The organism is Lysinibacillus parviboronicapiens (genome assembly GCF_003049575.1).
Lineage (GTDB): Bacteria > Bacillota > Bacilli > Bacillales_A > Planococcaceae > Lysinibacillus > Lysinibacillus parviboronicapiens.
Genome location: NZ_PYWI01000005.1, coordinates 57672 through 115342, shown reverse-complemented (window position 1 = coordinate 115342; position 57671 = coordinate 57672). Strand labels below are relative to the sequence as shown.

The following is a 57671-nucleotide window of genomic DNA, read 5'->3' as shown; positions in this document are numbered from 1 at the left end:
TGAAAACCAGCTGCCCGAACCCCCCACTTCAGAGCATCGTATGCTTCCATTGTTTTTGGACCAACATCAAAAATCGTCAGTGCATCCCCTTTGACAACAAATGCATTAACATCTCCTACTTCATAGGGTGTTGGTATTTCGATTTTGTGAATAGACAAAGCTGTTTCCCCCTTACTGCTACTAATGAATACTGATTCATTTTATTTTACAAGTTTTTCTTTCTTTCGTCACCCATCTGTTGACAGGCTGACGTATTATCAATATAATTTTGAATAATCTAATTATTTATGTGCGTTGAAGAAGCCAAGTACGTCGTGGTGAAAGGTGTTCTAGAGAATGTTACATTTGCTGCAAGTAACATCACCCGCTCCCATTACTGAACCTACTTCTGAGCAGTTATGACAACATAACCGTCCCCCTTGCGATAAAAGGGCTAAGAGTTGTGCCAAAATTGGCAAACAAAGGTGGTACCGCGGAAACGACAGCGTTTTCGTCCTTCTATGTGAGGACGAGAGCGCTTTTTATTTTGAACTGGAGGTTTTTCTTATGAAAAAAATATTATTTATTGGTGCAGGCTCTATGGCTGAAGCATTAATGCAAGGCTGGATAAAGCAGAAAGTATTCACAGCGCAAGAAATATACGTCACCAATCGCTCAGATAAAGAACGGCTACAATTTTTACACAACACATACAACGTGAACTATAGGATGAATGATGACATTTATATGCAAGCTGATTTAATCATATTAGCGATGAAACCAAAGGATGCAATTGCAGCCATGCTAGAGCTAAAACCTAAAATTTCCGCCCACACTGCTGTCCTGTCCATCTTAGCTGGGATTGCCATAAACACTATAACAGAAAATTTAGGATTGCGCCCAGTAGCACGTGTCATGCCCAATACTTCTGCAACCATTGGGATGTCAGCAAGTGGCATAGCATTTAATGATCGCATTACAGCCGAACACCGTACTATGTTCCTACAATTATTAGAGGCCGTTGGGTCAGTCATCGAGGTCGAAGAAGATCAGCTACATGCGGTTACTGCGCTTTCTGGAAGTGGTCCTGCTTATATTTATTACCTAATGGAAGCTTTTGAACGTGTTGGGACAGAAGTGGGTCTGACAAAAGATACTGTACGACTTCTTATGACGCAAACACTTGCTGGTACTGCTGAAATGCTAAAACAATCCCTAGATGAACCCAATGTACTCCGTAAAAAAGTAACAAGCCCAGGCGGTACAACTGATGCCGGCATTAAAGCGCTCGAACAATACAAATTTAATGAAGCCATTACTGCATGCATCAAAGAAGCAGAAGCACGATCTCGTTCACTTGCAAAAAGCAAATAATCTGTGCAAAATAGAGTTAACAACTAGGAATTAGGGGGCTTTGCTTTGACTAAATTATTCAAACCATATCAATTACAAAATATTTCATTAAAAAATCGCATTGTCATGGCGCCGATGTGTATGTATTCTGCCCAGGACGATGGCTTCGTGACGCCATTCCATGTTGTGCATTACGCAACACGCGCAGCCGGTCAAGTAGGTTTAATCGTTGTGGAGGCTACTGGTGTAGTACCTGAAGGGCGCATCTCCAACAAAGACCTTGGTATTTGGGATGATACACATATTGCTGGCTTAACACAGCTAGTAGACGGCATGAAAGCATACGGAGCAAAAACAGCGATTCAACTTGCACATGCTGGGCGTAAAGCAACAGTCGATGGAGAAATATTTGCACCTTCTGCCGTTGCGTTTAGTGATGCTTATAAGACACCAACTGAAATGACCCTAGAAGATATCCAAAAAGTTATTGAAGCCTTCAAACAAGCAGCTATTCGGGCTAGTAAAGCTGGTTTTGATGCACTTGAGATTCATGGAGCGCACGGCTATTTAATTAGTGAGTTTTTATCGCCAGCAGTAAATAAACGTACCGATAACTACGGTGGCTCACAGGAGAATCGCTATCGTTTACTGCGCCAAGTCATCGATGCTGTTCGTAGTGTTTGGAATGGTCCGCTGCTCGTTCGTGTTTCAGCTGAAGACTATGCAGAAGATGGCACTACAATGGAAGATTTTATTGTATTCAGTCGTTGGATGAAATCACAGGGTGTCGATTTAGTCGATGTCTCTACAGGTGGCGTCGTACAGGCTGACATCCATGTCTTTCCTGGTTATCAAGTGCCACATGCTGAAAGCATTAAGCAAGGCGCTGATATGCCAACAAGTACAGTTGGTCTTATAACAACCGCTATTCAAGCAGAGGAAATTTTACAAAATAATCGTGCTGATTTGATTTTTTTAGGTCGTGTGCTATTACGTGAACCCTATTGGCCACTACATGCTGCAAAGGAATTAGGCGAAGAAGTGACACCACCCGTGCAATATATTAGAGGTTGGTAATTAAGTACCCTCTTTACAGATCATTAACAAAGTAAAGAGACTGTGATTTATGAATTACATGTCACAGTCTCTTTTAATAAGAACAACCTAGGTTGACATTCACAACCATTCTCCTAACAAACGTATTGATGAACTCTGCCAGTCATTTTCTTCGATTTTCGTAAATACACTCTAGTACCTTTTCTATCATCCATCGTCATCACTACCCGCTATAATGTGCTCTCAAAGAGGATTTAGCTTAATTTCCTCATCTATTGCTTGCACTAATGTCTCAGCATCATCCGCCGTAATTACCTCACCATTCACAATCGCGAAAATACCCTGCTCACAAATTTCACAATGAGACGTACAGCCTGATTCTTCAATTTCAATATCTGGTCGCTCCATTAATACATCATAGGCATCTGCGGCACCAAGTGATAAGTTCGTTATGCAAAACTCCACTCTATTTTTCAATTGTTGCGGCTCTTTATTTTTCTTAAAAAAGAAAACACCATATCATTTACACTCCCTTTGACGTTTGCTTCCACACGATTAAATAAATTGTGCAAATAAATTATATCAATAAAGACGAATATTATTAAAGAAATTATAGTAATTGTTCATATCACATTGGTATTCCACTACAGGCAGAGGCTTTCCGCAGGCAAGCACCGATCCGCTTGCTTCGTTACGCTCAGTCCAGGGTCACAGTTCGCTTGCTTTTCCCGCCAAAGCCGCCTTACGCTCCTACCAAAAATGTTCGCCATTCTCTCAGTATTCATTTTAATTCGAAATTTTAATGCAAGCTACTAAATTTACTAAATTGTTTAACAATAATACACTTAAGACTAGAGAGTTCATTTTAAAACAAAGGGGAGAAACTATGATGCTAGCTAAACTAAGCCAACAGTTCCGTACTTTCGCAAAAAATGAATGTGAAAACTCAAGTCCACTTTACGGGCATTTGGCCTATACAATTGCAGATGACGAAGAAATATTGACAATTGCACGTTATGTACCTCAAGGGCAACCTGTCCCTAATTTATTGTTGGCAGCTGTACACTACTTGCTAGCAACAAATGAAGACGAATTAGCGGGCTTCTATCCGTCCTTTACAACAACATCGAAACTGACAGATCATGTATATCCCGTTTTTAAAAAGTTCGTACTTTCTCACTTAGATGAATTGAAGGTTATCATGCAGGCAAAGCTTGTGCAAACAAATGAAATTCGTCGCTGTGCGTACCTTTATCCAATGATGACAGAAATTTATGCAAAACATCAAAAGCCGCTCGCTTTTCTAGAAATTGGTGCAAGTGCTGGCTTGCAGCTGGGCATGGATCAATATAACTATACTTATAATCGAAAATTATCTGTAATAAATTCAGCTAGTGACCTAGTGTTAACCTCGGACAATCAAGGTGAAGAATTACCACATTCCATTAGTAATTCAATTGTTGTTGGTCAGCGCATTGGCATTGATTTACATCCAATTGATGTCCATAATGAGGAAGAACTTCGTTGGCTACAAGCTTTAATTTGGCCTGAACATCATGAACGGCGTTCCATATTAAATAAAGCAATCCCTATTTTAAAAGGACTTGATATACAACTTTTAAGAGGCGATGCCATTAACGTCATAAAAGAGATTAGTAGTACAATTGATCAACAAGCCATTTTGGTTGTCTACCATACACATGTTGCAAATCAAATACCTATTGCGTTACGACGTGAATTGATAGAATGCTTACAAGAAATAAGCAAGGAAAGACCACTTTATCATTGTTATAATAATTTGTTTGATTACCAACTGCATCAAGACTTTATTCATCAAACAGAAATAACAACAGTTCGCACAATGGCTCAACCGGACGGTCATGCACGGTGGTTTACGTGGGCAAACAATTAATATAAAACAACGCTGCATGTGGATTTTCCTCATGCAGCGTTGTTTTATATTAAAATCTATTAGAAATACTTTCACCTCTAAAAGCCATACTCCGCATCTTTTTTTGCACGAATTTCTGCGAAAGCATCGGCTACCATAACTGTATCCTCCACTAAACGCTGTAAGCGGAAAAGAACATCATCGTTGATAATTTCTTTACGGAGAAAATCTTTTTCTTCTATAAATACATAGGTCGGTACGATATGTGCTTTCATATATGCAAGAATCGGTTTTAATTGTTGTTCAACCATTAGATAATGCTTAGATGTACCCGCAGTAACGACTGTACTCACAGTTTTATCTTTGAAGGCATTTACAGGTAGTAAGTCAAATATATTTTTTAACGTTGCAGGAATTGATGCTTGAAATGTCGGTGTGCCAATGATTAATGCATCTGCTGCCATAATTGTTTCGGTCACATATTTTGTATCGCCCTCACTCAAAATAGTTTCGACCATCACTAAATGCCATATTGTAGTCAGCGAGATCCAATAACGTTACTTCATGCTCGGGGTATTTTTCATGTAATGTATCAACCACTTTACTAATTGCTGTTTTTGTTTTAGAGCCGACAATTGAACCGGCTAGTGCGACGATTTTCATGTTGTGTTCTCCTTATGTTGTTGTATATTTTTTAATCGCTGGTAATATATCATTGCCTATGATTTCAATGTTTTTCATTATTTTGTCGTATGGAACGCCACCAAAATCAATTTGTGCCATAAATCGTTGCATACCATAAAGTTCATATTGATAAAGTAATTTTTCGATAATTTCTTCTTTACTACCAACCATCAGCGCATCACGAGTATCGGGTGCTTGCGCAAATTGCTGCTTTGGATAGCCACCGCCACGAATTGCCTGGAAGCCACCATTAATATGTGGGTACATACCTTGTAAGGCTTCTTTTGTTGTGTCAGCTACATAAAATAAGCTTGTTGTAGCAATTGGTAATTCTTGTGCATCAAAACCACTTCGTTCTGCCGCCTCACGATAGGCATCAACAGATGGTTTAAAGTTCACGGCTGGCCCTCCTAATGTTGTTAACATCATCGGGATACCCATATAGCCTGCTTTAATGGCACTGGCAGGTGGTCCCCCCACCGCACGCCAAATTGGCAGGGAGCCATCTTTCGGTTGTGGCAAAATTTGAGCATTGTGAAGAGGTGCACGGTATTGCCCTTCCCAAGTGATAAGCTCTTCGTCATTAATCTTTTTTAGTAGTTCCAACTTTTCCTCAAAAATTTCCTCATAGTCCTGTAAATCGACGCCAAGTAAGTGGTATGCACCAACGCGAGAACCTCGCCCCGCAACAATTTCCGCACGTCCATCTGAAATTAAATCAATCGTCGCAAAATCCTCATATACCCGTACAGGGTCAGAGACACTCAGCACCGTTGCAGAGCTTGCTATTTTAATTTTTTTCGTTGCTTGTGCAATCGCTCCTAAAACGACCGTATGTGCCTGTGTTGTAAAATACGATTGGTGACTTTCACCAACGCCAAATACATCAATGCCTGCCTGCTCTGCTAATTGACTTGCTTCGATTAGCTCTTGAAGACGTTGCTGTGCAGAAATTCGTTCACCCGTTAATGGATTTGGAATATGGTCCCCTAACGAATAAAGTCCAAATTCAATCCCTTTTGATTGGTCTATACGATATTTTTCCATTATTGTTCTCTCCTTTAATCTAATGGTTCTAAAATTGCTTCAATTTCAGCTCGTTTTTCCTCTAAAAATGGCGGCAAATCAAGCTCTTTGCCAAGATCTTCTACAGGAGAATCTACGGTAAACCCTGGACCGTCTGTTGCCATTTCAAATAGAATGTTATTACGATCTCTAAAATAAAGACTTTGGAAATAATAGCGGTCTACAACGCCTGTACTTTCTAAACCGCGCGCTTTAATTAAGGCATCCCATTCTTGAAGTTCTTCCACTGTTGCTACACGTAAAGCTAGGTGGTGAATACTTCCTCGACCAGGTTTTTCACTTGGTCCCTCCAGTTCTTTAACGACAATCTCGCCAAGTGTTTCCCCTGCAATAGATTGCAGGCGAGCTTCTTTTTCATTTTCAGTGACAACTGTATAATGAAATAGTTCTTGTAGTAAAGTCACTGTACGACTTAAATAACGTACTGTCATTTCTACTGTCCCCATCCCTAAAATGCGATGCTCCACAGGGATATCACTTTCCCATGTTTGCCATTCGGCCGGTATTTGTTGATTGTGGTGATTTAAAAGCACCATTCGCAAGCCTTCATGATCTTCAAAAAACAGTGCATCTTTGCCTGCATAGGTCATAATCTCACTATGTTCTACTGCTAAAAGCTCAAAGCGTTTTTTCCAAAATACAAGGCTGTCATAACTTGGAACTAAAAGGCCAATGCGCGTAATGGCATTTGTTCCACGCACTGTACGTCCAGCAACAGGCATTTCAAAAAAGGATAACTCAGTTCCAGCAGCTCCTGTTAAATCTCCATAAAATAAGTGATACATTGATGGTGAATCCTGATTCACTGTTTTTTTCACTCGACGTAAGCCCAGAACTTTTGTATAAAAATCGTTATTTTGTTTCCCATTTTTTGTTAGCATTGATATATGATGATGTCCACTTAATTTGTGCATTTTTGTGTCCTCCCTTTTTTCACTTGACTAAGCAAGTGATTGTCTAAAAAAAAATCACGCTTGTGGCAATTTCTTTACTCGGCTATGCTTTTCTATTTTCGACATAAGTGTATATAATGATTTCAGTTCTTCTTCTGTTAATACATCTTCAAAAAATGAGGATTGAAAGTGGAGCTGGCTTGGTGTCGCCGCATCTATCATCTGCTCACCTTTTTGCGTTAACGAAATCGTTTTTGTCTTCCAATTTTGCTTGCGCTCAATTAAACCATCCTTTTCAAGACGGGCAAGCATACGAGAAATGCCTCCTTGTGTAACCGTAACTTTCTCAGCTAACGCTGATTGTGTTAACGGTGCATATGTCTTGATTTGTATTAACACATCAAATTGTGCGGTCGTTAAATCAAAGCGCTTTAAAAAGTCATTGGATAGCTGATTACTTTGATTTGTAAAGCGCATCATACGCAACCATGTAAGTGAGCCCAATGTATGTTTTCGCATCACTTTGTCCTCCCTTCATTTGTACTGTATCATCACTTTACCACGCAAGTGATAAACAAGCAAGAAAAATATCTCGAATTAGAGATATTTTTAGTTTAGAGAATTCCATGCGGGGTTATTGGGTGTAAATTTCCATTAAAAGCAAATGAAATTCTTCCCGTTTCCTCAGACACGACCATGATCAGTGCATCACTTCGTTCACTTAATCCTATCGCTGCTCGGTGTCTTGTGCCGAGTTTTTTTTCACCAGTATAAATATCTGAAAGAGGAAGAACATTTGCTGCAGACACAATTTTATTGTGACTTACTAATACGGCTCCATCATGTAGTGGATTTCCTGGGAAAAAAATAGATTCTAATAATGAATGCGTTAAGTCTGCGCCAATATGAATACCTGGTTTTAAAAAGGAATCCAGTGCATCTTCTCGTTGAATCACAATGAGCCCACCATGTCTTCTCTTAGACATATTTTGTACGCAATTTGATAGCTCTGGGTATTTTTCAGTAAACGGAGACAAATAACAATTTAAATAGAATGTCGCAGCCTGCATTTCAATCGTAATAAATTTCTCTTTGATTTTTTCAAAATCACTAAGAAGACAATTCGCTTCTGTATCCATTGCCTCTATACTTTGCTGCAAGGACATAATGACTTGACTAAGTTCATCTTTTACCGTTTGTTTCATTGGTGAAAAATCACAATTTGATTGATTCACAAAAAACACGCCTCTTTTCTAATATAATGATGGATCACCTCTTGTTATATTTAGTCTCTCTATCTGGATTTTTTTTATTCGCTTTGGAGGCATTTCACCAACCCCTTCCTTTATTTTCAAAATAATAAGGCGACTACCTGTTCATATGTGAACAAGAAGTCGCCTATTTTTGGGTCAATAAGATATAAATTGTGCACAAATTTCAGCTATTAAACCATAGCCTGGCGCAAAATAACTGCCAAAGGATTTTTCTATAACATTTTATTTGACACGATCCATTTCATAATTAAATGCTTGAACGATTATTCTTGGACTATAAAGAATGACAATACTAGCCCACAAATACTTAATAAAGCGGCTGTAATAAAGGCAATCTGGATTCCTTGTAACATCGCTACCTCTAGTACATCCTGCTCTCTAAATGTTATGACGGTACTCATTACAGTAACAAGCAAAGTTATTAGGCTAATAAAAAAACACACGCCATTCGGAGATACCTATGACGTGTGTTGAATACATTTGGATGTTACATATGGCCGGCACGAATTTTCTTGACAATACTATATGTAGTAAAAGCAGCTGCTGGTGCAAGGACTACAATGAAGATTAGCCATACTTTCAAGCTTTCTGTTGACTTCAGTATTTCATAGTTTGTCGTAACATAAATAATAAGTCCGCCTAATAGTAAATAGCTCAGCACGTTTGGAAAAATAACAAGTAAACGTAATACAGCTGGTGGCATTTTTTGTTGATCCATACAACCACACCCCTTTTACTTAATTATACGTAAATCATCTATTAAACGCACTATATTTCTCATAGAGTACCGACCAACTATCTCCTACTTCCACTTGTCTACATAAATATAGTAGTTGACACCTTTGTAACTTTTGTTTACAATTTTCATAATTTGATACGCAAACTCACACTAACTTGTGAGTGGCGAAATTTTGTAGAGTTTTAACTCTGTTTCATTCGCCCGTCGTCTACTAATAGACGGCGGGGTTTTTTATTTTTTTGGAGGGGTTTTTTTGAATAAATTAAAGTTTTCATTAATCGTTTTATTAGGTGCCTGTAGCTATGGGATTCTTTCTTCCATTCTTAAAATTGGTTTTTTAAATGGATTTTCTTTTCCTGCACTTTTAGGTGGACAATATGTATTTGGCTGGTTTGGATTATTATTACTCGTTATGTTCTTCTCTCGCTATAAAGTAACCCTAAAAAATGTATTCTCTTTATTGGCTGTTGGGATAACAATGAGTTTAACCAGTATTTTTTATGGGCTTTCTGTAAAAGAATTACCTGCATCTATTGCTATTGTTCTATTATTTCAATTCACTTGGATGGGCGTGCTTATTGAAGCAATTGCTAACAAAACTTTTCCAAGTCGAGAAAAGTTATTATCCATCCTCATCTTATTTATAGGAACGATATTTGCTGGAGGTATATTTGATGGAATAGGACAAGAATTATCTATAAAAGGAATCACCTTTGGGTTATTAGCAGCTATAACTTTTTCAAATTATATATATTTGCAAGTGGGCGTGTTTCTACTGATGTTCCAATCTACTCAAAAAGCTTTCTTATGACAACGAGTGCTACACTCTTCGTTTGCTTAATATTTCCACCGACATATTTGATTGATGGTACATTGCAGGCAGGATTATGGAAATATGCTTTAATCCTTGGCTTCTTTGGTGTAGTTGTACCAGTCATTTGTTTTTCCATCGGTGTACCAAAGGTAGGGACAGGTCTTGGAACAATTTTAGGAGCTGTCGAACTCCCAACAGCAGTTATCGCTTCTATTACACTTGTTCATGAAGTGGTATCCCCTTTACAGTGGATTGGAATTGTTTGTATTTTATTCGGAATTTTCATACCTCAAATTCTAAAAGTACGAAAAGAGAAAAAACAAAGCAGTTTTCCTGAAGAAACAATTGAGTTTTAAGTAGAATTTTTGGTGAGCGCTAACCATAATAAAGCAACACGTCAAAAAAAATTTAAATGCAGAAATCGGATTTCAATTTAATCGCTTAAATGTTGAGTCTAACTCTTTAGCATACAACTAATGGTTGACTACAAATTATAAACGGACAATCAACTGTAAGGTAAGTTCCATTCCAAATAAAATAGGTATAGATACGGTAAAATCCCGAACCTATACCTATAAAAAAGTGTTTTTCACTCACTCGACTTATAAAAGTGATACTACAATTTTAGCAAAATAAAATATATTAAAGTAACTCATCATTACTCCAAGTGAACACCATCTGATCGGAAGTTAGGACAGTTTGCGGAAAAATTTCTTGGGCTTGTGCTAGGAACATTGGTAAATCATGCGGTAAAAATCGGGCACTTAAATGATTGAGGAGTAAAAATTTTGCACCTGCACGTTTAGCAACCATAGCTGCTTCCACATTTGTGGAGTGTCCATAATTTGCTGCTAACTCCGTCGTCCCACCATCAAACGTTGCTTCGTGAATCACAATATCTGCCTGCTGTGCTAGCGTTATCGCCTCTTCACAATATTTTGTATCGCCTAAAATGGTTAGCGTAAAGCCTTTCTTAGGAGGTGCTACAACATCAGTAGCTTTAATAATTATACCATTTTCAAGCTCAATATTGTGCCCCCTCTTTAACTGTCCAAGCAGTGGACCCTTTGGAACGCCTAAAGCTTGGACTTTCTCCATAAGCAATTCTCCTGGTAATTCCTTTTGTTCAATGCGGTACCCAAAACATGGTACAACATGACGTAATTCACCGGCTCGTACAGTAAAGTGTGCGTCCTCGTAAATGACACCTTCCTGTACTTCTACAAATTGTAGTGGATACGTTAAATGTGTTTTTGACAATGCAAATGTCTGCTCCACCCATTGTTGTAGTCCTGCTGGTCCAAAAATCGTTAATGGTTCATCGCCGCCTTGAAAGGAACGAGAGCTAAGAAATCCTGGCAGACCAAAAATATGATCACCATGTAAATGCGTGATGAAAATTTTCGTTACTTTACGTGGCTTTAAGGATGAATGTAATATTTGATGTTGTGTCGCTTCTCCGCAATCAAAAAGCCACATCTCACCGATTTCATCTAGAAGCTTTACCATTAGAGCACTCGTATTGCGCTCTTTCGAAGGCATGCCTGCGCCTGTCCCTAAAAAATGTAGTTGCACATATGCCACCTCAATTCTTTTTCTGTCGTTCTATTGTACCTTATTGCAGAAAATAAGAAAAACCTTTGGGGACAAGCTTTCTCCAAAGGTTTTTCCATTATCCCGCATGAACGGTCAGTAAGACGACCATCTCAATTTGATAGATGAGAACGAGTCAACTTGGTGGGCTATCAACTGACCGTAAAAACCCATTGGTTCAACTAACAATCCGTGGGGGATATAGACCCTCACGGATTGAAGTTTCACTTTATTTCGGTTGCCAAGACACAAGTGCAGCATGGAAATCATGACGGTAGTAATAACGACCATCCTTTTGTTCTATAAACGGTGCCAGCGATTCCTCGATATGTGCTCTGTTAAAATCAGTGTTTAATATTTTTTTACTTTGTGTTGTGATAAGTTGTTCATACGTCTCATATTCATATACGCGTTTCAGCGGTATTATGTTGCACTCTGCATAAATATCCATTTCATATAGCAAATTCAAAAATTCAATATAATCTCTTCGTGGGAACTTGATATCATAACCATATTTAGCATGCAATAGTTCATAATGCGGTTGAATCGGACCTGTCGTCATCCCAATTATCGCACGCTTTTTAGCAAGACGATTCATATGTTTTAATGCCGATTTAATTTCATACATGCGGTAAAAACAATTCACGCCAACAACAATATCATGTGCTGGAATGTCATTTTCACCAAGCTCTTCCCATTTCGCATGGACATAAGAAACATGTTTTTCATGCGGTAAGCAACTTTGTAAATAGGCGAGAATACTTTGTGAACTGTCGACACATGTCAGCTCATGAACATATTCAGCAAGTGGAAATGTATAATTACCCCACCCAGGCCCGATTTCAAGAACTGAATGTTCCGGTTGAATACTTCTTTTAATTTCTTCAAAAATCCGTGCAGCATAAGGGTCTGTTTGTCCCCTTTTTTTACGTGCGACTGATTGTGACCAAAACTGTTCCTCTAAATGATCATTCACCATTCGTTCAGGCATTTGCCCTTGCCAATCCTTCATGCCTTCTTGCCATAGTGCCTCATAATCAATGGCTAACGGCCCTTTTCGTGTCATATGCTTACCTCTATATTCAAAATATCGTATATTTTTTCCATATCTAAATTAGCATGTACATGAGCAGCAAGCATATTGTAGGCATCTTCTCTGCGTTCTGCATCACTTTTTACATCACTTGGTAGCACTGCAAGCCCTTTTTTCATCCGTATGTCGTTGACAAGCTGTCGTGTAAAGCTACGATTATGGAATAATCCGTGGAAATATGTGCCGATAACTTGCTCATCCACCGACACTGCACCGTCCACACGGCCATCATTTAACTGCAAAAATGGTGATACCTCATTACGCAAAATTTTTGTACGCCCAAGGTGAATCTCATAGCCTGTGAACGTATCATTTCCGCGAGTTCCTGTCATTTGTACAGTCTTTTTATCGCCTACAAAAACTGTTTCCATTGGTAGTAGCCCTAAGCCTTGTGCTGCATCACCGTTCCCTTCTACAGCATCAGGATCAAGTAATGTTTCACCAAGCATTTGGAAGCCACCACAAATACCAATAATTTTTGTACCACGTGCTCGTAAGTTGGCAATGGCTTGCTCAAAGCCTTGTGCTTTTAACCAAGCTAAATCATCCATCGTACTTTTTGTACCTGGTAGTATTAGTAAATCAGGAGTGCCAAGCTCTGCAACATTTGCAATTAATCGCACACCCACCTCTGGTTCATCGAAAAACGGATCTACATCAGTAAAATTCGAAATTCGAGGCAAACGAATCATGGCGATATCCACCAAAAACTCGCCTGGTTTTGGTTTTTTAAAGCGTAATGAAGATAATGCAAGTGAGTCCTCTGCCTCAATATTGACATCTACGTAGGGTACTACGCCTAATACAGGAATGCCTGTCTCACGTTCCACCCATTCAATACCATCATCAAGTAACTCCCGCAACCCTCTGAATTTATTAATAATTAACCCTTTCACGCGTGCACGTTCGGCATCATCGAGCAATGCTAATGTGCCAATAATTGACGCAAACACACCACCACGATCAATATCTGCAACTAAAATAACTGCAGCATCAGCTAAGTGGGCCATACGCATATTCGCAATATCGCGATCCTTTAAATTGATTTCTGCTGGGCTGCCTGCGCCTTCGAGCACAATCACATCATATGTATTTTGTAATGTTCGTACAGATTTTTCAACGATGGGCATCGCCTCCTGCACAAATTTATTACGGTAACTTTTCGCGTCCATGTTCAAAAAATGCTTGCCATGTACAATGACCTCAGACACCATATCCTGCTTTGGCTTTAATAAAATCGGGTTCATATCTGTGGTAGCAATAACACGCGCTGCTTCTGCTTGTACACCTTGTGCACGGCCAATTTCACCGCCATCCTCCGTTACAAATGAATTAAGCGCCATATTTTGTGACTTAAAGGGTACTACCTTTAGCCCCGCATCAGAAAAAATACGGCATAAGGCTGTACAAATCATACTTTTTCCAACGTCCGAAGCAGTTCCTTGAATCATAATTGATTTTGCTGGCACACTCTTTCCTCCCATCACTTATCCAGAAGGTTCATTTATTCAGGCAGTATCTAAAACACCGTCTGAATAAAACACAATCCTCCTATTTATCGGAACATCTCTAGAGCTGACAAATTTCTATGGACATCTAAATTAAAATTCAAGTCCCTTTACTGCTGGGATGCCCTCTTCATAATAATGCTTTGTCGCATCAATTGTTGATACTAAATCCGCCATTGCAAGGAGCGCTGGATTGGCACTACGCCCTGTTACCACAAGGTGCATCGTTGAAGGACGCTGTTGAATCGCCTCAATGACTTCAGCTAATGGCAGCACATCATCAATCGGAAATTTAGTAATAGCCAAAGCATTGTTTAGCTCATCAAGAACTAGTAAATCAATGCCCTCATCTTGCAATGCTGCCTTTGTTTTTTGCCAAGCCTTCGCAAGAGCTACGCGATGCTCCTCTGGTGTTTTAGTCCAAGTAAAACCTATACCCATTTGCTCCATTTCCACGCCAAGCTTTCGAAGGGCAATTTGCTCGCCATATGTGCGCTCTGGTGATTTAATGAATTGCAGATATCTCACATTTAAACCTCGACCAACTGCACGTAACGTCACACCAAGTGAAGCTGTCGTTTTCCCTTTGCCTTCACCTGTATAGACTAAAAATAAGCCTTTTCTAGCCATGCTTCATGCCTCCTTTAAAGCCACGTTGTTTTTTCCGTAAATGGCGTACGCTTCTTGTCTTTCAGCGCCTGTTCTTCTGGATAGCCAATGAAAATTGTCCCTACTACCTTTTGATGTTCACTCGCACCGATAAATGAATGCATACGTGCATCATGGACAAGTCCAACGCCTCTTGTACGCCATACAAATCCTAGGCCTTGTTCTTCAGCTGCTAACCACATGGACATAATGGCACTGCAAACTGCAAAGACATTGTCTTGTGTTGCATCTGCATCACCTTCTACAATGTCAGCTGTCACAACAATTGCGATCGGGGTTGTTTGAACAACCTTTATGGAGCTTTCCACTAGGTTTGGCTTTGTTGGAAAGCGTTCCTGTAAATAAGCGTTTGCCATTTCTTCATAACGCTTCATGGCTTCACCTTGTAAGATATAAAAATGCCAAGGCTCACGCATACGGTCATTAGGCGCAAATGTAGCAGCTTGCAAAATTTGTTCAATTTTCTCTTTTTCAACAGGCTGTGTTGTATAATTTCGAATTGCTCGTCGATTTTTTAACGCTTCGATGACTGTCATGATTGTTCCTCCTTAATGCTAATACTCTCCGACTCGTCTTGTTGTTACTTCATTTTTTACCAGCATAATCAATGACTTGCCGGAGTTTTTTTTCTATAGGTCAATGGCATAGGAGCCACTGACACACATGCAAAGCTGTCATTCATGCACATGCTTGTGCAGAATCATGTTAAAGAAAATCCTTGCTCTTCAAACCATTGAATTTTGTCGCGAACAGTGACAACATCCCCAACAACAATCATGGAAGGATTATGATAGCCCTCGCGTTCAATGATGTCAGCAATGTCATCTAGTTGACCTGTAATTGTGCGTTGTTTATCAGTTGTTCCCCACTCAATAACGGCTACTGGTGTTGTTGCTTTACGCCCATTGTCGATTAATTTCCTTGAGATGTAGGCAATATTGCCAACACTCATATAAAATGCCACCGTATCAATACCTGTTGCCAGTGCTGGCCAATTTAAAAAGTCTTGGCCTTTTTCCTCACGTCCGTGTCCTGTCACAAGCGCAAAGCTTGTAGCAAAATCGCGGTGTGTGACAGGGATGCCTGCGTATGCTGGAGCTGCAATACCTGCCGTAATGCCAGGCACGATTTCATAAGATATGCCATGGTTTTTTAAGATTTCGGCTTCCTCTGCACCGCGTCCAAAAACGAATGGATCGCCTCCTTTTAAGCGTGTGACAATTTTGCCCTCTTGTGCTCGTTCAACAAGTAGTGCATTGATTTCATCTTGAATAAGATGATGCTTACCAGGCAATTTACCACAGTACACAAGTTCAGCATCTGGCTTTGCAAATTCCAACAATTTCGGGTTCACAAGACGATCGTATGCAATGACATCCGCCTGTTGAATACATTCAAGTCCATACACCGTAATAAGTTTTGGATCTCCTGGACCAGCTCCTACTAAATACACTATTCCGTCCTTCATCGCGATTCTCCCGTCAATAATTGTTGTAAATAAGCTTCACGTCTATCAATCTCTCCACTACGTGTCCATTCTAGTAGGCTTGGCTCAAGCAATGCTTGCAGTGCAACACGTCGTTTATCGCCTTTTTCAAACTTAGCAGTAACCATTAAACGTGCCTGCTGTAAAAAACAAACATAGTCTTCATAGACTGCGTCAAATTGCTCGGCTAAATCTTCTTTAATTTTACGGGCTAAAGAGGGGCTTGCCCCCGACGTTGACACGGTCAATACTAGTGGACCACGGCGCACAGTAGCCGGTGTAATAAAATCACTCTCGCCTTGAGCATCTGCCCGATTTATTAGTTGCCAATGCTGGGCCGCTTCCTGTACTGCTTCATTGACTTTAGTATCATTTGTTGCCGCAATGATGAGCGATGCATCATCTAAATCACGTGCTTCAAATGCCTTTTCACGCCATGTAATTTGCCCCGCCTGAGCAAGTGGAAGTAGTGTATCATGCAATGTTGGGCTAACAACAACTATACTTGCTTTAGCTGGTAGCAGGGACGCTACCTTCTGTGTTGCAACATGTCCGCCTCCAACAATCACTACCGTTTTATATTCGATATTTATATGAATTGGGAAATAATTAGTCAAGATTTTTCACCTTCTTACAAGCTGCCAACCAGTTATCGACAAGCTTTGGATTGGATACAAAATGAAAATGCGTATAGCCAGCAACTAAATTGCCCGCCTGATAACCCTCTTGTTTTTTGCCAAAGCGCCCTTTTGTCTCGTAGGCTGGCGTTTCATGTACACCGCTATACTTTGAATAGTGGAATTCATGTCCCTTCGCCTCTTCATCCTCACCGATTAAAAAGTTTGCTTGCGTGCCAGAAATTTCACGGTAGCCCAGCGCGGCAAGCTTTGTTTGCATGGCTACTTCACCAGGAATAATACCTAGCATGTCGTAGCGTTGGCCAGTGCTATTGGTAATAGCTTCTGTCAAATACATAAAACCACCACATTCAGCTAAGGTTGGTAAACCCTTGTTAACAACCTCAGTTATGGACTTCTTTGCGATAGCATTGCCTGCAAGTATTTCGGCAAATTCCTCTGGGAAGCCCCCACCGATATATAGACCGTCAGCCTCAGGTGGTACAGGCTCATTGGCTAACGGGGAGAAAAATTGTAACGTGGCCCCTTTTGCTCGAAGAAGGGCTAGATTTTCTTCGTAATAAAAGTTGAATGCAGCATCCTTTGCAATCGCAATATGAATATGTTGATCTTCCTGTTGGTCAAATAAATCACCCGTTTCCGCTAATACAGGTGCCTTTGTTAAATCAAGTAATTGCTCTAAATCTATCGTTTCTGCCATTAGAGCGCCTAGCTTGTCAAAAAACGAATCAAGCTCCCCTCGCTCTATAGCAGGAATTAACCCTAAATGGCGACTGGGAATATCAATGTCTGCTTCACGTTTTAAATAACCAATGACAGGAATACCACACTCCTGCTCAATTGCTGCTTTGGCAATCTCGTAGTGACCGACACTCCCTACTTGGTTCGCAATGACGCCAACGATATTTGGTTTGTCAGAAAGCAACTGGAAGCCTTTCACAACTGCAGCCACACTTCGCGCCATACTTGCGCAATTGACAATTAAAATGACCGGACTTTCTGTAATAACACTAATATCAGCGGCAGATCCGGCATCAGATAATGGACTTTTGCCATCATAGAATCCCATAACGCCTTCGATAATCGAAACATCTGCATCCATACTTGCACGTGCCACAATATCACGCACAGCATTCTGTGAAAACATCCAACTATCTATATTGCGCGACACACGACCAGTCACAGCTGTATGATAGCTTGGGTCTATATAATCAGGACCACATTTAAAGCCCTGTACAATGTTCCCCTTTTCCTGCAATGCCTTCATCAGACCAATTGTAAACGTCGTTTTACCAACACCACTACCAGTTCCGGCAAGTACAAAGCGATTCGTTTGCATAGGCGCCCTCCTTAAAATGTTAATCTCGCTACAGAAATCGTCGCGTTCCCTGCTTTTTTCTTTGGTAGCACGAGCGATTCCACCTGTGCATAGCGCATAGCAGCCGGCTCACTCACACCATATGCACCTGTATATTTAAATACCGTGTCTGACGGTGACGGAAAATTAATTTCATTTAATTGTGCTGGCGTATACGTGACAAACTCCCAGTCATATTTCTTTGTGACATCAAGGAAGCACTGCTCGTCTTTCTTTAAATCAATCGTGCAGAGTGCTTTGACACTTTTTTTCGATAATTTTAATTGTGCAAGTGTTTCATCAATGACATGTTCGATTTCTTCAAGAGAAGTAGCACGATTGCAGCCCATACCAAGCACCACCGATTTGGGACGATAAATCACGCCATTCTCAAGGAGCACTTCTTCCACTGGTTCAATGATGCGGTCCGTAATCAACAATGTTGCATGTGGTTTCGCCTCTATCGCCGCTTCTGTCGATGGATATATTTTGATTTGCTCTGGCATAGGACTATCACGCATCCACCAATCACGTTCACCAATTTCTTGTACAATTGCGACATGTTCCTCATTAACAACAGAGGCACTTACTGGCGTAAGCTTGTCTGCACTATCCCATACCCAACCAAAACGTGCGCCAAATAAATCAACAGGGATTGTTTTTTGTACATCTGAAGCCGTTGTAATAATTGGGTTTGCACCAAGAGCAGCTGCAACTTCATGAGTAAGCTCATTGGCACCACCTAAATGACCTGAAAGCACACTAATCACATTTTCCCCACGATCATCAATGACAACAACACCAGGGTCTGTCTTCTTATCCTGTAAAATTGGCGCAATCATGCGCACAACCGCACCAAGTGAAATGATTAAAATCAAGCCTTTATATTGTTTAAATAATGTAGGTAATAGCAAGCGCACTGTACCAGTGAAAAGCTGAATATGCTTTTTTGCTTCGTCGCCTTGCTCAAATTTACTCATATAATATAAATCACTTGCTGCAAAGGTTTGTTGCAGTCTACGCCCAATTTGTACACCATGTTTTGTAATTGCCACAACTGCATACGGATTGCGTTGATCAACTTCTGGTAAAACGCCCTCTTGCAATTCAATCACTGGTCTTCACACCTTTGCGGAAACCATGTGTAAAGGTAGCATCATATAATTTCGAACGGTACTCATCTTTATCATGAATGTTTGGATCTAATGCCCAGCCCGCTAAAATCATTGCATGTTTACGAATGCCGTTTACACGCATTGCCTCATCAAGTTCAACTAATGTCGTGCGCACAATTTTTTGGTCTGGCCAAGAAGCCCGTTGAATCACCGCCACCGGTGTATCATCAGCCCAGCCGGCATTTTGCAATTCTTTAACGATTTTCTTGGTTAATGTCGCACTCAGGAATAGTGCAATTGTACAATGATGGCTCGCTAAATCGCGTAGTTTTTCAAACTCAGGCACGGGTGTACGGCCTTCAGCACGAGTTAAAATAAGTGTTTGTGTTAAATCAGGGATAGTAAGTTCTGCCCCGATGGCCGCCGCAGCTGCAAATACTGAGCTAACCCCAGGAATAACCTCGTAGCCAATGCCCTCTTTTTTCAATAATGCGACTTGTTCCATAATGGCACCGTACATGGCTGGGTCACCAGTGTGCATGCGTGCTACAACTTTGCCCGCATTGACACGATCTACCATCACTGCCACCATTTCCTCTAAATGCATACCAGCAGTACGAATAACCTCAGCATCAGGTTTTGCTTTTGCAATTAGGTCTTCATTTACTAAGGAATCTGTATACATGACAACATCTGCTGTTTGTAATATATGTAAACCCTTCACCGTGATTAAATCTGGATCCCCAGGACCAGCACCAACAATAAAAATTTTCTTCATTATTTACGCACCACCATTAATGTTAAATATTCTAAATCGACGCCGTCTAATTCTTGCACATCCCAAATAATTTCCTCATCGGACGTGACCTTTGTTACAACTGATGCCTTATCAAGTAAATCTAAATCGCGCAGTACTTTAAGCATTAAATCAATAACTTTTGCGACTTTAATGAAAACTACCGCATCATGACTTTCAATTGCTTCACGCATCGCGTCATAATTATCATATGCTGGAATAATCGCTACACGATCATCACCATCTGCAAGGGCAATACCTAGTCGTGACGCGGAGCCGTTGAATGAAGAAATTCCAGGTACTGTACGAATTTCTACCTCTGGATGCATATCCTGCATAAGCTTCATCATATGGATGAACGTACTATATAATAATGGGTCGCCCTCTGTCACAAACGCGACGTCCTTCCCCTCTTGCAGCTTACCATATACAAGCTCCACCGATTTTGTCCATTCACGCTCTAACACAGCCTCATCCTTTGTCATTGGAAACACAAGACCAAGCATATCTTTCTCTTCTGGGTTAATGTACACATCTACGATACGATGCGCATAACTTTTACTGCCCTTCAATTTTTTCGGATAGGCAATAACTGGCGACTCCTGAATAACACGGAATGCCTTTACTGTAATTAACTCTGGATCGCCAGGGCCTACGCCTAAGCCATATAAAATACCAAGATTACTCATGATTTTCTTCCTTTCGATGTGCCGAAATAATATATATCGGATTTAATGGGACAAAACGGGTCATATCCAAAATAGGTTTACTACGTGCAAGTTGGGCCTGCAAAATTTCGACTGCAAAACCACAAGCTTTAAACGCTTCAACCGCTTTATATAAATTTTCTATCGTTGCTGCATTTAAGACAATGCGACCCTGCGGTTTCAACCGTGTACAGCACAACTGTAGGAGTTCCACCATTTCGCCTCCTGTGCCGCCGATAAAAATCGCATCCGGATTTGGGAAATTTTCAAGCCCTGCTGGTGCTTTACTATGAATAGCGGTAATATCTACACGGAATTTTTGCTGGTTTTGCATGCAGTTTTCTAAATCAGGTGCATTTTTTTCCACTGCAAAAATTTGTCCCTCTGGTGACAATTTACCGGCCTCAATAGCCATTGAACCGGTACAGGTTCCGACGTCCCAAATGATACTATCTTTTTGGAGTTGCATTGCCTGTAAACTTAACACACGAATTTCCTTCTTGGTAATAAGCCCTTTATCTGGCTTACGCTGTGAAAATTCTTCATCATCAATGCCTAGTGGATAGCGTTTTGGTGCAGATGTTTGCTGTAAAATGACAACATTCAGTGGTGAAAATATAACGGTTTCTAATTCGTCTAGCGAATACCAACCATATTTTTCATCATTGCCTTGTAAATTTTCTGCGACAAAGGCGCGATATTCTGTCATACCAAAATGCTTTAGATAACGTGCCAGTGCATTTGGATTATTTTCAGCGTCTGTGAGTAGCGCTATTTTCTTTTTACCATCAATGCGCTGTGCTAAGCCCTTTATTGGTCGTCCATGAATACTTGTTACATAGGCATCCTGCCAACTCTCACCCATTTTCGAAAATGCTAATTGCAACGAGCTCATATATGGATAAACCTCGATGTCTAAATTTTTCGCTAAATAACCACCGATACCATAAAATAATGGATCACCTGATGCTAAAATAACTGTGCTTCGTGTCTCTGCTGCTAAGCGTTCAACAAGCACTGAAAGACCACCTTTAATGACAACTTTTTCTCCTGTAAAGCTTGGGAAAAAATCAAGGACACGTTCACCGCCAACAAGTACCTCACAGTTTTCAATCCACTGCATGTACTGTGGCAATAAGCTTTCTTGTCCGTTATCCCCGATCCCAATTAATTTCATCGATCGATGCAATGTCATCAGCCCTTCCTAATAATTGTCCCTGCATCGAATAAATCGATGTGGCGAGCGTCAAGCCGCCCCGTGTATGATGTATGGATGAATAACAGCATGCCGCACATAAATGATCAAAAAAGGCCTGATAGCCCTTATCTGCCATAATTTCTCCGACCTGTGAAGCCGTATTAGCTTCCCTTACTGCGCTCACTGTGTCTTCATCTGCACCAACATCGACTGCCAATTGCGCTAAAAAATTAAAATCAATGGCTGCACTCTTTGAATGTACCATCATGACACCCTGTGCCACCTTTGAAAATTTGCCCATCATCCCTACGAGCGATACTTGCTTTATGCCGAGTCGTTTACAGTGTTTTAACGTAAAGCCGACAAAATCACCCATCTCAATAAATGCCTCCTCTGGCAATTCAGGATATTGGGCCATGGCATACTTTTCACTGCGTCCACCTGTTGTCACCACTACATGCTCACATCCAGCTGCTTTTGCAACACTGATGGCTTGAACAATACTTGCCATATAGGCTGAACTCGAAAAAGGCACGACGGTTCCCCTTGTGCCTAAAATGGAAATACCACCGATAATGCCGAGCCTTCCATTTAATGTTTTTTTAGCAATTTCTTCACCTGCTGGTACGGAAATAATGACATTAACGCCACGATCAATATGAAACTCGTCAAGTACGCTCTGTACGGTATTATGTATCATCTTGCGTGGCACTGGATTAATAGCCGCTTCTCCGACAGCAACGGGTAAGCCGGGCTTTGTCACCCGCCCGACGCCTATTCCTCCGTCTAAATGAATACCTGGTGTGTCGGCCCAGCTTACTGTGCCAATGATGAGCGCTTTATGTGTTGCATCTGGATCATCACCAGCATCCTTAATCGTTTCACAGCTTACTGCATTGCAAGCAAATGTACATTTTTCAATTGTAAATGTTGCATCTCGTCCTATCGGCAAATGAATGGTACTCGTTTCCTGTTCTTCATTTGTAATTAGTGCTAGTAATGCAGCCTTTGTAACAGCAGTTGCACAGGCTCCCGTTGTATAACCGTGACGCATGTCCTTGGGATCCTTTTTTGGCTTCCGCTCCATTATTTTTTTGCCTGTTCGTCCGCTAAAATAGAAATGGCATTCAATGCGGCAACCGTCACTGTACTACCGCCTTTACGGCCAACATTTGTAATATATGGAATACCCTCTAGCTTTAATAGCTCCTCTTTTGACTCAGCCGCTGAAACGAAGCCAACTGGCATACCGATAATTAGATCCGGTTTTGCTAAACCTTCTTTAATTAAGCGAATTAACTCTAGTAATGCTGTCGGTGCATTACCAATGGCATATATACCGCCTTCGTGTAGTTTTGTAGCCTTTTGCATCGAAATAATGGCACGTGTTGTATTTTGTTTTTTGGCTTCAACTGAAACATCTTCATCTGCAATATAGCAGTGTAAATCCCCGCCATGCTTTTGGAAACGTTTTTTCCCTGAACCACTTTCAATCATTTGGACATCAGCAATAACATGACGTCCTGCTAAGATAGACTTAACCCCAGCTTCTAATGCGCCTGGTGTGATGATGACACTACGGCCTAACTCAAAGTCAGCAGATGCATGAATAATACGACGTACAACTTTCCACTCATCTTCTGTGAAGTTATGGTCGCCCATTTCCTCTGCAATAATTGCGAAACTGTAATCATAAATTTTATCTGGGTCTACTGTTAAAGGTTTGAAATCTGTTTTAAAATCCATGTGAATTGCCTCCTAAAGTGTGTTGTGAACAGCCCGTAGTATATCCTCGAATGTGGAATACTGTTGGCCGTATTGTATATTTGGTCGAGCAATTAAAATCGTTTCTATGCCACAAGCAAGTGCGGCTTCAAGCTTTTCATCAACAGAACCAACTTTGCCGCTTTCTTTCGTAATCATCAATGTGACATCATATTGACGGAAAAGGGCTTCGTTTAATTCTTTTGAAAACGGTCCTTGAATGGCCACTATATCTCTTTGCGCCACACCAAGTGCCTCACATTTTTCCATATTATCGAGACGAGGAAGCATACGTGCAATAACACGTGTATTTTCCAGTCCTTGCAATACTTTGGTGAACGTCGCTAGCGTCTTACTGCCTGTTGTCAACATAATGACACCGCGTTTTGCTGCTGCTAGTTGTGCAGCTTGCTCATAATCTTTCACAACCGTTATGAGAGGATGTGCGTAATGCTCATGGGCACGTTCATAGCGAATATAAGGTACACCTGCTTTTTCAGCTGCTACCATCGCATTTTTAGAAGCCTCTTCAGCAAATGGGTGTGAGGCATCTACAACAAGTTGATAGCCCTTTTCCAGTAAAATTGTCGCCATTTCTTCAGCCGTCAAGCGACCGACTAAATGTGGAAGACCAGCTTCTGTAAGGCTCGAAGCTGCTGAATCAGTGACAACGGTTGCAGTCACTTGATGACCCGCAGACTGCAATTCCAGCGCTAGATTCCTTGCATCACTAGTGCCTGCTAACATGAAAATCATTTCACTGACTCCTCTTCATGGTGATGGTGGTGGTCATGGTCGTGTTGGTGGCCATGGTCGTGATCATGGTCATGATGGTGATGATGATGCGCATGACCATGCACCGCAGCATAAGCACGGTAATTTTCTAAATCTTGCATACCAGTAGAAGTACCATTCACCGCTTGCTCTATACGTTCTAACAGCACATTTTGTAGACGCTCATGATAGCCAAAATAATTGGCAATTTCTATATCACAGTCAGGATATTTGTCATTAAATTGTTGGCACATGCCCTGCATTCGTTCCATCAGAATGCCTGTAAATAAAAAGTACGGTAACATAATAATTTTTTTCGCACCAAGCTTGACGCATCGCTCAATGCCTGCGTCCACGCGTGGATCTGTTACGCCCATAAAAGCACTTTCCACGATTGGTACCGGTAGCTTTTCCCAAAGCAAACGAGTAATTTTATAAAAATCACCGTTGGCATAAGGATCACTACCGCCACGCGCAATTAACAGCACTGCCGTATCTTTATGCTCCTCTTGTGCATTGAACCCAATCTCTTCAAGGCGGTCTTCTAGAATGGCAAAAATTTCATCGTGAATGCCAATCGTTTGCGCATATGTGAAAGTGATGTTTGGGTAATGCTCGCGTGCATGCTCAATTTCTGCTGGAATATGCATCTTTGAATGTCCAGCATGCAGTAAAATAATTGGTATAACATGCACTTCCGTTGCACCTTTTTGTATGCAATTCGTAATGCCCTCTTCAATGTTTGGCGAAGCAAATTCCAGAAAACAAGTTTCAACTAAAAAGCTGTCATCAATCCGAGGAGTCATTTGCTCAATAAATGTGCGTACCTCATCATTTCCTGCTGCTAAACGGCTACCATGGCCGACAAATAAAATAGCTTTCATCTCTTTTCTCCTCACTAGTCGCCGCACGGAGCTGGCTCTACTTTTATTTTTGAAGACATATCTTGATACGTAAAATGCAATATTTTTTTCACACGTTTGAAGTATTTAAACAAGCGTTCATTTGGATGCGCATTGGCTTTGTACTCTTCAAGAATGTCTGTTATAAGTGGAACAAGTTGTTCTGGCTCTAACCCTTCTACCACAGGCTGTGCCGCATGCGCTGTACGCCCAACTGGTTTAGCACCGATAAAGACATCAAATTTACTTTTACGATAGACAATACCAATATCATCAAACACTGCACGGTAGCATGCCATACCACAGCCGTTAAAGCCGATATTTAGCGTTTTCGGTAATGCTAAGCCACCTAGTTTTGCTTGAATTTCCTCGGCATATGGAATAGAGTCTGCTTTCTCTCCATAACAGAAATCACATGCTTTTAATGACAGTACATCGCCGATTGGAGCTAACAAAAAGCCCACTTCACGTAGTTTTGCTGAAATTTTATCGGGTTCAGATGTTGGAATTTTCAAATGAATTTGATGGTCCGGTGTATACTCCATCGTTCCTTCTTCCCCAACAACTTCAGCTAAAGCCGTCATTTGTTGCGGCGTGAAAAACTTATTAGCCACCCCAGGACTAACGGCAAGTTCAAAAATGGATTCAATCTTTTGTTGGACAAGTTTAGATGTGACATGCCCAGCACTTGTCCCTTTTACCATTGCAAGTGCAGTTGCAGCCATTTCAAGAGATGATTTATTTAGCGTTGACACAGGTGTAATCGCTAAACTGGGCTTGCTACGTCCTGCATTCGGGTCTGCCGCAAAATCAGCACGCGCTGTTCCCGTTTGTTGATTCATCGCCCACGGTTCATTTTCTTCTTTCAGACGTTGATGTGGACGTAGTGGCTGTTTTTCATCTCCAAGCGTATATTTTCGTTGATAGCCACGCGGTGTAATCATTTTATTGTCATAGAAAAATGTAGATGAATTTCCGATAATAACAGTTGTGAGCATCCCGATATCATGCTCAAGCATCTCCGCTAGTGTGGTCATCGTAATCTCCTGGCGATCACGATAGGCGCTTTTTACGAGCCCCACCGGTGTATCGGGAGATCGATATTCTAGTAAAATACGTTGTGCTTCGACGATTTGGCGTGTACGACGACCACTTTTCGGGTTGTAAAGTGCAATCACAAAATCCGCCATTGCTGCTGCTTCCACCCGTTTAGCGATTAAATTCCATGGTGTTAAATGGTCACTTAAACTAATTGTGCAAGAATCATGCATAATCGGCGCACCTAGTAAACTGGCACACGAATTAATCGCAGAAATACCAGGCACAATCTCCACTTCAACACCAGTTGCTTCGGTCCAGCCAAGCTCTATCAATACCTCATAGACGAGCCCCGCCATCCCGTACACGCCTGAGTCACCACTGGAAATGACAGACACGATATTACCTGCCTCTGCCTGACGCACAGCTTCCTGCGCCCTCGAAACTTCTTCGGTCATTCCTGTACTAACAATCGACTTGGCAGTCACTAAATCTTGTATGAGCTCCACATACGTTTTATAGCCGATGATAAAGTCACTCTGTTGCAGTGCTTCTACAGCTCTTGTTGTTATATGTTTAAAATCCCCGGGGCCAAAGCCCACAACAAAAATCTTACCTTTTTGCGCCATTTTGTTCCCCCTCTTTCACCTTTTCAATGCCTTTAATAGCTGTTGTTTGTGGTGTACGCTGTAACGTACCTTCACGCAGTGTGAACACATGTTCACTATGTAAAGACTCATGATGTAAGTCTTGCACGAGCGCCTTCGCATGCTCTGTCGTTGGCACACGATACCAGTTTCCTTGTGGATAGGCGATGACAACACAAGCATCCTTACACCTGCCGTTGCAGCGTGTTCTTGTCGTATGTATTTCCTTATCAAGTGCTTGTACCTGTATTTCATTACGTATTGCTTGGGTAATTTCTTCGCCATCTTTATGCATACAGCTACTGCCATTGCAAATAAAAAGATGCGTTTTCATTCCGTCTAAGTTCCAAGTTGTCATTGTCTTGCTCCCCTCATTTGCGACTAGGAAAAAGAAAAGACCTTCACTCTAAACGAAGAGTAAAGGTCTTGTAGAAGCCAAATAAAAACGAATAAATATAAGTACTCGCTCTCGCTTCAACTTCTCCCTCCGAAAAGTTTGTATGCCATCAACTAAGCAGGTTTCCTGACTTAAGCTTCTTTTTACTTTCGCGCCTTCCCAAGTGATACTAGTGGCATTTGCGATTTCATCAGCTATTACAGTAGCGGGGGCTGTATCGGATTCACACCGATTTCCCTATTATCTCGAATTATCTCGAGCACTTATAGATGTATCTATATGAAATTTTAATTGTCTAAAAACGTAATAGAAAACTGTTTCTATCATAGCTTATTATTTATAAATTTCAACAATTCTTTTTTAATTTGTGAAATTTTTAGTAAAATTTCAACAAATATTTCATGCAAAAATGTGGTGTTACTCTATGATTTATCAGAATTTTCTAGAATGAAGCTCAATTAAAAATATTTTTTATAAAAAGAGATAGCATATTTATGGAAAATCATGTTACACTTTGTCGTGAAATCTCACAACTTCATCTTTTTTCGGTGCGAAGTGTAGTCATTTTGCTTAAAAGGGAAGCCGGTTCAAGTCCGGCGCGGTCCCGCCACTGTACTAGGGAGTTTTATAGATTATGTCACTGTCCAAAGGATGGGAAGGCCTATAAAATGTTGAACTAAAGCCAGGAGACCTGCCGAAAAATACGTGATCGTTTCAACCTACGAGGATAGGTGTGCGGCTTGGCAGATGATAATTTCTATTTGCTTTTTCAGCTATGCACTTTTCCTACATCGGAAAAGTGCTTTTTTATTGCGCACGCTACATTCTAAATTTTATTTTAAGGAGGAGCTATTTTGAAATTTTCTTGTTGGAAGCTTAGTTATTTCTTACTAGCATTTTTACTCGTGCCAAATCGAGCATTTGCCATGCACATCATGGAAGGATTTCTGCCGATTGAATGGGCGATTTTCTGGTGGATCGTAGCCATGCCATTTATTATTTTAGGATTACGTTCAATTCGTAAAACAATCGATGAAAATCCCGAAACAAAAATGATACTCGGTCTTTCAGGTGCTTTTGCATTCGTCTTATCTGCACTTAAAATCCCCTCTGTAACAGGAAGTTGTTCACATCCAACTGGAGTTGGCTTAGGAACTGTATTATTCGGTCCATTGGCAATGAGCGTAATTGGAACAATCGTCTTATTATTCCAATCTTTACTGTTAGCGCATGGCGGCATTACGACATTGGGTGCAAATGCCTTTTCGATGGCTATAGTAGGACCTTTTATCGCGTACTTTGTTTTTAAAGGTTCTCAAAAGATTGGCCTATCGTTCTCACTTGCCGTATTTTTTGCAGCAATGCTTGGTGACTTAGGTACATATGTTGTGACTTCTGTCCAACTTGCACTGGCCTTCCCTTCAGAAGTTGGAGGCTTTATGGTTTCATTCACAAAATTTTCTGGTATTTTTGCATTGACACAAATTCCACTTGCCATTAGCGAAGGGATTTTAACAGTCATCGTCATGAATTTCTTAAAAAAATATAATGTCAGTGAATTAAAAGCTTTACGTGTTTTCTCAGCAAAGGAGGCACATTGACATGAAAAAAAATTTACTACTCTTAGCTATTGTTGTGCTATTGGCAATCATTCCGCTGTTCGTACAAAAAGGAGCAGAGTTCGGTGGAGCTGACGGTGAGGCTGAAGTCGCAATTGGTGAAATTAACGCTCAGTACCAGCCATGGTTTGAAAGTTTTTGGGAGCCACCAAGTGGTGAAATTGAGAGCCTATTATTCGTGCTTCAAGCCGCAATTGGTGCTGGTTTTATCGGCTATTTTATCGGCTATATGCGTGGCAAACACAAAGAAGGTTAAGCGATGTTACTCATTGATAAGTATGCTTGCATGAACAAACTAGCGTCTGTTCATCCGCTAGAAAAAATGACGTTTTCTCTTGGTCTTCTACTGCTGTCGCTTATCATGAGGGATGAACTTATTTCACTCATTACATTTATTGTGATGAGTGCTTTTATCATTTTAGGTGCAAGAATTCCCTTTACGTATTATGCAAAGTTATTACTGTTACCAGGTTTTTTTCTGTTGACTAGCTTAGTGTCGATAATATTGTCTATTGCGCCATCAGCAAGTGTTATACCTTCACATATCTGGGCACTACAGCTGAAAACATGGACTATTTTTATAGGTACTGCAAGTTTGATGACAGCACAAGAACTTTTTTTCATCGTACTTGGCAGTATTAGCTGTTTGTATTTTTTAATTCTTACGACATCGGTACAATCTATTTGCCATATTCTACGACAATGGCGGCTTCCCGTTCTATTTGTCGAGCTAGTAGAATTAACATATCGTTTTATTTTTATTTTTTTAGACAGTATGCAAAAAATTCATCTTGCCCAGCAGGCTCGATTAGGTTTCCGCTCCCCTATGCAATGGTTACGTTCAATTTCAATGCTGATTGCAGCGTTATTTGCAGAGATGTTTCAACGAAGTCGTGAGCTTAACAATGCCATGCAAGCACGCGGTGGTGAAACCGTCTATTGGCAAGAGAATTTTACCTCTAGCAGGAAAAACTGGCTAGGTATTGCTGTTATTATTATATTCCTCATCATTTATGGAGGGCTTTGCAGATGACAACAGGCTTATATTTTGAATTAAAACAATTATCCTACGCCTACGCAGATGGAACCTATGCTTTAACAGATATTACACTCCAAATTCCAAAAGGCAAAAAAATCGCTTTACTTGGTCATAATGGTGCAGGAAAATCAACATTATTTCAGCATCTAAATGGCATTTTAAAACCAACCACTGGTAGTATAGCATTTTGTGGCAAAGAACTTTATTATGGCAGGAAAGCTTTAAAGGCATTACGGCAACAGGTTGGGATTGTGTTTCAAGATGCAGATAATCAGCTTTTTTCTGGAACAGTGATGCAGGATATTGCATTTGGGCCGCTTAATCTTGGTTGGTCTGCAGAAAAAGTTGAAGAAAAAATAGCATGGGCCGTAGCGCAAACTGAAATTGCAACACTACTTGATAAGCCCATTCACTTTTTGAGTGTAGGGCAGAAAAAACGTGTGGCGATGGCAGGTGTTTTAGCAATGGAACCATCCGTATTATTATTAGATGAGCCAACGGCAGGACTTGATAATTATTATGCTGCACAAGTTTTACAATACTTAGCCAAATTAGAAGATGGTGAAAGAACCATTTTACTAGCAACCCATGACCTTTCACTCGCTTATGAATGGGCAGATCAAATAATCGTAATGGAAGCTGGGAAAATTATTTATAATGGCGATCCAGTAGCCTTGTTTTATCAGGAGGATTTACTTGATCGGGCCCATCTTGGGCGGCCATGGGTTTTTGAAATGGCGTTAGCCTTACAACATAAAAAACTATTTGACAAAAACATATCAATACCTCGCTCGAAGGAAGATTTACAAAGACTTATTGAACAGCTTTAAAATAATATTTTAGAAAAATAGCTTTTCTTGCTCTATTGTTGTGTACTTTTCACTTGTGGTCGAATCGATTGCACAAATCTTGTAGAAGGTTAATCTCTTACTGTACGTTTTTGTTACTAGCAGTTCCATGAAGTCTGAGGGACAGTGATTCAGTATCTCGCTGTAGATAGAGACTCTTTTTTTGGTTGCAGGAGGTGTTCGACCTTCCTCCCTTTCTACTATTATTCATATGCTGATGCATTATTTATCATAGATGAAAAAACAAACAATAGAAATCGAAAATCTTGGAAAAATATTTACTTATATCCTTATATTATGAAACTTTTCTATCTTCCAATCGTAATATAGTTGTGACTTACATTAAAACACTTAAAGGAGAAAACAATTGAAAAACTGGATTAAAAAATCAATGGCTGTAGTATCGTCTGCAGCACTAATGGTTCCCGCTGCCTCTGCCTTTGCAGAAGCGCCACAAAACACAGCGAAGGTCGCTAGCAATCAGGAACAAGCGTTAAAGCAATTCAACAATCAAAAGGAATGGATCAGTCAGGATACAATTATTATCAAGCATTCAGGTCTTGCTAAGAATGTTCATAAAAAAATTGGCTCAAAAGTGATCCGCTCTATCCCTTCATTAGGCTACGATGTTATCCAACTTAGCAAGGGAGTAACATTAGAAAAAGCAGTTTCGTATTATGCAAAGCAACAAGGGGTTAAAAATGTATCTCCTAGCTACGTCTATCATGCCTTTGGTACAGGAGAAGATCCAAAGAAAAAGGATATGTATCATTTAAATCTGCTTCAAATTGATAAGGCGCTAGAATTAGCAGGCGATCATGAGGTGAAGGTAGCAGTTATCGATTCTGGTGTGGATTTTAAACATCCAGATTTAAAATCTCAAGTGCTTCCACCCTATAATGCAGCAGCACCTGCCAATACTACTTATGCTGGTGACCATGGTACACATGTAGCTGGAATTATTGGCGCAGCAAAAGATAATGCGATCGGTGGACATGGGGTTAATCCAAAAGCCAAGCTTCTTCCAATTGATGTATTCAACGGAAAAGACGGAGCCAATGATTTCGTCATTGCACAAGGAATCCTTTACGCCATTGAGCAAGGCGCTGATGTTATTAATATGAGCCTTGGCGGCTACGGAGAATCTCCATTAATGAAGGAAGCTATTCAGCAAGCGAATGAAAAGGGAATTACCGTTGTAGCTGCGGCTGGCAATGAATCGACAGATAATTACTCCTTCCCTGCTTCTTTCGAAGGCGTTATTAGTGTAGGTTCTACGAATGATAGAAATAAACTATCAAGCTATTCAAATTACGGTCCATCTGTTGATGTGGTAGCTCCAGGTGAAGAAGTATACAGTACTGTTCATGATGAGAAAAAAGGATCATCCTTTGTAAAATTTAGCGGGACATCAATGGCCTCTCCCGTTGTTGCAGGTGTGGCGTCCCTACTAAAATCAAAATACCCAAATTTAAAGCCCCATGAAATTGAAGCTATTCTGGAAATGACCGCAAAGGATTTAGGCGAGAAAGGCTATGATCTTACATATGGCCATGGTCTTGTCGATCCTGTAAAAGCATTACAGTTTGATTTAAAAAATCTACCTAAACAGTATTTAGAATCAAAAGATGAGCGAATGAAAAACGCAAAAGAACTTAAAAAGACTGTACTGAATACAGAAAAAGGTGAATTCAAGCAGCCTGATGAAAAAAAATGGTACAAGGTTGATTTAGAAACAAATGAATATGCTCAACTAACATTAAAAGGTGCAAACAAATTCGACTATGCATTTGATTTATACTTCTACCCTAAAGGACATAAAGATGAAGTACAACCAATCAACGTCAATGATGTCCGTGTCGGAAAGCAAGAAGGATATCTATTTAAAGCAGATCAAGAAGGAACCCTTCTTGTTGGCGTAAAAGATCATAATGGCAGCTATAGTTTAAAGGGCGAATCTAACTACGTCTTTACAGCTCAAACAACAAAGGAATTACCAATTGATTCATTAGATATGAACAATATGGAGAATATTAAACAATTCCCATTCACTACAGCAGGGAAAAACTATACCCTACTTTCTACAGATCAACAAAGTGACCAAGATTATTTTACATTTACAGTAAAAGAACCAACAACACTAAAATTTGATTTATCGGGTATCCCAGGTATTACAGCATCCATGGAACTTTATTTAAAAGAAGACGTAAGTAATGTACCGACAGAGGAACTAAATGATGAGGAATCAGCAGGGGCTTATCCAATTCAAACAGCCTACAGCATGGATAAAGGAGAGGGAGTAAGCCTTATCGTCGATGCTATGCCTGATGAAGAGTATGTACTAAGCGTTTCAAATGACAGCAGTAACGATTTTTCACTAGACATGTTCTTTAGTGGGGGCTTTGAAGTGCAAGAGATTATAAGTGAGTCAATGATTCCTTACACATTAAAAGGAGAAGTCATTACCTTGCCTGAAGATGAAGACGGACTTCCACTAAAAGAGGAAATACTAGAAGAAGACGTACAAAATGATCTTTTACCTGTAACTCCATATGAAGCTAAAAAAAATAATCAGATAAATGATTTAATGAATATGTTCATGAATCCAGGTGGTATGGGTGGTCTAGAAGATGTGGATGTCATTATGGAGAAAGCGATTCGTTTTGATATTGGCGTAGACCAAAAAGCATACTTCCAAACAGAAAATGATGAAGATTACTTCTTGTTTAAAGCAAAAGAAGATGCCGTATATGGTTTCCATATTAATAAAGGCATGAACCAAGCACCAACCGGAACTATATTTGAGTATGATGAGGAAACAAATGAATTATTACCCGTTTCTTCTTTAACAAATGATTTGGGATTAATCGGATTACTTCTTGGAACAACAACTGATGAAAATGAAGCCAAAACTATTGCCTTGAAAAAGGACAAAACGTATGTTGTAAGTGTAGCCAATTATGGTGACCGTTCTTCTGAACCATATACACTAAAAACAAGTAAAATGGCAGATATTCCAACAGATAATAATACAGATAATAATACACCAATAAATGCTCAAACGATTCAACCTGGTAGCACTTATAAAGATCATCTCATTTATAAAGATGATACTGATTTCTACTATTATAAACAACGAGGCAAAGATGAAGTCATGAGTCTTCTTGTTTCTTCCGTACCATTTACGAATGAACAGCTAAATCAATTACCTAAAGAGCTTCAAAAAGAATTGAAATTTTCAGGTTCTATTATTGAAGACACCAATGGTAATATGGAAATCGATCCAAAGGAAATGGAAACAGAAATTCCATTTGGGCAAGGTGAAAACATAATTGAATTACTACTCGGTATTTCTGGCACAACAGATGTGAATACTTCATTTAAAGCGAAAAAGGATCGCGGTTATTTTATTATTGTGAATGGAGCGAATCTTGGGCAAGTATCGCTGCAACCATATACTTTAACTATGTTTGATCATAATAGAGTAGATGAAGATGCAGATTCCGAGTTAGTCAATGGCATACCAACAAAGCCAACTCACCTTACAAAAAAAGACGGTAAATGGGTAGCAACTCAATACCTTAATGCAGGTGTTCCATTTGGTGACAAAGACTATTTTGAATTTACCAACGACAGCAAGCGCGATGTGTTCTTCTCTCTACAAACTGAAAAAGCACTCGATGGCGTCATCCGTATTATTGATGCAAAAGGAAAAACAGTAGAAACCTTAGATCTTTATGGAGCTGAAGATCCTGAAGTAGGTACAGTCGAACTAGACAAAGGAACCTACTATGTTGAAGTAAGTGAAGTAGATGGCAAAGCTAGTACACAACCCTATACACTTGAAATAAAATAAGCTATAACTATTTGGACTAAAATATAAACTTGGTAGAAGGACCGAAATTTCGATAGAAGTTAGTATTGTAGAAGCACTCTTTTAGATTCTCCTTTACTTCTAAGTTACTATGAAATGTCCACGATATTTTCCATCACAATTAGTAAGTGAAGAATTGTCCCCTAGATGTAAAAAATCTAGGGGATTTTTTAAGCTCTTCAAGCCTAGCATCCTGGATTCACGCTTATAGAAAGCAAATGACACTGATTCCATAGTCTTTACACTAAAATAGGCTAAGATTTCTGCCTCATCATTCCACATAAAGTTTACACACACTCGACCAGTATACCTAGCCAAGAATATGTTCGTGTTCCAAACCCAAGATTTGCTGCCTGTTTCCCCTCCCTTTCCATGTCACCCCGAACACCCTAGCGCTTGGCTAACCACTACGCACTATTCGTGGTACCGCACTTGCTCCCTATCCCCATTACCATGCTGAGCACAAAAAAAGCATCTTCATCCGAGATGGACGAGATACTTTTTTTAACTGAAATATTTCACATAGTTACTATATTGATCCTGCATCATGTCAAGCTTTTCATATAGCTTACGTGCATTTACATTATCTGTTGCCGTTTGCAACGTCACATAACGAGCATGCTGCTGCTCACAACATTGAAATACCTTTTTCATCAATGCCTTGCCCACCCCTTGGCCTCTAGCATCTTCCGTTACATAGATATCATTTAAAATATACGCACACTGTAAAGCAATAGAAGAAAATGTCGGATATAATTGTGCAAAGCCAATTGTTTTACCATTTTCCACTGCTATAAAAATTACTGATTCTTTTAAGGCCATTCGAAGTTGTAAAAATGCTTTCGCACTGCTTTTATCTGACTCAATCCCATAAAATTGGCGATATTCATCAAAAAGCACTGTAAGCTCCTCTAGTTCATGCATTGTTGCTTGAAGTATTTCCATGCCATTCTCCCCTTGTGTCTACCCATCATTGTCTAAAATTATGAAGCTAGTTTTCATTATAAAGGAAATAATGGCATAAAGGAAAGAATAATTCTCAATTTCTAGCAAATATACACTTTTTCATGGTTACTCTTTTAAATAATCGGCAACCTTCTGTACAATATGCTTCCAGTTTAACTCTGCTCTAGCGAATGCTTGAAGGTGCGCGCATGTTTCTGCCAGTAAGGCGTCCTGCTTCGTTACTTGCTGTAATGTCCGTCCCACACTTTCCCAATCATGCGTTGGATGGATTGTACCAAAGCGTTGATGATGGGTAATATCAGCAGCGCCATCAACATCCGTCGTAACGATATAACACCCATTCTTCGCTGCCTCAGCAAATACATGTGCATAACATTCTACTAACGATGTGAGGCAAAAAATTTTAGCTTGCCTATACTCATCCTCTAACTGAACTTTATCATAAATGGGTCCTAATACCGTTACTTTGGAAGCGAACGGGCTCCCTTCTAAAAGTGTGTGTAACTCCTTGCTAAAGTCCTCAGACATTGGACCAACTAAACGATATTCCCAATCGGTGAGCTCAGCGGCTAAAAATGCTTTGACAGCAAGTAGAATTTGTTTTTCAGGAGCATCTAATCGACCAACTGTTAATATTCTATTTTTTTTCTCGCTAAAAGAAACTGGGTCAGTGGGGAAAAATTCATAAAAACCGTTTGGTATATGTTTAATGTCTAGATTCAAAAATTGTTGAATAGACTTTTGAATGGATTCACTTTCAGATGTAAGGACATCACAAAGTTGTAGCAATTCCGTGAAATAAGGGTAAGTCTTTAATCGACTTAACCAAAATCGATTCACATCCAGCTTCATATAGATTTTACCGTTTGGGTTGAATTTTTTATAGGTCTTTAGTATGGATAAATACGATGGATATGGTCCAATTGCAAATGCGATATCAATCTCTTGTGCATGTTCGATTAAGTAGGCATTCATATTGGCAACATAATCAGCTTCGAAAGGAATATGATGGAAAGTTACCGTAGGAAAGCTTTGTTTGAGTAAAGTTTCATTCATTTCAGTTGTTAAAATGGTGACATCATAACCTAAGTATTCGCCTAGTAATATAGGAACAAGACAAAGGTCTTTAAACATATGTGCGTCAGATAGCTTATACGATTCCACACTACAAATAAATGCTATTTTTTTTGACATTGTATCCCCCTTTAAAAAACTATATATATAACATATGCCGCCTCCGAAAATAAGGTGCGTAATTTGGTATTTATCGGTATATCCCCTGCTTCGTATAAATATAGTTAGGCTGTTAAAGATCGCTTTATATGATATTCTCCCTTCAAAATTGCCTCATTTTTGCCTTACATCTATAATTTCAAATCTCTTATTTCAAAATAAACAATAGCCTACCGAACAAATCATTCTATGCATATTGTAAAAAGAAAGTCTTTGTGTTGTTTATTACCATTAAGGTGGTTATAACTTCGCCCTAAAAACAGAGGCCATTAAAGCCTTTAAATGCCTAAAGAATTGAGGGTTCTTACTCATGAATATTAGTTTTTTAACTCCTGCTTACAATAGTGAAGCATGGATATTAACAATGCTCGATAGTATACCTAAAGAATATGCCTACGAAATTATCGTTTGTGATGATGGATCAACCGACAAGACGTTAGCAATTTTACAAGAATATCAAAAAAACTGTCCTTCGTTAAAAATATTAATCAACCACACTAATATAGGTGCTAGTGATTCCTATAATCGATGCATCGCAGAAGCAACGGGCGATTATATAGCCATCATTGATAGTGATGATCATTATTTACCGGCCATTACAGATGTTTTGATACAAGTGGACGGTCAATTTGATATTTATTACTACAACATGTTAACAAAAGCAGGTTATACATTTATTAAAAACGAAACGAATCGTTATTCATTACCTGGACAGTTTAAAATTATCCGCAGAAGTTTCATAGGTGATGCAAAGTTTACGAAAAGAAAAGATATTGCGGGAGATTGGGACTTTAATTGCGCATTAATGATCAAAAATCCTACATGCAAATACACAGATCTATTAGCATATTGGTACAACTTCCCAAGAGAAAATTCTGAATACGATTTACATTTAAGAGGTTTGAAATAGGCGTAGGCTTAGTAATAAGGAGGTGTAAAATACAATACGATGTTTAAAGATAAAATATTATTAATAACTGGAGGCACTGGTTCATTTGGCAATGCCGTCTTACAACGGTTCTTAAATACAGATATTAAGGAAATTCGAATTTTCTCAAGAGATGAAAAAAAGCAAGAAGATATGCGTATTTTATATCAGAATAACAAAATCAAGTTTTATATTGGGGATGTTCGTGACATCCAAAGCCTTCACAATGCCATGTATAATGTAGATTTTGTATTCCATGCAGCTGCCCTTAAGCAAGTTCCCTCCTGCGAGTTTTTCCCACTTGAAGCTGTCAAAACAAATATTCTTGGCACTGAAAATGTATTGACTGCAGCTATTCAAGCAGGCGTTCGCAAAATCATTTGTCTTTCTACTGATAAAGCCGCCTACCCTGTCAATGCAATGGGCATTTCGAAAGCAATGATGGAGAAAACATTCATCGCCAAATCAAGGATGGTTCACGCCGATAAAACTTTAATTTGCGGAACGAGATATGGTAATGTTATGGCTTCTCGCGGCTCTGTCATTCCCTTATTCATGGAACAAATTAAGACTGGGAAACCACTAACTATTACTGATCCAACAATGACGCGTTTTATGATGAGCTTGGATGAAGCAGTTGAGTTAGTATTATATGCCTTCTTACATGCGGATAACGGGGACATCATGGTACAAAAATCTCCCTCAGCATACATTGAGGATTTAGCACAAGCACTGCTGGAAATTTTCCAAGCTCAAAATAACATTCAAATTATCGGTACACGCCATGGAGAAAAGAAATATGAGGTACTATTAACAAAGGAAGAAGCGGCTAAAGCGATTGACGTTGGTAATTTTTACAAAATCCCAGCAGACAATCGCGATTTAAATTATGGTAAATACCTTGATGAGGGCTCTCCTAAAATCACTTTAACAGATGAATATAACTCAAATAATACAAAAATCCTTTCCATACAAGAAATAAAGGAAAAATTATTAAAGCTCTCGCGCATTCAAGAAGAACTACATAACTGGACGGGAGGAAAACCTTGAAATTTTTAGTTCTTGGTGCAACGGGGATGGCGGGGCATACCATTTCCTTATTTTTAAGTATGCGGGGGCATGAAGTCACAACCTATTCAAGATCAGCCTTTCCCTATGGAAAAAGCATAACTGGTGATATTACAGATTCTACTTTTTTACAACAACTACTGCTAGATAACTATGATGTTATTATTAATTGCATTGGCGTTTTAAATGAAGCGTGTGATGATAACCGTGCAAAAGCTGTCTATCTAAATAGCTTTTTACCACATGCCATTACTGCTTTCCTAAAAAAAACGCAGACAAGGCTATTTCATATGAGTACAGATTGTGTGTTTTCAGGAAAAGCAGCACCTTATAGTGAAAACAGTATCCGAGACGGTGAAACCTTTTATGACCGCACAAAGGGATTAGGGGAAATTGACAGTCCTCGGCATTTAACATTCCGAAACTCCATCATCGGTCCTGATTTGAAAGAACATGGTATTGGACTATTTAATTGGTTTATGAAACAAAATGGTCCCATTAACGGTTATACAGGTGCCATTTGGACGGGTGTCACAACCCTGACATTAGCTAAAGCAATGGAAAGAGCAGCAATGGAAGGAACAACTGGTCTTTACCATCTCGTAAATCCAGTAAGTATCAATAAGTTCGATTTACTACAATTATTCAATAAACACTTTAAAGATAATCAGATTACCATTAACCCCTCGTCATTAGTAAATTTAGATAAAACTTTAATCAATACACGAAATGATTTTTCATATAAAGTACCTAGCTACGAAGAAATGATTATAGAAATGAAGGACTGGATATACGCACATAAAAAACTATATCCCCATTATTTTAAATGAATAAAAAAGTCGAATCCTCTTTTAGGTTCGACTTTTTTGGTGTCACTTTTTTGGCGCCAGGCACCTTCCATAATTTGTCATTAAAGTTTGCCTATGAAACCTTTCCTTGACTCGAACTGAATTTTTCTATCACAATCTTCGCAGGAAAATTTCCCCTGCATATTTTGTTTGTATAGTTTATATTTCCTTGTCCCTTCTATAACCTCGAAAATTTCCTTACAAAAAATACAGCGAAGCGAATAGGTAATCATAATGCTTCCTCCTCTACTTGTAATCGGAATTTTTTGGAATACAGTACAAAGTATAATGCAACTGCACATAAAATACTTAGAATACCGAAAGCAACTGCAGTCATTTGAAGCGTAAACCATTGTGCAAATAGACCTAATAATAATGTAAAGATTATTTGTAAACTACTTTGAAAAATGTTTGCGATACTGCCAAAGCGCCCCATCAATTCAGGTGGTACACTGTGCTGATAAAACGTTTCATACCCCGTATTACAAAATGCCATGAAAAAACCTAGTAAAGCAATACTGACAAACGCCAATACGCTTGTTGTTGAAGCATAAAAAGCAGTATAAAATAGCATGGTCATAAATAAGCCAAAAGCCATATATGAACGAGTAGACCATTTTTTTGCAAAGCTTGCTGCAACCATCCCACCTAATATAGCCCCAGCTCCGGCAATACTTACAAAGGCACCATATAAACTATCGGATAAAGCTAAGTCTTGCTTGATAAATGTTGCTTCTTGGGAATCCAGCGCAAAGGCAATCATTAATGCACATTGGAATAGTAAATAAATCGCGATAAATATTTGATGTTGGCGGATGAAAGCTACTACTGCCTGATAGTCACTTTTTAACACACGCCAGGTAATACGTTGCCGTAAAGTTTCATGAGCATCATCTACATCGGGTAATAAGTATATAAATATGGCACAAACAAAAAATGTAACGCTATTGAACCAAATCGTAATCGTTGTATTAAAAAGCATAATGAGGAGACCAGCTAGTGCTGGACCAAGTAAAAACGAACCTGAATTAAATGTGCCCAGAACTGCATTGAATCTTTGTCTATCTTCAGATGGAACAAGTTTTGTAATGTAATAGGTGCTACTTGGCCCAAAAAAACTACTCGCAATATTCGCTAGAAATAACAATGTATAGATTAGCCAAATAGATTCCATAAATGGCATACAAAAAACGACGATCCCTCGAATAATATCAGTTGTCATCATTAACTTACGTTTATTCATACGATCGATGAAAGAACCTGCAACCAAATTTGTTAAAACTCTCGCTAAAGGTCCAACAATAAAAATTCCGGCCATTGCTGCTGGTGATTGTGTCAAATGCCAAACAAATAAATTTAGCGCTACAAGGTAAATCCAATTTCCTAAATTGGAAAAACCTAAGCCACCAATTAACAAACTATATTTTCGAATGATTTTCATGAAGTTGTTCCCCCCTATCCTAATAACGAACTCATCATCATTTGAACCTTTGCACTTGCAGATATGCCAATCGACAATCATCTTGTTTAAGTCTTTTTTCGGTTAATGAACTGACCAAGAGTTACCTTTATTATATGTTATCAAAATATTCCATTTATTGTGTATTTTTACGTAAAAAATTGAATAAAGGAAATTTACATCACATCCACAATAAAACCACTATTTTAGTCATTCTGGTGTTAGATTGTAAACTATTGATTTCCGTTACAAGCTGATACTTTCCACGCTAGCACTTGCCTGCTTTTCCCACTAGAGTGAGCACCCTTTCCACCAATCAATTGAATCTATCCATAGATTTTGTATCTATGGAAGAACAAACACCATTTCCACTGTAAAATCCAGTTTTTCTCATTCGTTTTTTAATTCCCTGTTCTTTGACCAAAAATTAAAGGGACAAACATATTATTTATGTTCATCCCAAAAATCCTTGCTAAAACTCGTATTCGTATGGTGTTTCCCTGCTGGCTTAGCTATATCTGAACCACGAATAATGGCGCCTTTTCCAAACTTCTGCTCAATTTGATCAACCAGTTTAATAATGGGCTCCTCTTTGACATGTTCTTCAAAGTTAAAGAATGTTAACTGCTGTGTCGTTTCTTTAATATCACTGACATTCGATACAGTAACACCTAGTAATCTAACCGGCTCTTCATGCCAATGTTTATTAAATAAATTCCATGCTTGCTCAACAATATCCTCTTTAGCATTAATCGCATTATTCATGGACTTACTTCGTGTATACGTCTCCCAATCAGCAGTCCGAATCATAACACTTACGGTAACGCCTGCAAGTTTTTTTGCCTTTAATCTTCCAGCAACCTTCTCAGAAAGCATCGAAATTATTTCATATAATTCATCTCTGTCCGTCACGTCATGTGACAACGTTGTTGAGTTCCCTACACTTTTCGTATCATATATGGCTTCTGGGTCCACAGGTCTGTCATCTTGGCCATTCGCCTTTTGCTTCATACGTGGACCATTGATGCCAAAATTTTGCTTTAATACATATTCATCAGCAACCGCGAGTTCCCCAATTGTTTGAATATCTAACTTTTTCAGCTTCTCTGCTGTACGTTTGCCAATTCCATGCATCTCAATTACAGGCATCGGCCACAATATTGCTGGCACGTCTCGCTTTCGAAGTACCGTAATACCCATCGGCTTTTTCATATCACTTGCCATTTTCGCCAAGAATTTATTTGGTGCAATGCCTATTGAACAAGGCAGTTGAAGCTCGGTCCAAATTCTCTCTTGCAGATCTTGGACATGTTGCAATACATTTTGCCCCTCGATAATAGGTAGCTGCAAGTACCCTTCATCAATTGAAACTGGCTGGAGAATTTCACTATATTCCTTTAATAAATTGAAAAAAGACTTCGAAGCTGTCCGATAACGATCAAAATTTGGAGGTCGTACGATGAGCTCAGGGCATTTTCGCCGTGCTTCTCCAACATTCATCGTTGTATAAACACCTCTAGCCCTTGCTTCGTAGCTACACGTAATAATTATACCTCTACGTTCTTTAGGATTGCCCGCGATTGCGACTGGCTTTCCTTTTAAAGAGGTATCATAAATTTGTTCAACAGAAGCATAAAAGCAATTAAGGTCAATATGTAAAATAATTCTTCCTTTGCTCATATGTCATCACCCCATTAACTCAGCTACAGTTTTTTAAAATGTGAATACGAAAACAGTTGTATTCATAATTTCATTTCGTATAATTCCCCATCACTTACCCTGTGTTGAAATGTTAACGCGAATATGGCCCAACCGTCTTCGTGAGAATAACTATACTTAGTTTCATTATACTAATCTTGAGGAACTAGTGTGTAAATAAAGATTAATGCCATATGAACTTCAATATTTTTCAAATGACTCCACCCTTAATACGCCTTGAGTAATTAAAAGAAGGATATTGGCTAGGAATACTACTCCCACTCAATATCCCAACTTCTTTAAATTTTTTATGACTACATTTAGTGAGAAATTAAGTTTCAAAGACTGCCAATCTCAGCTTCTGCAGTAGTTCCTCTATTACGCATGTGAAATTATCAGCTACTACTTTTAGACATTAACAGCCTCGAATTCAAGTAAAGGTTAGTGTTTTTTCATAAAATAAAGACAGTTTCTATTTATAGAGAGACCCGCCAAAAGAATGCTGTTCAGCAAACACGGTGTTGTATCCCCCATCCATTTATCATGAACCAAACATATTCGGTTTTACTTCTTTAGGTATAGGATTTTTATAAGCATGATTTGTTTGCTTGGCATGCTCTCGTTTCGCCTCGACAATGAGTTGTTCATTTTGTAGGAGGTCAATGGCTGTTAAAGCCATTACCTTACCAGCATAAAGCATACCCTTATGGCCCAATGCCGTTTTCCCTTGTGATACAAGTTGCCATGTATGAAGAGGCGTACCTAATACGAAGCAAGTTGTAAAGAATTGCGCTGTCGGCACTACCCAGCTCACATCAGCTACATCCGTAGAACCCGCCATCGATAAATTGGATTTTGTGTACGGCACAATTTTCTCATAAAAAGGCGTATCTACATTTTCTAAAGCTAATTCCTCTGCATATCCTCCTGCAAGTAGCTTAATCTCCTCTTTCGCACTTTGCATTTCATGTGGCGAGATAGAGTGATGCATATCTACCGCATAAGCCATTTCTTCATTTGTATAGTGAGGCAAGCCAACTTTTTGCAATTTCTCATAGATAATTTTATTTATCGTATCATTCGGTAAATAATTCGAACACGCTTTATCAAACTTGATGGTCACATTCGTTTCCGTCATGAGCGAGGCACCTTGCGCAATCTTTACGATGCGTTGGTAAATTCCGTCTACTTCCTTAATATTTTTTGCTCTAATTAAATACAAGACTTTTGCATGCGATTGCACCACATTTGGAGACATCCCGCCGGTATCCGTCACAGCATAGTGCACTCGGGCTGTAGTGGTAATATGTTCACGTAAATAATTCACACCAACATTCATTAATTCTACTGCATCTAAAGCACTTCTTCCTAGATGAGGGGAATTGGCAGCATGCGCAGCAACACCTTCAAACTCAAAATATACTTGATAGTTGGCTAAAGAAGAAAAACTAAACACGCTTGTAAACGAATTTGGATGCCAAGTTAAAGCGATATCAACATCGTCAAAAACACCTTCACGCACCATGAACGTTTTACCAGAGCCGCCTTCTTCCGCAGGACAACCATAATAGCGTATTGTCCCAGTCAATTCACCCGCTACAATTAAATCCTTTAATACAGCAACCGCCGCTACACCAGCTGTACCAAGCAGGTTATGTCCGCATCCATGGCCGTTCCCGCCCTCAACAGTAGCCTCACGTATTGGTGATGACGACTTTTGATTGAGCCTTGGGAGTGCGTCATACTCGCCTAATATGCCAATCACAGGGCCTGCTGTACCATAGCTTGCTATGAATGCAGTCGGTAACCCAGCAATCCCTACTTCTACTTCAAAACCAATACTTTTCAAATAGGACGTCAATACATGTACAGACTCATACTCTTCAAACCGCGTTTCCGCAATGTCCCATATTCGATCAGCTAAATCTATGATGTCTTGCTTATATTGCTTTAATAAATGATCTATCTTTTCTTTCATACCATTCATGTTTCGTTAGCCTCCTCATAAATTTGGAAAACCGTATTTAACCAAATTTCAATGGCAGTTAGCATGTCATCTTCTGCTATATCAAAACATTCATGATGATGTCCAGCAGCTAACGTTGTGCCAATAATGGAATAACATGCCTGACCACCCTGTTCCTGCACTTTTTTCATTAAAAAGGTTGCATCCTCAGAACCCGCTTTGAACTCATTAAAATCGATGACTTGTTGAATGCTGGTCTTGCTTGCCGCTTTTGCTAAAATTCCTGCTAGTTCTCTATTAGAAGGAATGTTGATGGCATACCCTACTTTTTCAAGTGTTGCCTCTACCCCATACATCGTTGCAGCCCCTTGTATAATTTGTTCCACTTTTTGTTCGTAAAAAGCATTTATTTCTGATGTTTCTGCTCTAATTTCAAACTGTGCCTCCGCGTACGACGGGATAATATTACGGCCAGTACCTGCCAGAAGTTTTCCGACGTTTACGCGTGAAACCCCATCACTATGAGGGGGTAAGCTATGAAGTGCAAGCGTCGCCTGTGCACTTGCTAATAGCGCATTTTTCCCACGCTCAGGAAATGCCCCTGAATGGGCTGCCACTCCATGAAACTTTACATCATATTTGGTAGATGCTAAAAATCCATCAGTTCCTGCTACGAATGTTCCTTTTGGGATTCCTGTACCAATGTGTAGCGCCATAAAAAAATCCACATCATCTAGATGCGATGACTCTGCGATCACACTTCCGCCACGTGCTCCTTCTTCTGCTGGCTGGAATATAATTTTTATCTTGCCTTTTAACATTTCTTTTCTTTCCATTAATTGTTGTGCAAGACCCAAGCCTATTGCCGCATGACTATCATGACCACAAGCATGCATTGCTCCTTCATGTTTTGATCGAAAACCAAGTTGAGAAGGGACATGACTGTTTGCTGCAGACTCCAAAATTGGCAAGGCGTCAATATCTACACGAAATGCAATAGTAGGGCCAGGTTTTCCAGTATCCAATGTAGCTACAACACCTGTAAATCCGCCCTTCATTTTTTCTAGCCAGTATATTGGAGCCCCCTCTCTTTTGGCCAAATCATAGGAAGCATCCAAAACTTGCTGCTCTGGCACGCCTAAACGCTCAGAAGTAATGACCTCTTTACCTGCTTTCACATCATAATTCCAGTCATCTAAGTAACTGGCAATGAGTGACGCTGTTCTAAACTCCAGCCATCCCACTTCAGGATATTGATGAAAATCACGTCTCCATGAAATGACTGTATTTAAATAATTTTTATCTATTTTAATGGATGTCATATAAAATTCTCTCCTAATCTAGTAAGAAATTTACTCCCGGTCCGATTGGGACATTGAAGAATACAAATACGAGCATTAATACTATCCACGCAATTAGGAAAACAAGTGTGTATGGAATCATCAGGGACATCAATGTACCAATACCTGCTCGCTTATTGTAAACCTGTACAAATCCTAAAATAATCGCGAAATACGTATTAAGCGGTGTTACCATATTCGTTGATGATTCACCAATACGATATGCTAGTTGGATGAACGCTGGATGATAACCGAGCACCATAAATGTTGGAACAAAAATTGGTGCAACTAACGACCACAAAGCAGATCCACTAATAATAAACAAGCTTAACAACGCAACTAATAACACGAATAATACAATGGAGAAGACATTTGTTAAATTAATCATCGTTAAGAAATCGGCTAGATGAACAGCCATCCAAGTCGCAATATTTGTCCAGTTGAAGTAACCTATGAATTGTGCAATCATAAAGATTAATACAATATAGCTAGATAAATCTTTTATCGCTAATGTCATAATTTCAGGAACATCTGCCGTTTTTGTAATCTTCTTCACCGATATACCATATGTGATACCTGTTACTAAAAAAAACATAAATAAAATCGGTACAATACCAGATAAGAATGGTGAGCGTAAAATTGTCCCATCGTCATTTAATAACGGTGAATTCGGCATTAAGATTAACACCAAAATAATGATGATATATAGCAATGCAACTATACCTGTATTGCGTAATGCGCGGTTTTCTAGTGTTGTTAATGCTGTTGACTCTGCTTTTTTCTCGCCAGTGTAAGCGCCTAAGCGAGGTTCCACAAACTTGTCGGTTACAAGCGCACCAAGGAAAGCTAATAAAAATGTTGAAGCACTCATGAAGAACCAGTTGTCTAAAGGCGATACGATTATATCAGGTATGATTCCCTTTGCAATCTCAGTAGTTATCCCTGATAGTAAAGCATCCGTACCTGCTATTAAAATATTTGCTGTAAATCCAATCCCTGCACCGGCTAGACCTGCTGCCAAACCAGCTAATGGATGGCGACCTAAAGATAAGAAGACGAGAGCCGCTAATGGTGGAATGACTACAAAAGCTGCATCTGAAGCGATATTACCTAAAATACCAATGAACACGACCATGAATGTCACAATCTTTTTTGGCGTTTTTGTAATAGCTTTTGTCATTAAAGCTGAGAATAACCCCACTTTCTCAGACAAACCAATCCCTAACATCATTGTCAATACTAAGCCGAGCGGCGCAAAACCAGTGAAATTCGTTAACGTGTTTGCTAATATATAGCGGAGTCCGTCCTTGGATAACAAGTTTTGCACAACTACCTCTTCCCCCGTATTAGGATGTGTGACAGCAACTTGCATTGTACCCAAAATAGCTGAAACAGCAACTAAAACTACAGTTAAATAAAAAAACAACATAAATGGATGAGGCAGTCTATTACCCACTTTTTCAATAACATCTAGAAATTTATTAAAAAATCCATTATTGTTCATGTCAAAATCTGATTGTGTTTTCATCCAAATCCCCCTTATGATTGCATTACGGACATATTATTGCAATGTCTTAAAATAAGGTTAATATAAACTGAAAATTAACACAATAGGGAAAATAGGAGGAATTTTAAGAATGTTTCATATTTGTATATTTTCTACGAAGTATTCGTTTACGTGGATGGAGAAAGTTCATCAATTAAATTTAGCCGATATTTCTTATCATTTTTTTATTTATGAGTCCTTAGGAGAGTTAGAGAATCTCTTCATAAAACACGCCCAACAGTACGATGGCGTTGTGTTTAGTGGTCAAATTCCTTATTTACATATTCACCGAACATTGCCTGTGGAGGCGACATCCTTACCGACTACTTTTTTCGATATTTCTCAGCGAGATTTTTATTATAAAATTGCGGAAGTGCAATACAAAGATCCTCAATTTTCGTTTAAAGACTCCATTATTGACTTTATTTACGAAGAAAATAGTTATTTAGATCTAAAAAATTGGTTGCCCGAAGAGGATTTTCCGTATATTTTAAGTAATACAATTGAGATTTTTGGACATGAACAAGCTTATGAGGTAGTCAGCAAACGGCATTTAGCACTCTGGAAAGACAATAAGGTGCGCTATTCTTTTACTCGGTTAACGAATTTATATAAACATTTAGAGGCTGACAATATTACCCCCATTCTCGTCGTTCCTTCTGAAAAAAGTATGCTGTCAACACTTCATAAGTTGATGAAGGAAATTGAGGTATTGCAGTTAACAAATAGTCAGGTTGTCACGGGGCATGTCATTTTCTTTAGCGCTCAAAATGATGTGAATGAGATTGAATACCGTCAAATTGCCCTTTACAAGGCGATTCTAGATTATAAACGCCAGCAAGGCATTTCCATTATCACCTTTAAAAGTGCGATTCACTATGAAATTATCACGAATTATATGGATTTGATGAAAATCACCAATCATCTCGAATCCTGTACATTGTCTGATTTTCTTCATAAAGAACTACCCTTTAAAGTAAAAATTGGCTGGGGTATCGGCAAAACATTAGACGAGTCACGTTTGCAGGCTGAAAAAGCTGCCTCATTTTGCCACGGCAATCAGACAGAAAGTTTTGTGCTAACGAAAGAAAGCCAACTAATTGGACCATTGAATGGTCAAAGTCAGCCCCTCCCTATCCATCACGATGCGCAACTAGATGAGATAGCAACAGAAACAAACCTCTCTGTGTTTCAGTTGCAAAAAATTAAAAATGTTCTACAAAAGCTTAAAACAGATACTATTACAGCAGAAGATTTAGCGGCACATTTATCTATATCTACTCGGACTGCTAGCCGTATTCTCAAACGTCTAGAAGAATCAGGTTATGCAACTATCCTGCAAAACTTAGTGGCCAAAGCCAAAGGACGACCGCCAAAATTATTTAAACTTGAATTATAACGGATTGATAAAAATCTAACTCGTCTCTTTATATAGTCCGTTGCTATGTTTATACGAACAGTCGCAAACCTCAAGTAAACTCCCCATTGGTAGACCACATTCTATCAATTGGGGTAGTTGTTTTTGATTTGACGCAAACCTTTCTTTATTATTCTCCATGTTACTTAAAGGCTGTCCTATACAGAGGTGTTTATCGTAAACAAGATAGATTTTTATTATTCTGATTATTGATTAAATTCTGTATTCGGTATATGATTTACTATGTTATTAAATAATACATAGAGGTGTAGGATGAAAGCTTTAGAACGTTTTAGTGAGTTTGTTAGCAAAACATTTGCTATGTGGGTGCTTCTTTTTGCAGCACTTGCCTTTTTTGTGCCAAGCGGTTTTTCTTGGATTGCAGCGTATATCACGATATTACTAGGTATTGTTATGTTTGGTATGGGATTAACAATAACGGTTGCAGACTTTAAAGAAGTATTAACGAGACCGAAAGATGTGGCGGTTGGTATAGTTGGTCAATTTCTAATTATGCCTAGTTTAGCCTTTTTATTGATAAAAATATTTAACCTTCCACCAGAAATTGCTATTGGTGTTATTTTGGTAGGTTGTTGCCCAGGGGGGACATCTTCAAACGTTATGACATTCCTTTCCAAAGGTGATGTAGCATTATCTGTGACCATTACATCGATTACAACTTTATTAGCCCCATTCGTGACACCTGGACTTATTTATTTATTTGCAAGTGAGTACATTGATATTGCACCTAGTGCACTCTTTATGTCGATTGTCAAAGTAATTATTATTCCGATTGCATTAGGCTTCATTGTACAAAAGCTCTTTAACAAGCAAGCCAAAGCAAGTGTAAAAGTGATGCCGCTTGTTTCTGTAGTAGCCATCGTTGCGATTGTGGCTGCTGTGGTTGCGGGCAATCAACAAAAAATTGCTGAAACTGGTTTAATTATCTTCGCTGTGGTTGTTTTACACAATTGTTTAGGATACTTAATTGGGTATTTATTTGGAAAGATGTTCGGTATGAACTTAGCGAAAAAGAAAGCTATTGCCATTGAAGTAGGCATGCAAAATTCTGGCCTAGGTGCGTCTTTAGCCGTTGCACATTTCTCTCCATTAGCTGCAGTACCAAGTGCCATTTTCAGTGTTTGGCACAATATATCAGGTCCTATATTAGCTACCATTTTTAGTCGTATAAACGATAAGAATACGTGAATTAAGACTTAGCATAAACTTTATATGGATTACTCACGGAAAAACTAATAAACTATGGTGCTTAGACGTTTGTTTTAGCGAGTTGACGGGGAATCCCTCATCACGATCCGTCTGAGTGCTTTTTTTGTATATCGACAACAAACTTCCATACATGCTTGTCAATTCTTTCAGTAACACTCTTTCATCGACCAAAAGAAAAAGTATTTGCGTCCAACATAATGTTAGTCACAAATACTTAGATGAAATGTTTTAAAAAAACGAGAATATAAAAAAATATATTTGTTGTTCTCAGAATACAGGCTTTAATACTCTTGCAGATGGGTTTCAAGGTAATTCTTTTACAATCCCTACATATGAGGCACCTTAAATTCTAATGTAGTTTGCGCAAAATTGATAACTTCTTGTTCAAAGTTTACTCGTAGCCCTCTTCATTAGCACTATCAATTCAGTAAAATTAATACACAAGGCCGAAAACAGTAACAGTTAACATGAAGTAGACTTATCAAACATTTACAATAACAATAAGGTATAACGTATGGTTTCCATGTTAGTGCAATACATATTTCACAAACTTAGTGTGGGCGCGATTCAATCGACAAACGCATAGTCCCCATCACTTTCGAGTAAGTCCTTTAATATTGATAAAGCTTGCTCAAGCTGCGCACTATTTTCAGGCGCTGTTACTGCTAAGCGAACCGCATTTACCGGCTTGGCATTTCCAACAGCAAAGCGTTCCGCCGCATAAACTTGTACGCCTGCCTTTGATGCAAGCAATTCAAACTGCACACCTGTAAATTTATTTGGTAGTATAAGCCATCTAAATATACATGCCTCATCCCCTAAGACTGTGTAACCATATAAGTACTGATTGACAAGAGCATTTTGTTGCTTCGCATACAAACGATGTTTCTCTAATATCGTTTGTGCCACGCCATCTTGAATCAGCCGTGCTGTAAGTTCCACCATAACAGGTGAGACAGAAATATTAATATTATAAAGCGTCTCTATAATTTTCTTTCTCAGGCTAGTAGGTGTGACGATAAAGGAAAGTCTTAAGCCAGGAGAAATGGCCTTTGATACACTAGCAATATAAATCACCTTATTCGGTGCATAGGAAGCTATCGGTGCAAGGGGTTGTTCTTTCAGCAAACTATAGATAGCATCCTCGATTACAAGTAAACCTGTTTGCCTTGCTATTTCAGCAATCATTTTCCTGGCTTCGATAGACATCGTATGTGTTGTTGGATTATGAAAATCTGGAATAACATAAAGACCCTTAATATGTTCATTTTTGCAAGCGTATAATAGCCCCTCTTTTGTCATTTCTCCATTTCTTTGTTGAATAGCTACAAGTTGGATACCAAGCATATTGGCCGCTGTTTTTATCCCTGCATATGTAATAGGGTCTGTGCCAATTCGGTCCCCTGGTTGAAATAATGCAGCTAATGTCCCTACTATTGCATTTTGACCTCCTGCTGCAAGTAATACAGGTTGATCTGTTTGAAAGCCGATCTTTTCTAACAGTTTCGTTGCTGCCTCTGTTTGCCATGCATTTCCTTCTGGTCGCCCATACTGAAATAACTTGCTGAAATTAGGATCGTTCAACATTTTTTTCATGTAGCGTGTAATTTCCTCATTTGCATGGTTTTCAGGCAATACTGAACCCATTTCAATAATATGCGCCGAATTACTTGTTGGTAATAAAATTTTATTCGTAGCTGCATCTGAGGAAACGAACGTACCGCTCCCAATTGAGGCATAAATAAGCCCCTTCTGCCCGCAAAGTTTGAACGCTCGTGTAATCGTGCTTAAGTTAACATCTAAAAAATCGGCTAACTCTCGTTGTGGCGGTAGCTTTGTCCCAGGCGATAATTTTCCATCTTTAATATCTTGCTCCAATTGCTCAGCGATTGCTATATATAATGGCGCTGTAATATTGCTGATATCTGGCTTCCAGCTCATAGGATATTCTTCAAATGAATTTACTGGCATTATTCAAGCCCCTCCTATCTCGACGTGCATTTGCATACAATATATAATTGTCTTGCATACAATCATAATATTGTATGCAAATGATTACAATGATATAATTTTTAAAAAATCAGAAAAAAGGACCGATAAATTATGCAATATTCAGAAAGAATCTTAAAAACACCATCTTCATTTATCCGAAACATTTTGAAAGTAACCGATGCAGTGGATGTCATTTCCTTTGCAGGCGGGCTTCCAAACCCAATCTCTTTCCCAGTCGATGCTTTACAAGCATCTGTTGACCATGCTATTAGAGAAAATGGTAGCAAACTATTCCAATATTCATCTACACAAGGCTATGCACCACTGCGTGAATATATTGCTGCCAAATACAAACGTCTGCACGGATTAGATATCAATGCTGATGATGTATTTATAACAACAGGTTCACAGCAAGCACTTGAACTAATTGGGAAAGTACTTATTAATAAAGGTGACGGGATTGTCATTGAGGAACCTGGCTACTTGGGTGCTATTCAAGCGTTCACATTAAGTGAACCAACTTTCTATGGTGTAACTCTTGAAAATGATGGTCTTAACTTAGAAGAATTAGAGAATGCTTTACAACAACCAAATGTAAAGTTCATCTACACTGTACCAAACTTTCAAAATCCAACTGGACTTACGTATTCAAAGGAAAAACGTCAGCAAATTTATGACATTGTTTCAAAATATGATGTAGCATTAATCGAGGATGATCCATATGGAGAATTACGCTTCCAAGGTGAGCCACTACCTTACATTGGTGCTGGTAAATTAGAAAATAGTATTTTATTAGGTTCTTTCTCTAAAACGGTCACACCGGGTATGCGCCTCGGCTTCATCATTACGAAGAACAAACAGTTGATGCGACATATTGAGACAGCGAAGCAAGCAACTGACCTACACACAAATATTTTCTCACAATATGTCATTTATGATTACTTAGCAAACAATGACTATACAGAACATGTAAAAAAAATTATCGCTTTATATAAAAACCAATCAGATGCCATGCTAGATGCAATACAGGAGTTCTTCCCTGCACATGTTGAGTACACACGACCAGATGGTGGGATGTTCATTTGGGCTACAATGAATAACGGCGCTTCATCATTAGACGTGTTCCATAAAGCGATGGAACAAAAAGTTGCCTTTGTTCCTGGCGACCCATTCTACACTTCTAAAACAGATGTGAACACAATGCGTCTAAACTATACAAACGCTACTCCTGAAGTCATCCGAGAAGGGATTAAACGATTAGGCAGTATTTTATAGCAAACTAGTAAAAATCCGTATGAGCGTTCTCCATGACGACACTCATACGGGTTTTACTTATGGAATCTTTTTTTATTGAAAGACAATTTGTCCTGCTTAGGTTCCAAAGGTCATCATCTTTTCATGATGTGCCATTAGCTTGGATAATAAATTGTCATACTTAATTTAGTTAACGTTTCCCCTGAATTAAAATACGTGTGCGGTCTATCCGCTTTAAATCGAATGGCATCACCCTTTTTTAAGCAATATTCGCTGTCATTCACACAAATAGTTAGTTCACCCTCAAAAACCGTAATAAATTCCTCAGTACCCTCACGATGAGCATCAGCTTTTAATTTTCCATCCTTATCAATTTCAACCGTGTACATTTCAAAGCGGCAATCATCTTGAAATGGAAAATAAGGATAGACTCTATATTTTCCATTGTCCTCAGGCAATACTTGGACTTCATCTCTTAGAATAACCTTTGTATCAGGTTGTGGATTATTTATGAGTGTCGTAAAGGAGATTTTTAGCCCATTCGCTATTTTCCATATAGTTGTAAGAGTTGGACTTGACTCCCCTCTTTCAATTTGCCCTATCATCGTTTTACTTACGCCACTTAATTGGGAGACTTTTTCTAAACTTAATTTTTCTTTCTCTCTAATCGCTTTTAAATTTCTGGCAAGAATTAGATGAATTTCTTCCATAAACTCACTCCTATAATTCTGTACAATATAACGGTCAATATGTATAATAAAAAGACCTACGTTATATTGTTCGTTTCGTACATTATAACATACATTATTTAAGGAGGGCTAAATATGCCAGTATTGTCATTTTTGTTATTTGTTTTTATCACTAGTTTTACCCCAGGTCCAAACAATTTCATGGCACTTGCTTTTGCAAATAAACTCGGTCTAAAAAAAACCATTCCATTTTGTCTAGGCGTGGGCATAGGATTTTTTGTCATTACCTTACTATGTAGTGTTTTTAATATAGCGCTAACAAATGTTATGCCAATTATTGAACTTCCTTTAACAATTCTGGGCGTAGGCTATATCTTGCTTATAAAATCCTGACAAGTAAAGCCAATGACAGCGAAAATATTGAAAGTACGAACAATCTATTTTTAATGGGTATGCTGTTACAGTTTGTAAATCCGAAGGGAATTTTTTTTGGTATCACAGTAGTTGCTTCGTTTATTCTTCCGTATCATAACTCTTACGTTAGCTATTTCCTTTTTTCCTTATTTTTAGGAATGGTCGGTATTATGAGTACATACAGCTGGGGTCTATTTGGTTGTGCATTTCAAAAGTTTTTGTTGCAATATAGACGGCAATTTAATATCGTCATGGCCATCTTATTAGTGTATAGTGCTTTTTCAATTGTGGTGCACTAGTATTAATATGGTACACATCTAATTTTTTAAAATTAAAAAAAATCTGCAAGTTTTCCGATGGAGAGTAAGCCAAGCAACACGCAAGTCCTGACAATGTTTGCTGCTCACCGCGGAAATCTAGCAGATACTAGTATTTAGCATATAATATTTACCACTTTCAAATCATGAACATCTAATCATGAATTATTTTGTATAAGTTAAAACAGCATTTTTCTTAAATTTAGCTAAAGCTTTTGTCGCCTCAACTTTATCTGTGTATTCAAAAATGCGAATATCCTTTTTCTCAAAAACGGTAATAACCCACATTGTTAAATCTCCCTTCTAATTTGTTTTGTAATATAACTATCACCTAAAAATGTGATATTTCTATTAATCTTTCTTATAAAAACCTCTTGCTTAATTCCTATTCTACGCCGATTTTTCCAAAAAGAAATAGGTATGTGAAACCCTTCACAAACTGTTCATATTCAAAACGCTTTCATTGAACAAATTGTGAAAAATAGATTTTTTTAGGCATAACGTGCGTATATTTCGTCACCAGAACTATGGCTCTTCCTATCCGTCACTTTGTAGATTCTATCCATCACTTTTAGTGTCCTATCCGTCATTTCCACGTTTCTATCCGTCAGCTATAATAAAAACCGCATGTCCCCTTTTCACGACGCACATACGGTTTTTCCATGTTGATGATACTAAGGCTGGTTATATTGCTCAGCAGAATACTTCTTCTTGCTTTTGTGTTAACTCGATTTCAAATCCTAAATCTTCGAGCATATGATAATCACTATTCGCTTCTTGCCCATCAGTAGTTAAGTAATCCCCAACAAAAATGCTATTTGCAGCATACATTCCCAATGGCTGAAGCGATCTAAGATTAACCTCACGTCCCCCAGAAATACGAATTTCTTTTGTTGGATTTATATAACGGAATAATGCTAATACTTTTAAACAATAGCGAGGGTTTAATTCCTTTGTGCCTTCCAGTTTCGTACCATCGATAGCGTTTAAAAAATTGACAGGTATCGAATCTGCATCTAATTGATGAAGTGCACGTGCAATATCCACGACATCCTTCTTCGTTTCCTTCATGCCAATAATTGCACCCGAGCAGGGAGAAATCCCATGTTTCTTAGCAATTTCTACTGTATTGACACGATCCTCATACGTATGGGAAGTTGTGATGTATGAATGGTGGCGTTCTGAAGTATTTAAGTTATGATTGTAACGATCTACCCCCGCTTCTTTTAATTGTTGTGCCTGTTCCTCTTTTAATAAGCCTAGGCAGGCACAAACTTTTAAGCCATATTTTTCTTTAATTTCTTCTACCGCTTCACTGACTACATTGACATCTTTACGCGTTGGCCCTCGTCCACTCGCGACGATGCAATATGTACCAATTTTATTTTCAAATGCTCGTTTCGCTCCTGCTAAAATTTCATCTTTTGTAATGAAGGGATATTTATCAATCGGTGCAGTTGATTTAGATGACTGCGAGCAATAACCACAATCTTCTGGGCAATAACCACTTTTGGCATTCATAATCATATTTAATTTCACTTTTTTCCCATAATAATATTTACGAATAGCAAAGGCTCCGTCCATAATCTTTAATAGGTCGTCATCATCACTATATAAAATAGCCAATGCCTCCTCATTGCTAATCATCTTTCCCGCAATGACTTCTTCTGCTAGCTGTAACCAATTCACTAAACATTCTCCTTTTCTACTTGTTCTATTAATAGCTTTATTCACTAGAGATGATGGGCCACAAATGATGAGTCAAGCATGCCTTCCTGTCAGGATTGACATGGGAGCCGAATGCCCTTTGATTGAGTAGCCCTTAAATCTTCCTATCCTCTCGAAATTTTGCCTGAAATAGGCTATGAGACAACGGCATACGTTTACTGTAGTAATAGCAGGAACCCTTACACTGAGGCATAATTGATTGACCTTGCTGAATGAAATACTTTATACAGTCGTTCCGCTAAAATTGCCGAAGCAATTGCTAAGCAAAAGTCTGCAACAATGCTATTCAAAAAACCAACTAAGAAAATATGGGACCAGCTCGTTTTCATGTGTAGCCAGAAGTTCAATGATACATATAAATAAGGTACTGCCACCGCATAAATAATGATGAGTCCTACGATATTTGCGCCGATAAAATGCTTTTTCGTCGGCACTTGTACTCTTTCTATCATGAAGCCAATGACAAGCGCAGCAAGGGCAAAGCCGATTAAGTAACCAAACGTCGGCTGCAACACATAGGTGATGCCTCCTCCTTGTGTAAAAACGGGTAAACCAACTAAACCAATTCCGATGTAGACTAACTGACTTTGAAACCCATTACGACTACCGAGCAAACATCCGGCCAAAAAGACAAAGACAATTTGCAAGGTAAACGGCACTACTGGTAGTGGCACTTTCATAAATGCTCCGATGGCAGTTAAACCAGCAAACATCGCAATCATCACGAGTGATAGTGTTGATGGTCGT

The 57671-nt window shown here is 39.0% G+C and carries 51 protein-coding genes, 3 pseudogenes and 2 riboswitches (2 of these 56 cut by a window edge); of the genes and pseudogenes, 16 read left to right on the top strand and 38 right to left on the bottom strand.

Translation table 11 applies throughout. The features are described from left to right. Positions 1-158 carry the beginning of an MBL fold metallo-hydrolase gene (locus C9J35_RS06985; protein WP_107923947.1) on the bottom strand. Its footprint begins 790 nt before the window's first position, so only the first 158 of its 948 coding nucleotides appear in the window; it begins with the start codon at positions 156-158; the stop codon falls past the left edge of the window. A gap of 388 nt (positions 159-546) precedes the next feature. Between C9J35_RS06985 and proC the strand changes: the two genes are divergently transcribed. Further along, on the top strand, positions 547-1353 hold the full coding sequence (gene proC, locus C9J35_RS06980) for a pyrroline-5-carboxylate reductase (RefSeq protein WP_107923946.1): 807 nt from the start codon (positions 547-549) through the stop codon (positions 1351-1353). Positions 1354-1398: 45 nt separating this feature from the next. Further along, the gene (gene namA / locus C9J35_RS06975) at positions 1399-2409 is read left to right on the top strand and encodes an NADPH dehydrogenase NamA (RefSeq protein WP_107923945.1); all 1011 of its coding nucleotides are present in this window, start codon (positions 1399-1401) and stop codon (positions 2407-2409) included. Positions 2410-2631: 222 nt separating this feature from the next. Here namA and C9J35_RS06970 read toward each other — a convergent pair whose 3' ends face one another. Beyond that, positions 2632-2865 (bottom strand): YuzB family protein, encoded by a 234-nt coding sequence (locus tag C9J35_RS06970; RefSeq protein WP_107923944.1) that lies wholly within the window; start codon positions 2863-2865, stop codon positions 2632-2634. A gap of 409 nt (positions 2866-3274) precedes the next feature. On the opposite strand from C9J35_RS06970, the gene C9J35_RS06965 reads away from it, so the two are divergent. Next, complete coding sequence (locus C9J35_RS06965; protein ID WP_054767509.1) at positions 3275-4300, top strand: DUF2332 domain-containing protein; 1026 nt, start codon at positions 3275-3277, stop codon at positions 4298-4300. Positions 4301-4377: 77 nt separating this feature from the next. Here the strand turns inward: C9J35_RS06965 and C9J35_RS06960 are convergent. From C9J35_RS06960 to C9J35_RS06935, 6 genes and pseudogenes are all read right to left on the bottom strand, one after another. Then, positions 4378-4942 (bottom strand): annotated as a pseudogene (locus C9J35_RS06960) (NADPH-dependent FMN reductase). Between the two features lie 12 nt (positions 4943-4954). Continuing rightward, positions 4955-6010 (bottom strand): LLM class flavin-dependent oxidoreductase, encoded by a 1056-nt coding sequence (locus C9J35_RS06955; RefSeq protein ID WP_107923943.1) that lies wholly within the window; start codon positions 6008-6010, stop codon positions 4955-4957. A gap of 14 nt (positions 6011-6024) precedes the next feature. Continuing rightward, complete coding sequence (locus C9J35_RS06950; RefSeq protein WP_107923942.1) at positions 6025-6963, bottom strand: ring-cleaving dioxygenase; 939 nt, start codon at positions 6961-6963, stop codon at positions 6025-6027. 54 nt (positions 6964-7017) lie between these two features. Beyond that, positions 7018-7461 carry a MarR family winged helix-turn-helix transcriptional regulator gene (locus tag C9J35_RS06945; protein WP_107923941.1) on the bottom strand — a complete coding sequence of 148 codons (444 nt, stop codon included), beginning with the start codon at positions 7459-7461 and terminating at the stop codon, positions 7018-7020. Between the two features lie 95 nt (positions 7462-7556). Next, on the bottom strand, positions 7557-8177 hold the full coding sequence (cdaS, locus tag C9J35_RS06940) for a sporulation-specific diadenylate cyclase CdaS (RefSeq protein WP_107923940.1): 621 nt from the start codon (positions 8175-8177) through the stop codon (positions 7557-7559). 526 nt (positions 8178-8703) lie between these two features. Continuing rightward, positions 8704-8934, bottom strand: coding sequence for a hypothetical protein (locus C9J35_RS06935; RefSeq protein WP_010859658.1), 231 nt, complete (start codon positions 8932-8934; stop codon positions 8704-8706). Between the two features lie 274 nt (positions 8935-9208). On the opposite strand from C9J35_RS06935, the pseudogene C9J35_RS06930 reads away from it, so the two are divergent. After that, positions 9209-10125: pseudogene (locus C9J35_RS06930) on the top strand (EamA family transporter). A 286-nt stretch (positions 10126-10411) separates the two neighbouring features. On the opposite strand, the gene rnz reads toward C9J35_RS06930, so the two are convergent. The 18 genes from rnz to C9J35_RS06840 all read right to left on the bottom strand — a co-directional run bounded on the left by rnz (position 10412) and on the right by C9J35_RS06840 (position 27412). Further along, positions 10412-11344 carry a ribonuclease Z gene (gene rnz / locus C9J35_RS06925; protein ID WP_107923939.1) on the bottom strand — a complete coding sequence of 311 codons (933 nt, stop codon included), beginning with the start codon at positions 11342-11344 and terminating at the stop codon, positions 10412-10414. 247 nt (positions 11345-11591) lie between these two features. Beyond that, positions 11592-12428 carry a class I SAM-dependent methyltransferase gene (locus C9J35_RS06920; protein WP_107923938.1) on the bottom strand — a complete coding sequence of 279 codons (837 nt, stop codon included), beginning with the start codon at positions 12426-12428 and terminating at the stop codon, positions 11592-11594. Next, the gene (locus C9J35_RS06915) at positions 12425-13924 is read right to left on the bottom strand and encodes a cobyric acid synthase (protein ID WP_107923937.1); all 1500 of its coding nucleotides are present in this window, start codon (positions 13922-13924) and stop codon (positions 12425-12427) included. The genes C9J35_RS06920 and C9J35_RS06915 overlap by 4 nt, the downstream gene beginning before the upstream one ends. 132 nt (positions 13925-14056) lie before the next feature. Then, positions 14057-14593 (bottom strand): cob(I)yrinic acid a,c-diamide adenosyltransferase, encoded by a 537-nt coding sequence (locus C9J35_RS06910; RefSeq protein ID WP_054767507.1) that lies wholly within the window; start codon positions 14591-14593, stop codon positions 14057-14059. 14 nt (positions 14594-14607) lie between these two features. After that, a complete protein-coding gene (locus C9J35_RS06905; protein ID WP_107923936.1) occupies positions 14608-15168 on the bottom strand; it encodes a nitroreductase family protein in 561 nt (186 codons plus the stop codon). Between the two features lie 164 nt (positions 15169-15332). Continuing rightward, positions 15333-16100 carry a uroporphyrinogen-III C-methyltransferase gene (gene cobA / locus C9J35_RS06900; protein WP_107923935.1) on the bottom strand — a complete coding sequence of 256 codons (768 nt, stop codon included), beginning with the start codon at positions 16098-16100 and terminating at the stop codon, positions 15333-15335. Further along, positions 16097-16735 (bottom strand): precorrin-2 dehydrogenase/sirohydrochlorin ferrochelatase family protein, encoded by a 639-nt coding sequence (locus tag C9J35_RS06895; RefSeq protein WP_054767506.1) that lies wholly within the window; start codon positions 16733-16735, stop codon positions 16097-16099. Before C9J35_RS06895 ends, cobA begins: the two co-directional genes overlap by 4 nt. Next, positions 16728-18095, bottom strand: coding sequence for a cobyrinic acid a,c-diamide synthase CobB (locus C9J35_RS06890; protein ID WP_107923934.1), 1368 nt, complete (start codon positions 18093-18095; stop codon positions 16728-16730). The genes C9J35_RS06895 and C9J35_RS06890 overlap by 8 nt, the downstream gene beginning before the upstream one ends. Positions 18096-18106: 11 nt before the next feature. Beyond that, positions 18107-19228: a cobalt-precorrin 5A hydrolase gene (locus tag C9J35_RS06885; protein WP_107923933.1), complete on the bottom strand. Its 1122-nt coding sequence runs from the start codon at positions 19226-19228 to the stop codon at positions 18107-18109. Beyond that, complete coding sequence (cobM, locus tag C9J35_RS06880) at positions 19221-20006, bottom strand: precorrin-4 C(11)-methyltransferase (RefSeq protein ID WP_107923932.1); 786 nt, start codon at positions 20004-20006, stop codon at positions 19221-19223. Before cobM ends, C9J35_RS06885 begins: the two co-directional genes overlap by 8 nt. After that, the gene (gene cobI, locus C9J35_RS06875; RefSeq protein ID WP_107923931.1) at positions 20006-20713 is read right to left on the bottom strand and encodes a precorrin-2 C(20)-methyltransferase; all 708 of its coding nucleotides are present in this window, start codon (positions 20711-20713) and stop codon (positions 20006-20008) included. The genes cobM and cobI overlap by 1 nt, the downstream gene beginning before the upstream one ends. Continuing rightward, complete coding sequence (gene cbiE / locus C9J35_RS06870) at positions 20706-21926, bottom strand: precorrin-6y C5,15-methyltransferase (decarboxylating) subunit CbiE (RefSeq protein ID WP_107923930.1); 1221 nt, start codon at positions 21924-21926, stop codon at positions 20706-20708. The genes cobI and cbiE overlap by 8 nt, the downstream gene beginning before the upstream one ends. Then, positions 21883-23016 (bottom strand): cobalt-precorrin-5B (C(1))-methyltransferase, encoded by a 1134-nt coding sequence (locus tag C9J35_RS06865; RefSeq protein WP_107923929.1) that lies wholly within the window; start codon positions 23014-23016, stop codon positions 21883-21885. Before C9J35_RS06865 ends, cbiE begins: the two co-directional genes overlap by 44 nt. Then, complete coding sequence (locus tag C9J35_RS06860) at positions 23016-23675, bottom strand: precorrin-8X methylmutase (RefSeq protein ID WP_107923928.1); 660 nt, start codon at positions 23673-23675, stop codon at positions 23016-23018. Before C9J35_RS06860 ends, C9J35_RS06865 begins: the two co-directional genes overlap by 1 nt. A gap of 12 nt (positions 23676-23687) precedes the next feature. After that, entirely contained in the window at positions 23688-24449 is a 762-nt protein-coding gene (cobK, locus tag C9J35_RS06855) for a precorrin-6A reductase (protein ID WP_054767505.1), read from the bottom strand. Beyond that, positions 24446-25351 carry a sirohydrochlorin chelatase gene (locus C9J35_RS06850; protein WP_107923927.1) on the bottom strand — a complete coding sequence of 302 codons (906 nt, stop codon included), beginning with the start codon at positions 25349-25351 and terminating at the stop codon, positions 24446-24448. Before C9J35_RS06850 ends, cobK begins: the two co-directional genes overlap by 4 nt. A 14-nt stretch (positions 25352-25365) precedes the next feature. Beyond that, on the bottom strand, positions 25366-27036 hold the full coding sequence (cobJ, locus tag C9J35_RS06845; RefSeq protein WP_107923926.1) for a precorrin-3B C(17)-methyltransferase: 1671 nt from the start codon (positions 27034-27036) through the stop codon (positions 25366-25368). Next, positions 27020-27412 carry a (2Fe-2S) ferredoxin domain-containing protein gene (locus tag C9J35_RS06840; protein WP_054767504.1) on the bottom strand — a complete coding sequence of 131 codons (393 nt, stop codon included), beginning with the start codon at positions 27410-27412 and terminating at the stop codon, positions 27020-27022. Before C9J35_RS06840 ends, cobJ begins: the two co-directional genes overlap by 17 nt. Before the next feature lie 137 nt (positions 27413-27549). Beyond that, positions 27550-27733, bottom strand: a riboswitch (cobalamin riboswitch). 247 nt (positions 27734-27980) lie between these two features. Beyond that, a riboswitch (cobalamin riboswitch) is annotated at positions 27981-28164 on the top strand. A gap of 141 nt (positions 28165-28305) precedes the next feature. Between C9J35_RS06840 and C9J35_RS06835 the strand changes: the two genes are divergently transcribed. From C9J35_RS06835 to C9J35_RS06815, 5 genes are all read left to right on the top strand, one after another. Next, complete coding sequence (locus C9J35_RS06835) at positions 28306-29052, top strand: energy-coupling factor ABC transporter permease (RefSeq protein ID WP_107923925.1); 747 nt, start codon at positions 28306-28308, stop codon at positions 29050-29052. 1 nt (position 29053) lies between these two features. Further along, complete coding sequence (locus C9J35_RS06830) at positions 29054-29326, top strand: energy-coupling factor ABC transporter substrate-binding protein (protein ID WP_054767503.1); 273 nt, start codon at positions 29054-29056, stop codon at positions 29324-29326. A 3-nt stretch (positions 29327-29329) separates the two neighbouring features. Then, on the top strand, positions 29330-30103 hold the full coding sequence (cbiQ, locus tag C9J35_RS06825) for a cobalt ECF transporter T component CbiQ (protein ID WP_107923924.1): 774 nt from the start codon (positions 29330-29332) through the stop codon (positions 30101-30103). Then, the gene (locus tag C9J35_RS06820; RefSeq protein WP_107923923.1) at positions 30100-30939 is read left to right on the top strand and encodes an energy-coupling factor ABC transporter ATP-binding protein; all 840 of its coding nucleotides are present in this window, start codon (positions 30100-30102) and stop codon (positions 30937-30939) included. The genes cbiQ and C9J35_RS06820 overlap by 4 nt, the downstream gene beginning before the upstream one ends. Before the next feature lie 385 nt (positions 30940-31324). Beyond that, the gene (locus tag C9J35_RS06815) at positions 31325-34813 is read left to right on the top strand and encodes a S8 family peptidase (protein WP_107923922.1); all 3489 of its coding nucleotides are present in this window, start codon (positions 31325-31327) and stop codon (positions 34811-34813) included. A 522-nt stretch (positions 34814-35335) separates the two neighbouring features. Here the strand turns inward: C9J35_RS06815 and C9J35_RS06810 are convergent. Together C9J35_RS06810 and C9J35_RS06805 are read right to left on the bottom strand one after the other, a co-directional pair. Then, positions 35336-35776 (bottom strand): GNAT family N-acetyltransferase, encoded by a 441-nt coding sequence (locus C9J35_RS06810; RefSeq protein ID WP_107923921.1) that lies wholly within the window; start codon positions 35774-35776, stop codon positions 35336-35338. A gap of 126 nt (positions 35777-35902) precedes the next feature. Then, positions 35903-36991 carry a glycosyltransferase family 4 protein gene (locus C9J35_RS06805; protein ID WP_107923920.1) on the bottom strand — a complete coding sequence of 363 codons (1089 nt, stop codon included), beginning with the start codon at positions 36989-36991 and terminating at the stop codon, positions 35903-35905. Positions 36992-37340: 349 nt separating this feature from the next. Between C9J35_RS06805 and C9J35_RS06800 the strand changes: the two genes are divergently transcribed. Genes C9J35_RS06800 through C9J35_RS06790 form a run of 3 tightly spaced genes read left to right on the top strand, consistent with a single transcriptional unit; the run spans position 37341 to position 39856 of the window. Then, a complete protein-coding gene (locus C9J35_RS06800; protein ID WP_107923919.1) occupies positions 37341-37940 on the top strand; it encodes a glycosyltransferase family 2 protein in 600 nt (199 codons plus the stop codon). A gap of 39 nt (positions 37941-37979) precedes the next feature. Further along, positions 37980-39008, top strand: coding sequence for a polysaccharide biosynthesis protein (locus C9J35_RS06795; protein ID WP_107923918.1), 1029 nt, complete (start codon positions 37980-37982; stop codon positions 39006-39008). Then, entirely contained in the window at positions 39005-39856 is an 852-nt protein-coding gene (locus C9J35_RS06790; protein WP_107923917.1) for an SDR family oxidoreductase, read from the top strand. Before C9J35_RS06795 ends, C9J35_RS06790 begins: the two co-directional genes overlap by 4 nt. Before the next feature lie 247 nt (positions 39857-40103). Here C9J35_RS06790 and C9J35_RS06785 read toward each other — a convergent pair whose 3' ends face one another. From C9J35_RS06785 to C9J35_RS06765, 5 genes are all read right to left on the bottom strand, one after another. Next, positions 40104-41315, bottom strand: a complete 1212-nt coding sequence (locus tag C9J35_RS06785; RefSeq protein ID WP_107923916.1) for an MFS transporter — start codon at positions 41313-41315, stop codon at positions 40104-40106. Positions 41316-41777: 462 nt separating this feature from the next. Beyond that, complete coding sequence (locus C9J35_RS06780) at positions 41778-43013, bottom strand: DNA polymerase IV (protein WP_107923915.1); 1236 nt, start codon at positions 43011-43013, stop codon at positions 41778-41780. A 559-nt stretch (positions 43014-43572) separates the two neighbouring features. Further along, positions 43573-45018 carry an amidohydrolase gene (locus C9J35_RS06775; protein WP_107923914.1) on the bottom strand — a complete coding sequence of 482 codons (1446 nt, stop codon included), beginning with the start codon at positions 45016-45018 and terminating at the stop codon, positions 43573-43575. Further along, positions 45015-46319 carry an amidohydrolase gene (locus C9J35_RS06770; protein WP_107923913.1) on the bottom strand — a complete coding sequence of 435 codons (1305 nt, stop codon included), beginning with the start codon at positions 46317-46319 and terminating at the stop codon, positions 45015-45017. The genes C9J35_RS06775 and C9J35_RS06770 overlap by 4 nt, the downstream gene beginning before the upstream one ends. Before the next feature lie 13 nt (positions 46320-46332). Then, positions 46333-47865, bottom strand: coding sequence for an AbgT family transporter (locus tag C9J35_RS06765; protein ID WP_235616221.1), 1533 nt, complete (start codon positions 47863-47865; stop codon positions 46333-46335). Positions 47866-47974: 109 nt separating this feature from the next. Between C9J35_RS06765 and C9J35_RS06760 the strand changes: the two genes are divergently transcribed. Then, the gene (locus tag C9J35_RS06760) at positions 47975-49282 is read left to right on the top strand and encodes an HTH domain-containing protein (protein ID WP_107923912.1); all 1308 of its coding nucleotides are present in this window, start codon (positions 47975-47977) and stop codon (positions 49280-49282) included. A 291-nt stretch (positions 49283-49573) separates the two neighbouring features. Continuing rightward, a complete protein-coding gene (locus C9J35_RS06755; RefSeq protein ID WP_107923911.1) occupies positions 49574-50509 on the top strand; it encodes a bile acid:sodium symporter family protein in 936 nt (311 codons plus the stop codon). Positions 50510-51097: 588 nt separating this feature from the next. Here the strand turns inward: C9J35_RS06755 and C9J35_RS06750 are convergent. Continuing rightward, complete coding sequence (locus tag C9J35_RS06750) at positions 51098-52501, bottom strand: aminotransferase-like domain-containing protein (RefSeq protein ID WP_107923910.1); 1404 nt, start codon at positions 52499-52501, stop codon at positions 51098-51100. A 132-nt stretch (positions 52502-52633) separates the two neighbouring features. Between C9J35_RS06750 and C9J35_RS06745 the strand changes: the two genes are divergently transcribed. Further along, entirely contained in the window at positions 52634-53797 is a 1164-nt protein-coding gene (locus tag C9J35_RS06745; RefSeq protein WP_054767500.1) for an aminotransferase-like domain-containing protein, read from the top strand. A gap of 134 nt (positions 53798-53931) precedes the next feature. Here the strand turns inward: C9J35_RS06745 and C9J35_RS06740 are convergent, their stop codons facing one another. Next, positions 53932-54486: a helix-turn-helix domain-containing protein gene (locus C9J35_RS06740; protein ID WP_107923909.1), complete on the bottom strand. Its 555-nt coding sequence runs from the start codon at positions 54484-54486 to the stop codon at positions 53932-53934. A gap of 114 nt (positions 54487-54600) precedes the next feature. Between C9J35_RS06740 and C9J35_RS06735 the strand changes: the two are divergent. Continuing rightward, a pseudogene (locus C9J35_RS06735) lies at positions 54601-55178 on the top strand (LysE family transporter). Positions 55179-55361: 183 nt separating this feature from the next. On the opposite strand, the gene C9J35_RS24495 reads toward C9J35_RS06735, so the two are convergent. The 3 genes from C9J35_RS24495 to C9J35_RS06725 all read right to left on the bottom strand — a co-directional run. Beyond that, entirely contained in the window at positions 55362-55484 is a 123-nt protein-coding gene (locus C9J35_RS24495; RefSeq protein WP_268807913.1) for a hypothetical protein, read from the bottom strand. A 405-nt stretch (positions 55485-55889) separates the two neighbouring features. Continuing rightward, positions 55890-56885 carry a biotin synthase BioB gene (gene bioB / locus C9J35_RS06730; RefSeq protein WP_107923908.1) on the bottom strand — a complete coding sequence of 332 codons (996 nt, stop codon included), beginning with the start codon at positions 56883-56885 and terminating at the stop codon, positions 55890-55892. Positions 56886-57103: 218 nt separating this feature from the next. After that, positions 57104-57671, bottom strand: partial view of a biotin transporter BioY gene (locus C9J35_RS06725; protein ID WP_107923907.1) — the 3' portion only. Its footprint extends 8 nt past the window's final position; 568 of the gene's 576 nt are visible here — the last part of the coding sequence; the start codon falls outside the window, past its right edge; the stop codon is at positions 57104-57106.

Excerpts from the sequence above, each read along its gene's own strand:
- proC (WP_107923946.1), top strand. The coding sequence starts at position 547 with ATGAAAAAAATATTATTTATTGGTGCAGGCTCTATGGCTGAAGCATTA.
- C9J35_RS06965 (WP_054767509.1), top strand. The coding sequence starts at position 3,275 with ATGATGCTAGCTAAACTAAGCCAACAGTTCCGTACTTTCGCAAAAAAT.
- C9J35_RS06955 (WP_107923943.1), bottom strand. The coding sequence starts at position 6,010 with ATGGAAAAATATCGTATAGACCAATCAAAAGGGATTGAATTTGGACTT.
- C9J35_RS06950 (WP_107923942.1), bottom strand. The coding sequence starts at position 6,963 with ATGCACAAATTAAGTGGACATCATCATATATCAATGCTAACAAAAAAT.
- C9J35_RS06945 (WP_107923941.1), bottom strand. The coding sequence starts at position 7,461 with ATGCGAAAACATACATTGGGCTCACTTACATGGTTGCGTATGATGCGC.
- C9J35_RS06935 (WP_010859658.1), bottom strand. The coding sequence starts at position 8,934 with ATGGATCAACAAAAAATGCCACCAGCTGTATTACGTTTACTTGTTATT.
- C9J35_RS06920 (WP_107923938.1), bottom strand. The coding sequence starts at position 12,428 with ATGACACGAAAAGGGCCGTTAGCCATTGATTATGAGGCACTATGGCAA.
- C9J35_RS06910 (WP_054767507.1), bottom strand. The coding sequence starts at position 14,593 with ATGGCTAGAAAAGGCTTATTTTTAGTCTATACAGGTGAAGGCAAAGGG.
- C9J35_RS06905 (WP_107923936.1), bottom strand. The coding sequence starts at position 15,168 with ATGACAGTCATCGAAGCGTTAAAAAATCGACGAGCAATTCGAAATTAT.
- cobA (WP_107923935.1), bottom strand. The coding sequence starts at position 16,100 with ATGAAGGACGGAATAGTGTATTTAGTAGGAGCTGGTCCAGGAGATCCA.
- C9J35_RS06890 (WP_107923934.1), bottom strand. The coding sequence starts at position 18,095 with ATGCAAACGAATCGCTTTGTACTTGCCGGAACTGGTAGTGGTGTTGGT.
- cobM (WP_107923932.1), bottom strand. The coding sequence starts at position 20,006 with ATGAAGAAAATTTTTATTGTTGGTGCTGGTCCTGGGGATCCAGATTTA.
- cobI (WP_107923931.1), bottom strand. The coding sequence starts at position 20,713 with ATGAGTAATCTTGGTATTTTATATGGCTTAGGCGTAGGCCCTGGCGAT.
- cbiE (WP_107923930.1), bottom strand. The coding sequence starts at position 21,926 with ATGACATTGCATCGATCGATGAAATTAATTGGGATCGGGGATAACGGA.
- C9J35_RS06865 (WP_107923929.1), bottom strand. The coding sequence starts at position 23,016 with ATGGAGCGGAAGCCAAAAAAGGATCCCAAGGACATGCGTCACGGTTAT.
- C9J35_RS06860 (WP_107923928.1), bottom strand. The coding sequence starts at position 23,675 with ATGGATTTTAAAACAGATTTCAAACCTTTAACAGTAGACCCAGATAAA.
- cobK (WP_054767505.1), bottom strand. The coding sequence starts at position 24,449 with ATGATTTTCATGTTAGCAGGCACTAGTGATGCAAGGAATCTAGCGCTG.
- C9J35_RS06850 (WP_107923927.1), bottom strand. The coding sequence starts at position 25,351 with ATGAAAGCTATTTTATTTGTCGGCCATGGTAGCCGTTTAGCAGCAGGA.
- cobJ (WP_107923926.1), bottom strand. The coding sequence starts at position 27,036 with ATGGCGCAAAAAGGTAAGATTTTTGTTGTGGGCTTTGGCCCCGGGGAT.
- C9J35_RS06840 (WP_054767504.1), bottom strand. The coding sequence starts at position 27,412 with ATGACAACTTGGAACTTAGACGGAATGAAAACGCATCTTTTTATTTGC.
- C9J35_RS06830 (WP_054767503.1), top strand. The coding sequence starts at position 29,054 with ATGAAAAAAAATTTACTACTCTTAGCTATTGTTGTGCTATTGGCAATC.
- cbiQ (WP_107923924.1), top strand. The coding sequence starts at position 29,330 with ATGTTACTCATTGATAAGTATGCTTGCATGAACAAACTAGCGTCTGTT.
- C9J35_RS06820 (WP_107923923.1), top strand. The coding sequence starts at position 30,100 with ATGACAACAGGCTTATATTTTGAATTAAAACAATTATCCTACGCCTAC.
- C9J35_RS06810 (WP_107923921.1), bottom strand. The coding sequence starts at position 35,776 with ATGGAAATACTTCAAGCAACAATGCATGAACTAGAGGAGCTTACAGTG.
- C9J35_RS06805 (WP_107923920.1), bottom strand. The coding sequence starts at position 36,991 with ATGTCAAAAAAAATAGCATTTATTTGTAGTGTGGAATCGTATAAGCTA.
- C9J35_RS06800 (WP_107923919.1), top strand. The coding sequence starts at position 37,341 with ATGAATATTAGTTTTTTAACTCCTGCTTACAATAGTGAAGCATGGATA.
- C9J35_RS06795 (WP_107923918.1), top strand. The coding sequence starts at position 37,980 with ATGTTTAAAGATAAAATATTATTAATAACTGGAGGCACTGGTTCATTT.
- C9J35_RS06785 (WP_107923916.1), bottom strand. The coding sequence starts at position 41,315 with ATGAAAATCATTCGAAAATATAGTTTGTTAATTGGTGGCTTAGGTTTT.
- C9J35_RS06780 (WP_107923915.1), bottom strand. The coding sequence starts at position 43,013 with ATGAGCAAAGGAAGAATTATTTTACATATTGACCTTAATTGCTTTTAT.
- C9J35_RS06775 (WP_107923914.1), bottom strand. The coding sequence starts at position 45,018 with ATGAATGGTATGAAAGAAAAGATAGATCATTTATTAAAGCAATATAAG.
- C9J35_RS06770 (WP_107923913.1), bottom strand. The coding sequence starts at position 46,319 with ATGACATCCATTAAAATAGATAAAAATTATTTAAATACAGTCATTTCA.
- C9J35_RS06765 (WP_235616221.1), bottom strand. The coding sequence starts at position 47,865 with ATGAAAACACAATCAGATTTTGACATGAACAATAATGGATTTTTTAAT.
- C9J35_RS06760 (WP_107923912.1), top strand. The coding sequence starts at position 47,975 with ATGTTTCATATTTGTATATTTTCTACGAAGTATTCGTTTACGTGGATG.
- C9J35_RS06755 (WP_107923911.1), top strand. The coding sequence starts at position 49,574 with ATGAAAGCTTTAGAACGTTTTAGTGAGTTTGTTAGCAAAACATTTGCT.
- C9J35_RS06750 (WP_107923910.1), bottom strand. The coding sequence starts at position 52,501 with ATGCCAGTAAATTCATTTGAAGAATATCCTATGAGCTGGAAGCCAGAT.
- C9J35_RS06745 (WP_054767500.1), top strand. The coding sequence starts at position 52,634 with ATGCAATATTCAGAAAGAATCTTAAAAACACCATCTTCATTTATCCGA.
- C9J35_RS06740 (WP_107923909.1), bottom strand. The coding sequence starts at position 54,486 with ATGGAAGAAATTCATCTAATTCTTGCCAGAAATTTAAAAGCGATTAGA.
- C9J35_RS24495 (WP_268807913.1), bottom strand. The coding sequence starts at position 55,484 with ATGTGGGTTATTACCGTTTTTGAGAAAAAGGATATTCGCATTTTTGAA.